This is a genomic window from Myxococcus sp. MISCRS1, from assembly GCF_026626605.1.
Lineage (GTDB): Bacteria > Myxococcota > Myxococcia > Myxococcales > Myxococcaceae > Myxococcus > Myxococcus fulvus.
The window spans coordinates 6,882,520-6,940,190 of sequence record NZ_JAPNKB010000001.1; the positions used below are offsets into that span (position 1 = coordinate 6,882,520).

At 71.9% G+C, this 57,671-nt stretch carries 36 protein-coding genes (2 of these 36 only partly in view); 19 read left to right on the plus strand and 17 right to left on the minus strand.

The features are described 5' to 3' along the window. Both OWM54_RS27425 and OWM54_RS27430 read left to right on the plus strand, forming a co-directional pair. A protein-coding gene (locus tag OWM54_RS27425) for a hypothetical protein (protein ID WP_141325406.1) crosses the window boundary here: on the plus strand, positions 1-302 show its 3' portion. It extends 34 nt beyond the left edge of the window; only the last 302 of its 336 coding nucleotides appear in the window; its start codon lies beyond the left edge, outside the window; its stop codon occupies positions 300-302. A 104-nt stretch (positions 303-406) separates the two neighbouring features. Beyond that, positions 407-658 carry a hypothetical protein gene (locus OWM54_RS27430; RefSeq protein WP_267699413.1) on the plus strand — a complete coding sequence of 84 codons (252 nt, stop codon included), beginning with the start codon at positions 407-409 and terminating at the stop codon, positions 656-658. Between the two features lie 16 nt (positions 659-674). Here OWM54_RS27430 and OWM54_RS27435 read toward each other — a convergent pair whose 3' ends face one another. The 3 genes from OWM54_RS27435 to aceB all read right to left on the minus strand — a co-directional run bounded on the left by OWM54_RS27435 (position 675) and on the right by aceB (position 4,252). Further along, the gene (locus OWM54_RS27435; RefSeq protein WP_223747079.1) at positions 675-1,106 is read right to left on the minus strand and encodes a hypothetical protein; all 432 of its coding nucleotides are present in this window, start codon (positions 1,104-1,106) and stop codon (positions 675-677) included. A gap of 193 nt (positions 1,107-1,299) precedes the next feature. Then, a complete protein-coding gene (aceA, locus tag OWM54_RS27440) occupies positions 1,300-2,586 on the minus strand; it encodes an isocitrate lyase (protein ID WP_141325400.1) in 1,287 nt (428 codons plus the stop codon). A gap of 40 nt (positions 2,587-2,626) precedes the next feature. After that, the gene (gene aceB, locus OWM54_RS27445; RefSeq protein ID WP_267699414.1) at positions 2,627-4,252 is read right to left on the minus strand and encodes a malate synthase A; all 1,626 of its coding nucleotides are present in this window, start codon (positions 4,250-4,252) and stop codon (positions 2,627-2,629) included. Between the two features lie 270 nt (positions 4,253-4,522). Between aceB and OWM54_RS27450 the strand changes: the two genes are divergently transcribed. The 4 genes from OWM54_RS27450 to OWM54_RS27465 all read left to right on the plus strand — a co-directional run bounded on the left by OWM54_RS27450 (position 4,523) and on the right by OWM54_RS27465 (position 7,864). Further along, positions 4,523-4,873, plus strand: a complete 351-nt coding sequence (locus tag OWM54_RS27450; protein ID WP_223747082.1) for a PspC domain-containing protein — start codon at positions 4,523-4,525, stop codon at positions 4,871-4,873. Positions 4,874-5,104: 231 nt separating this feature from the next. Beyond that, positions 5,105-6,499 (plus strand): class II fumarate hydratase, encoded by a 1,395-nt coding sequence (fumC, locus tag OWM54_RS27455; RefSeq protein ID WP_267699415.1) that lies wholly within the window; start codon positions 5,105-5,107, stop codon positions 6,497-6,499. A gap of 151 nt (positions 6,500-6,650) precedes the next feature. Continuing rightward, on the plus strand, positions 6,651-7,259 hold the full coding sequence (clpP, locus tag OWM54_RS27460) for an ATP-dependent Clp endopeptidase proteolytic subunit ClpP (RefSeq protein WP_141325392.1): 609 nt from the start codon (positions 6,651-6,653) through the stop codon (positions 7,257-7,259). Positions 7,260-7,441: 182 nt separating this feature from the next. Beyond that, positions 7,442-7,864 (plus strand): hypothetical protein, encoded by a 423-nt coding sequence (locus OWM54_RS27465; RefSeq protein WP_141325391.1) that lies wholly within the window; start codon positions 7,442-7,444, stop codon positions 7,862-7,864. Between the two features lies 1 nt (position 7,865). Here OWM54_RS27465 and OWM54_RS27470 read toward each other — a convergent pair whose 3' ends face one another. From OWM54_RS27470 to OWM54_RS27480, 3 genes are all read right to left on the minus strand, one after another. After that, positions 7,866-9,641 carry a bifunctional metallophosphatase/5'-nucleotidase gene (locus tag OWM54_RS27470; RefSeq protein ID WP_267699416.1) on the minus strand — a complete coding sequence of 592 codons (1,776 nt, stop codon included), beginning with the start codon at positions 9,639-9,641 and terminating at the stop codon, positions 7,866-7,868. 140 nt (positions 9,642-9,781) lie between these two features. Further along, complete coding sequence (locus OWM54_RS27475; protein ID WP_267699417.1) at positions 9,782-11,752, minus strand: bifunctional metallophosphatase/5'-nucleotidase; 1,971 nt, start codon at positions 11,750-11,752, stop codon at positions 9,782-9,784. A gap of 121 nt (positions 11,753-11,873) precedes the next feature. After that, the gene (locus OWM54_RS27480) at positions 11,874-12,332 is read right to left on the minus strand and encodes a DUF3293 domain-containing protein (RefSeq protein WP_223782579.1); all 459 of its coding nucleotides are present in this window, start codon (positions 12,330-12,332) and stop codon (positions 11,874-11,876) included. Positions 12,333-12,588: 256 nt separating this feature from the next. Between OWM54_RS27480 and OWM54_RS27485 the strand changes: the two genes are divergently transcribed. Then, the gene (locus OWM54_RS27485; protein ID WP_267699418.1) at positions 12,589-13,218 is read left to right on the plus strand and encodes a hypothetical protein; all 630 of its coding nucleotides are present in this window, start codon (positions 12,589-12,591) and stop codon (positions 13,216-13,218) included. A 12-nt stretch (positions 13,219-13,230) separates the two neighbouring features. Here OWM54_RS27485 and OWM54_RS27490 read toward each other — a convergent pair whose 3' ends face one another. After that, on the minus strand, positions 13,231-13,743 hold the full coding sequence (locus tag OWM54_RS27490; RefSeq protein WP_223747088.1) for an ester cyclase: 513 nt from the start codon (positions 13,741-13,743) through the stop codon (positions 13,231-13,233). 68 nt (positions 13,744-13,811) lie between these two features. After that, positions 13,812-16,151 carry an acyl-CoA dehydrogenase gene (locus OWM54_RS27495; RefSeq protein ID WP_267699419.1) on the minus strand — a complete coding sequence of 780 codons (2,340 nt, stop codon included), beginning with the start codon at positions 16,149-16,151 and terminating at the stop codon, positions 13,812-13,814. Positions 16,152-16,294: 143 nt separating this feature from the next. Here OWM54_RS27495 and OWM54_RS27500 point away from each other — a divergent pair, with 143 nt between their 5' ends. Further along, positions 16,295-17,575: a phospholipase D-like domain-containing protein gene (locus OWM54_RS27500; RefSeq protein WP_223782576.1), complete on the plus strand. Its 1,281-nt coding sequence runs from the start codon at positions 16,295-16,297 to the stop codon at positions 17,573-17,575. A gap of 3 nt (positions 17,576-17,578) precedes the next feature. On the opposite strand, the gene OWM54_RS27505 is transcribed toward OWM54_RS27500, so the two are convergent. Both OWM54_RS27505 and OWM54_RS27510 read right to left on the minus strand, forming a co-directional pair. Continuing rightward, on the minus strand, positions 17,579-18,292 hold the full coding sequence (locus OWM54_RS27505; protein ID WP_267699420.1) for an endonuclease III domain-containing protein: 714 nt from the start codon (positions 18,290-18,292) through the stop codon (positions 17,579-17,581). A 162-nt stretch (positions 18,293-18,454) separates the two neighbouring features. Then, complete coding sequence (locus tag OWM54_RS27510; RefSeq protein WP_267699421.1) at positions 18,455-18,961, minus strand: GNAT family N-acetyltransferase; 507 nt, start codon at positions 18,959-18,961, stop codon at positions 18,455-18,457. A gap of 201 nt (positions 18,962-19,162) precedes the next feature. Here OWM54_RS27510 and OWM54_RS27515 point away from each other — a divergent pair, with 201 nt between their 5' ends. From OWM54_RS27515 to OWM54_RS27525, 3 genes are all read left to right on the plus strand, one after another. Continuing rightward, a complete protein-coding gene (locus tag OWM54_RS27515) occupies positions 19,163-25,216 on the plus strand; it encodes a hypothetical protein (protein ID WP_267699422.1) in 6,054 nt (2,017 codons plus the stop codon). Positions 25,217-25,287: 71 nt separating this feature from the next. Next, entirely contained in the window at positions 25,288-26,202 is a 915-nt protein-coding gene (locus OWM54_RS27520; RefSeq protein WP_267699423.1) for an NlpC/P60 family protein, read from the plus strand. 59 nt (positions 26,203-26,261) lie between these two features. Continuing rightward, positions 26,262-26,684, plus strand: a complete 423-nt coding sequence (locus OWM54_RS27525) for a hypothetical protein (protein ID WP_223747095.1) — start codon at positions 26,262-26,264, stop codon at positions 26,682-26,684. Between the two features lie 39 nt (positions 26,685-26,723). On the opposite strand, the gene OWM54_RS27530 is transcribed toward OWM54_RS27525, so the two are convergent. After that, complete coding sequence (locus OWM54_RS27530) at positions 26,724-29,327, minus strand: protein kinase domain-containing protein (RefSeq protein WP_420715350.1); 2,604 nt, start codon at positions 29,325-29,327, stop codon at positions 26,724-26,726. A gap of 154 nt (positions 29,328-29,481) precedes the next feature. Here OWM54_RS27530 and OWM54_RS27535 point away from each other — a divergent pair, with 154 nt between their 5' ends. The 7 genes from OWM54_RS27535 (at position 29,482) to OWM54_RS27565 (ending at position 45,033) form a co-directional block, all read left to right on the plus strand. Continuing rightward, positions 29,482-39,039, plus strand: a complete 9,558-nt coding sequence (locus OWM54_RS27535; protein WP_267699424.1) for a flagellar hook-length control protein FliK — start codon at positions 29,482-29,484, stop codon at positions 39,037-39,039. 21 nt (positions 39,040-39,060) lie between these two features. Beyond that, a complete protein-coding gene (locus OWM54_RS27540; RefSeq protein ID WP_223747098.1) occupies positions 39,061-39,660 on the plus strand; it encodes a hypothetical protein in 600 nt (199 codons plus the stop codon). Then, positions 39,660-40,358: a 7-cyano-7-deazaguanine synthase QueC gene (queC, locus tag OWM54_RS27545; RefSeq protein WP_248542875.1), complete on the plus strand. Its 699-nt coding sequence runs from the start codon at positions 39,660-39,662 to the stop codon at positions 40,356-40,358. Before OWM54_RS27540 ends, queC begins: the two co-directional genes overlap by 1 nt. Further along, positions 40,355-41,014 carry a D-alanyl-D-alanine dipeptidase gene (ddpX, locus tag OWM54_RS27550; RefSeq protein ID WP_267699425.1) on the plus strand — a complete coding sequence of 220 codons (660 nt, stop codon included), beginning with the start codon at positions 40,355-40,357 and terminating at the stop codon, positions 41,012-41,014. Before queC ends, ddpX begins: the two co-directional genes overlap by 4 nt. An 88-nt stretch (positions 41,015-41,102) precedes the next feature. Beyond that, complete coding sequence (locus tag OWM54_RS27555) at positions 41,103-42,500, plus strand: YfbK domain-containing protein (RefSeq protein WP_267699426.1); 1,398 nt, start codon at positions 41,103-41,105, stop codon at positions 42,498-42,500. 8 nt (positions 42,501-42,508) lie between these two features. After that, positions 42,509-44,332 (plus strand): sensor histidine kinase, encoded by a 1,824-nt coding sequence (locus tag OWM54_RS27560; protein WP_267699427.1) that lies wholly within the window; start codon positions 42,509-42,511, stop codon positions 44,330-44,332. Continuing rightward, positions 44,329-45,033 carry a response regulator transcription factor gene (locus OWM54_RS27565; RefSeq protein WP_223747102.1) on the plus strand — a complete coding sequence of 235 codons (705 nt, stop codon included), beginning with the start codon at positions 44,329-44,331 and terminating at the stop codon, positions 45,031-45,033. Before OWM54_RS27560 ends, OWM54_RS27565 begins: the two co-directional genes overlap by 4 nt. Positions 45,034-45,039: 6 nt before the next feature. On the opposite strand, the gene OWM54_RS27570 is transcribed toward OWM54_RS27565, so the two are convergent. Then, positions 45,040-45,954 (minus strand): hypothetical protein, encoded by a 915-nt coding sequence (locus tag OWM54_RS27570; protein WP_223782570.1) that lies wholly within the window; start codon positions 45,952-45,954, stop codon positions 45,040-45,042. Beyond that, complete coding sequence (locus OWM54_RS27575) at positions 45,951-47,786, minus strand: protein-arginine deiminase family protein (protein WP_267699428.1); 1,836 nt, start codon at positions 47,784-47,786, stop codon at positions 45,951-45,953. Before OWM54_RS27575 ends, OWM54_RS27570 begins: the two co-directional genes overlap by 4 nt. A gap of 163 nt (positions 47,787-47,949) precedes the next feature. Between OWM54_RS27575 and OWM54_RS27580 the strand changes: the two genes are divergently transcribed. Next, a complete protein-coding gene (locus tag OWM54_RS27580) occupies positions 47,950-49,554 on the plus strand; it encodes a DUF1800 domain-containing protein (protein WP_267699429.1) in 1,605 nt (534 codons plus the stop codon). A gap of 28 nt (positions 49,555-49,582) precedes the next feature. Here OWM54_RS27580 and OWM54_RS27585 read toward each other — a convergent pair whose 3' ends face one another. The 4 genes from OWM54_RS27585 to OWM54_RS27600 form a co-directional block, all read right to left on the minus strand. Further along, complete coding sequence (locus OWM54_RS27585; protein WP_267699431.1) at positions 49,583-50,161, minus strand: imm11 family protein; 579 nt, start codon at positions 50,159-50,161, stop codon at positions 49,583-49,585. A gap of 2 nt (positions 50,162-50,163) precedes the next feature. Then, the gene (locus tag OWM54_RS27590; RefSeq protein WP_267699432.1) at positions 50,164-51,486 is read right to left on the minus strand and encodes an AHH domain-containing protein; all 1,323 of its coding nucleotides are present in this window, start codon (positions 51,484-51,486) and stop codon (positions 50,164-50,166) included. Positions 51,487-51,732: 246 nt separating this feature from the next. After that, complete coding sequence (locus OWM54_RS27595) at positions 51,733-56,562, minus strand: alpha/beta fold hydrolase (protein WP_267699433.1); 4,830 nt, start codon at positions 56,560-56,562, stop codon at positions 51,733-51,735. Between the two features lie 306 nt (positions 56,563-56,868). Continuing rightward, positions 56,869-57,671, minus strand: partial view of a LysR family transcriptional regulator gene (locus OWM54_RS27600; RefSeq protein WP_267699434.1) — the 3' portion only. Its footprint extends 118 nt past the window's final position; the window shows 803 of its 921 coding nt (coding positions 119-921); its start codon lies beyond the right edge, outside the window; its stop codon occupies positions 56,869-56,871.

Consider the following 57,671-nt stretch of genomic DNA (forward strand, 5'->3'; position numbering starts at 1 on the left):
TCTCCGTCCTCTTCAGCTCCCAGCCGCTGACGCCCTCGCTCGCCATGACGCTGCACCAGACGGCGTACGAGCTGCACGAGCGGGGTGAAGGGGTGAAGGAGGTCGCCGGCGACATGCTCAGCGGCAAGGTGCACAACCTACGCAAGAACGTCGCCCTGGGTGGCATCGCGGGCCCCGCCTTCGAGGCGGAGATCGAGACCGAGCGCGGCTCCGGCGTGGTGCGCTTCATCCTCACGAGGCAGGGACTGGAGATGATGCGTCAGCAGCCCGCGACGCCGCCCCGTCCGAAGTACCTCAACTGAGGCCACGGGCTCCCGGTCGCCTGCTCCCTGTGCTGCGTGCGGTGCCCGGTGTCTCCATCTTCGAGGCACGGGCTCACCTCAGCACCCTCGAAGGAGCGACAGCCATGGACCCGAAGGACTATCTCAAGAAGCCGCTCGGCATCCCCCTGGACCCCGCGAAGCAGAAGGACCCGGAGGAGGATGGAGACCGCGTGCCCGCGGAGGGCCGCGCCGAGTTCCTCAATGACGTGACGGAGCAGGACGGCGGCCAGCGCACCGACGTGGGGCCACCGTACGACGGCTCGGGAGACTTGCAGCAGGGCCAGCGCGCCGAGTACCTCGAGCGCGCCGAGCGCAAGGAACCGAAGAAGGACTGACTGGCGACGCGCGGGGCTACTCGCGGTCCAGCGACACCTTGTTGCGGTTGCCCATGTGGAAGATGGAGTTGTTCAGCGTCGCCGCGGACAGCTCGGCCAGCTCCATCATCACCTTCTGCTCCTCGGCCTCCTTGGAGCCCGCGGCGGCGGTGGGCGACTGCGCCTTGCCCTGCCCGGAGGCGCCGTCCTGGATGGGAGGACGGCCCACGGCGGCGAGGTAGGAGTTCATGATGCCGCTGTGCGGCGCGCTGCCCACCGAGTTGAGCGCCGACTGCACCACCAGCCCGCCGGTGGACATCAGCGGATCACCCGGCCGGTTCGCGGGGGACATCGCCGCGCGCTGGTTCTGCTGGATGAGCGAGCCGAACCCGACGTTCGCCGACTGCACGCCGGCCTGGGGACGGGGGACCTGGACCTGGGGACCCGTGAACGAGTTGATGCGGCTCATGGCTGGCTCCGTGGCGGTCCGAGGGCGCAATTGGCGCGGATCTCGGAGGTCTGCCCACATTATCGGGCAACCCCGGGAGAAGTTGCGTCCGGGGGCCTGACGCCTGCTCGAAGGGCGGAAAAACGACCAGAGGCCGCGGGGTTAGGACCCCACGGCCTCCGGTGTCAGGCGTCTTCAGGCGCCGCCAGGGCGATTAGAACTGGTGGGCCTCGGTGGACTCGTGGAGCGCCAGGGTGCTGGCGGAGCCGCCGGAGATGACCTCGGCGACCTGGTCGAAGTAGCCGGTGCCGACCTCGCGCTGGTGACGCGTGGCGGTGTAGCCGTCCTTCTCGGAGCCGAACTCGCCCTGCTGGAACTCGCTGTAGGCCGCCATGCCGCGGTCCTTGTACTTGCGCGCCAGCTCGTACATCGAGTGGTTCAGCGCGTGGAAGCCGGCCAGGGTGACGAACTGGAACTTGTAGCCCATGGCGCCCAGCTCGCGCTGGAACTTGGCGATGGTGGCGTCGTCCAGGTTCTTCTTCCAGTTGAAGGACGGCGAGCAGTTGTACGCGAGCAGCTTGTTGGGGAACTTCTCGCGGATGGACTCGGCGAACTTCTTGGCCTGGGCGAGGTCCGGGGTGCTGGTCTCGCACCAGACGAGGTCCGCGTACGGCGCGTAGGCCAGGCCGCGGGAGATGGCGCAGTCGAGGCCGCCGTTGATGCGGTAGAAGCCCTCGGAGGTGCGGCCGTTCTTGCGGTCGATGAAGGCGTGGTCGTACTCGTCCGCGTCGGACATGAGCAGCTTGGCGCTGTCCGCGTCCGTGCGAGCGACGAGCAGCGTGGGCACGCCCATCACGTCGGCGGCGAGGCGCGCGGCGGTGAGGGTGCGGATGAAGTGGCTGGTGGGCACCAGCACCTTGCCGCCCATGTGGCCGCACTTCTTCTCGCTGGCCAGCTGGTCCTCGAAGTGGACGCCCGCGGCGCCGGCTTCAATCATGCCCTTCATCAGCTCATAGGCGTTGAGCGGGCCGCCGAAGCCGGCCTCGGCGTCCGCCATGATGGGCGCGAACCAGTAGCGGTCGCTCTTGCCCTCGGCGTGGTCGATCTGGTCCGCGCGGCGCAGGGCGTTGTTGATCTTGCGCACCACGGTGGGGACGGAGTCGACCGGGTAGAGGCTCTGGTCGGGGTACATCTGCCCGGCGGAGTTGGCGTCGGCGGCGACCTGCCAGCCGGAGAGGTAGATGGCCTTGAGGCCCGCGCGGACCATCTGCACGGCCTGGTTGCCGGTGAGGGCGCCGAGCGCGTTGATGTAGTCCTCGGTGTGGAGCAGCTCCCACAGCCGCTTGGCGCCGACCTCGGCCAGCGTGTAGCTGATGGGCAGCGTGCCGCGCAGCTTCAGGACGTCCTTGTCGGTGTAGTTGCGCTTGATGCCCTCGAAGCGGCGGGCGTGGAGCTTGGCGTGAGGGGAGGCGTCCGGGGTGGTCGTGGTGGCGTCGTACATCGCAGGCTCCTCGGTGAGGCGTTGAAGGGTTGGAAAGGGTTCAGCGGTTGGCGTCGAGCGCCGCGTAGGCGGGCAGGGTGAGGAAGTCCTCGAAGGCGGGCGCGGTGGACAGGCGCTCGAAGAGCTCGCGGGCGCGGGTGACGTGCTCGCGGCCATACTTCTCGTGGACGCCCTCCTTCTCGAGGTGGGCCATCTCCTCGGAGAGCAGCGTCTGGAACAGCTCGGGCGTGACCTTGCGGCCGTCGTCGAGCGAGGCGCCGTGGTGCAGCCACTGCCACACCTGGGCGCGGGAGATTTCGGCGGTGGCCGCGTCCTCCATGAGGTTGTAGAGGGGCACGCAGCCCAGGCCGCCGAGCCACGCGGCGGTGTACTGGATGCCCACGCGCAGGTTGTGGCGCAGGCCCTCCTCGGTGCGGGTGCCGGAGGGGACCTTGAGCAGGTCGGCCTCGGTGACGCGCACGTCCTCGCGCTTGTTGGCGAGCTGGTTGGGCCCCTTCATGTTCGCGTCGAAGATGTCGCGGGCGATGGAGACCAGGCCCGGGTGGGCGACCCACGTGCCGTCGTGGCCGTTCTTCACCTCGCGCAGCTTGTCGGCGCGGACCTTCTCCAGGACGGCCTCGTTGGCGGCGGCGTCCCCCTTGATGGGGATGAAGGCCGCCATGCCGCCCATGGCGTGCACGCCGCGGCGGTGGCAGGTCTGGATGAGCAGCTGCGAGTAGGCGTTGAGGAACGCCTTGTCCATGGTGACCTGGCCGCGGTCGGGCAGCACGACGCTGGTGTCGGACTGGAGCGTCTTGATGAAGCTGAAGATGTAGTCCCAGCGGCCGCAGTTGAGGCCGGCGGAGTGCTCGCGCAGTTCGTACAGGATTTCGTCCATCTCGAAGGCCGCGGGGAGCGTCTCGATGAGGACGGTGGCCTTGATGGTGCCGCGGGGGATGCCGAGCGTGTCCTGGGCCATGAGGAACACGTCGTTCCAGAGGCGGGCCTCCAGGTGGCTCTGCATCTTGGGCAGGTAGAAGTAGGGGCCGGTGCCGCGGGCGAGCTGCTCGCGGACGTTGTGGAAGAAGAAGAGGCCGAAGTCGAAGAGGGAGCCGGAGATGGGCTTGCCGTCGACTTCGACGTGGCGCTCGGGCAGGTGCCAGCCGCGAGGGCGCACGAAGAGGACGGCGGGCTTGTCGACCAGGGCGTAGTGCTTGCCGTTGTCGCCGGTGAAGGAGATGGAGCGGCGCACGGCGTCGCGCAGGTTGACTTGCCCGCGCACGACGTTGTCCCAGGTGGGGCTGTTGGCGTCCTCGAAGTCCGCCATGAAGACGTTGGCGCCCGAGTTGAGGGCGTTGATGATCATCTTCCGGTCCACCGGGCCGGTGATCTCCACGCGGCGGTCCTGGAGGTCCGGAGGCAGCGGGGCGACCGTCCACTGGGCGTCCCGGACGGACTTCGTCTCCGGGAGGAAGTGGGGGCGCTCACCCTTGCGCCAGGCGGCCTGGACCTGCTTGCGGCGCTCCAGGAGGCCCTCGCGGCGCTCCCCGAAGGCGCGCACCAGCTTCGCCACGAAGTCCAGGGCGGCCGGGGTGAGCACCTCGGCGTAGTCGGGGTGCCACGGCCCCTTCACCTCTACGCCAGCGCTGAAGGCCGGGCTCTTCGAAGAGGGGACTTCCGTGGGCATCTCGGCTCCTTGGCTTGGTGCGTTGTAAATCTACGGCAACGGGTCGGAAAATGAATCTTCCGAGGGCGAAATGGAAGTGCGCGTCAATTTCTGCCTGCTTGCCTGTAATGCTGTCAACAGCCGGCGGATTAAATCTGTAAATCAACAGACGTGACGCGGGGTTGCGAGCAGGGGGGCGCCGGGTGCCGGGGACGCAATCAGCGACGGCGAGGTGCGTAGGTAGGGTCGAGGGTGCTCGCCGCCAAGGGGTCCCCTCACGGGAGACACGTCATGGACGCGATGAAGCGGTGCTCGGGGTGCGCGGAGGAGATTCGGATGGAGGCCTCGCGCTGCGCCCGGTGTGGAATCCGGGTGGAGCGGCTGCACCGCGGCGTCGAGGGCCGCGCCGTGGCCGGCGTCTGCGCGATGCTCGCTCGCGAGCTGGGAATCGACGTGGCCCTGGTGCGCGTGGCCGTCGTCGTGGCCACCTTGTTCTCCGGCGGCACGCTTCCGCTCGTCTACGTCCTGCTCTGGGCGTTCACCCCGACCTCCGCGTTGGGGCGGGCTCCCCTGCAGCGCACGCTGAACTGGTTGTCGCGCTTCGGGGAGTCGGAGACGCCTCGCTTGGAGCGGCGGGTCTAGGCACACGGCCAGGGGGCACGGCTCGCGGGCCCCTCGGCTCGCCGTGGGTCCCCCCGCCGGCGGGCGGGGCCCCCCACGCCGGCCGTCCCGCTCCTCTGTGTCACGCGTTCGCGGTGCCCTGCTTATCGGCGCGTTCTGCTCACGGCTCGACGGTTCTCCTCGTCTCCCGGTGACCCGTTGACCGGCCTGTTATGCGTGGGCTCCAGGATTCTCTCCTCCAGGAGCCCGCCCTTGAGCACTCGCGACGTCCGCATCGAGAAGGACACCTTCGGCCCCATCGAGGTCCCCGCCGACCGCCTCTGGGGCGCCCAGACGCAGCGCAGCCTCCAGAACTTCGACATCTCCACCGAGCGCATGCCTCCCGCGCTCATCCGCGCGCTCGTGCTCGTCAAGAAGGCCGCCGCCCTCGTCAACGTCGAGAACGGTTCGCTCTCCCGCGAGAAGGGCGACGCCATCGTCCGCGCCTCCGACGAGGTCCTCGCCGGCAAGCATGACGCGGAGTTCCCGCTCAGCATCTGGCAGACCGGCAGCGGCACCCAGACGAACATGAACACCAACGAGGTGCTCGCCAACCGCGCCTCGGAGCTGCTCGGCGGCGAACGCGGTGAGCAGCGCCGCGTCCACGCCAACGACGACGTCAACAAGGGGCAGAGCTCCAACGACGTCTTCCCCACCGCGATGAGCGTCGCCGCCGCCACCGCCATCGCCGAGCGGGTGCTCCCCGAGCTCGACGCGCTTCGCGACGTGCTCGCCGACAAGTCCCGCGCCTTCATGGACGTGGTGAAGATTGGCCGCACCCACCTCCAGGACGCCACGCCCCTCACCCTGGGCCAGGAGCTGAGCGGCTATGTCGCGCAGCTCGCCCATGCTCGCGCCCACCTGGAGCGCGTGCTGCCCCACCTGCACGAGCTGGCCCTGGGGGGGACGGCTGTCGGCACGGGGCTCAATGCCCCCAAGGGGTACGCCGAGCGCGTCGCCCAGGAGATTGCCCGCCTCACCGGCCTGCCCTTCGTCACCGCCCCCAACAAGTTCGAGGCCCTGGCCGCCAACGACGCCCTGGTCCACGCGCATGGCGCCCTCAAGGGCCTGGCCTGCGCGCTCTTCAAGATCGCCAACGACATCCGCTGGCTGTCCTCCGGCCCCCGCTCCGGCCTGGGCGAAATCACCATCCCGGAGAACGAGCCCGGCAGCTCCATCATGCCCGGCAAGGTCAACCCCACCCAGAGCGAGGCCCTCACCATGCTCTGCGCCCAGGTCATGGGCAACGACGTCGCCGTCAGCGTGGGCGGCGCCTCCGGCAACTTCGAGCTCAACGTCTTCAAGCCCCTCATCATCCACAACGTCCTGCAGAGCTGCCGGCTGCTGGCCGACGGCATGCGCAGCTTCCGCCTCCACTGCGCCGTGGGCATCGAGCCCCACCGCGCCCGCATCCAGGAGAACCTGGAGCGCAGCCTGATGCTCGTCACCGCCCTCAACCCGCACATCGGCTACGACAACGCCGCGCGCATCGCCAAGAAGGCCCACAAGGAGGGCAAGACGCTCAAGGAGGTCGCCGTCGAGCTGGGCCTCGTCACCGCCGAACAGTTCGACCAGTGGGTCCGCCCGGAGAAGATGACCGGCCTGTAGGCGCCGGGTGTCCTACACGCCGTCGTCCCTCCTCCGGACGCCCCGTCGAGGGCCCACCGGGGGAGGGGACGGGGTGGAACCGTGGGCCAGCGCACGCTGCGGGAAGAAGGGGCGGGCGCGCGCGCGGCAGGACGATTAGGGTAGGGGAGCCATGAACGTCCCCTTCGTCATCGAGACCACGCACCGCGGCGAGCGGGCGTACGACCTGTACAGCCGGCTCCTCAAGGACCGCATCATCATGCTGGGCACGCCCGTCAACGATGACGTGGCCAACATCATCGTCGCCCAGCTGCTCTTCCTCGAGTCCGAGGACCCCGACAAGGGCATCAACCTCTACATCAACTCGCCCGGTGGCTCCGTCACCGCCGGCCTGGCCATCTACGACACCATGCAGTACGTGAAGTGTCCGGTGTCCACCATCTGCGTGGGACAGGCCGCCTCCATGGGCGCGCTGCTCCTGCTCGCCGGCGCCAAGGGCAAGCGCTACGCCCTGCCCAACAGCCGCATCATGATTCACCAGCCGCTCGGCGGCGCCCAGGGCCAGGCCACCGACATCGACATCCAGGCCAAGGAAATCCTCCGCCTGCGCAGCTACATCAACGGCCTCATCGTCAAGCACACCGGCCACACCATCGAGCGCATCGAGAAGGACACCGAGCGCGACTACTTCATGAGCGCCGAGGACGCGCGCCAGTACGGCCTCATCGACGAAGTGGTGGAGAAGCAGCGCCTCATCTCCCCGACGCCGTCGAACAAGTAATCCGTCCTCGCACCCCCGCTCCTCATGGCGGAGCGGGGGCGCCTGGAGACGTCGCGCGGGATTCCCGACGCCCCTGGAGGCGCAGGTTCCGCGCTGGTGCTCCGAGCAGGCGCAAGACTCGCGCGCCTCCGAAGTCGCTCTCCAGGGATGCGGGTGGCACGTCCCATGCTCAACTTGTGGACATGTCCAGGCTCAGCTCGCGCCCCCTCCCTCGACTCCTGCTGACCGCCGCCTTCCTGGCCGGAGCGGGCTGTGTCGGGCCCACCGGCCGGCCGCCCCAGCCTCCCAGCTCGGCCTCCGTGCAAGCGGAGCTGGGCGAGCGTGACGTCATCCAGGCCGGCGAGGAATACGCCCGCAACAACAGCCTGGTGCTCTCCGAGGCCGGCGAGGCCGTGGAGATACGCCCCAACTACTGGCGCATCCGCTTCGGCCTCAAGGACCAGCCGGGCCGCGGCATCGAGCTGGAGTTCGACGAGGTGGCCCGGCGTGTGACGCGCACCCAGGAGATTGAAATCCTCCCGGGCTCCACCGTGTCGCCCGACAACGTGCCCGGACGGGGCGCGGATGTCCCGGCCGGGGGGCAGGGGCGCGGTCCCGTCCCCTGACTCAGGGCAGCGCGGTGATGCGGTCCAGCGCGGGCGCCACCAGGGGGCTCGACTGGGAGCTGTGCGCTTTCAGGTAGGCCTCCAGCGCGTCACTGTCGATGGCGCCGCCCAGGCGGTTCGTCCCCTGCGTGAGCACCGCGAAGCCATCCCCGCCGCCCGCGAGGAAGTTGTTCACCGTCACGCGGTAGGTCGCCGCTGCATCCAACGGCTCGCCGTCGAGGCGGATGGACGCCGGGTCGACGCGGCTGCCGATGGGCGCCGACGCGCTGAACGCGTAGGTGAAGCCCGCGGACGGATGGAGGATGCGGGTGACGACGTTGGGGCCCACCTGCTGCCACTGTCGCTCCAGCAGCTCCTCGATTTGCGCGCCCGTCAGCGTCAGGGTGACCAGGCTGTTGCCGAAGGGCTGCGTGGTGAAGGCCTCGCCGAAGGTGACCTCGCCCTGGGCGATGTCCGCGCGCACGCCGCCCGGGTTCATGAAGGCCACCCGCGCTCCGCCCAGGTTCGCCGCCCGCGTCGCCGCGAGCTGCGAGTCCGCGATGACGAAGCCCAGCGTGGACTGCCCCGCCGGGTCCGCCTGGGTGAAGGGCGTCTTGAGCGTCTCGGCCACCCAGCCGATGACCCGGTTGGCCAGGGGCGTGGCGAGCTGCTGGTAGCGCGTCACCAGCTCCTTCACCGGCCCGTCCTCCTTCACGTCGCGCGTGACGATGAGGTTGTTCGCCTTGGCCTCCACCACGTCGCCGGTCGCCTTGCTCAAGGTCAGGTCGATGTCGGTGACGAGCCGCCCCGCCGACGCGGCGCTCGTGACGACCTTGCCGTCGATGACGCAGTTGTAGGCCTGGTGCGTGTGGCCGGTGACGATGACGTCCACCGCGTCGTCGATTCCCTTCGCGATGGCCACGATGGGCCCGGAGATTCCGCCGCCCTCGCCCTTGCCCCGGCACTCGTTGATGAGCGAGCCCGGCGCGGGCACGCCGCCCTCGTGCACCACGACGATGATGGCCTCCACGCCCTGCTGGCGCAGCTGGGGCACCAGCGCGTTCACCGTCTCCACCTCGTCCTGGAAGGCGAGGCCCGCGACGCCCGTGGGCGTGACGATTTGAGGTGTGCCCTCCAGCGTCATGCCGATGAAGGCGACCTTCACGCCCTCGAACTCGCGCACGTCGTAGCGGGGGAACAGCGTGCGGTCCACGCCCGTGGCCACGTTGGCCGCCAGGAACTTGAACCGCGCGCCCCCGAAGGCGTCCCCGTCCTGACAGCCGTCCTGCGGATGGCAGCCGCCGGACTGCATGCGCAGCAGCTCCGTGCTGCCCTCGTCGAACTCGTGGTTGCCCACCGCGACCAGGTCCAGGCCGATGAGGTTCATCGCCTCGATGGTGGGCTCGTCGTGGAAGAGCCCTGACAGCAGCGGGGAGGCGCCGATGAGGTCTCCCGCCGCCACCACCACCGTGTTGGGGTTGGTGGCCCTCAGGGCCGCGATGTGCCGGGCGAAGTACGTCACGCCGCCCGCGTTCACACGCACCGGCCCACCGTCGGCGTCCACGCCCGTCTGAATCTGTCCGTTGCTGCCCCCGGGCGGCTCGAGCTGCCCGTGGAAGTCGTTGAACGCGAGGAGCTGCACGCTCACCGTCTCGGAGCCCGCGTCCGCCGTGGGACGCTGGGCGCGCGATACGCCTTGGCAGCCGCCGTGGGCGAAGAGGAGCACGCCGGAGAGGAAGGCTCCGGCGAGGAGGAAGACGCCGGGGCGCGCGCCCGGGCGCGGAGTGGACCGTGACATGAGGAGGGGGGCTCCCGAGGGTCAGGACAGGGGCGGGAACCTACTCCGCCCGGCGCACCCTGGCGCGTCTTCGTGGAGGCCGCTCGAGGCCCGTGACGCGCGGGGGGACAGGGACACGGCCCCGTCCCCCCGGAACGACGCTACGGCAGCCGGGTGACGCGATTAAGCGCCGGGGCGGGGAGCGGGTTCGCCGCGCTGCTGCGCGCCTTCAGGTAGGCCTCCATCGCGTCGATGTCCATGGCGCCAGTCAGCCGGTTCGTCCCCTCGGTGAACACCGAAAAGCCATCACTCCCACTCGCGATGTAGTTGTTCGCGGTGACGCGGTAGTTCGCCGCCGGGTCCACCGTCACGCCGTTGATGCGGATGGACGCCGGGTCGACGCGGCTTCCGACGGGCGCCGACGCGCTGAACGCATAGGTGAAGCCCGCCGACGGAAGCAGCATGAGGGTGGCTCCCGACGGCCGCCACTGTAGCTCCAACACCTCATCGATTTGCGCGCCCGTCAGCGTCATGGTGACCAGGCTGTTGTTGAAGGGCTGTGTGGAGAAGGCCTCGCCGTAGGTGACCTCGCCCTGGTCGATGCTCGCGCGCACGCCGCCCGGGTTCATGAAGGCCACCTGCGCCCCACCCAGGTTCGCGGGCTTCGTCGCCTCGAGCTGCGAGTCCGCGATGACGAGGCCCAGGGTGGACTGGCCCAAGGAGTCCGACTGGTTCCTGAGCGCCTGCGCCACCCAGCCGATGACCCGGTTGGCCAGGGGCGTGACGAGCTCCTGGTACTTCGTCACCAGCTCCTTCACCGCGCCGACCTCCTGCACGTCGCGCGTGACGATGACGTTGTTCGCCTTCGCCGCCACGACGTCGCGCGTCGCCTTGCTCAACGTCAGGTCGATGTCCGTGACGAGCTGCCCCATCGACGAGGCGCTCGTGACGACCTTGCCATCGATGACGCAGTTGTAGGCTTGATGCGTGTGGCCGCTGACGACGACATCCACCGCGTCGTTGAGGCCCTTGACGAGGCCCACGATGGCACCCGCGATGAGGCCGTCCGAACCCGCGCCCTTGCATTCGTTCACCAGCGAGCCCGGGGTCGCGATTCCGCCCTGGTGCACCACCACGACGATGGCTTCGATGCCCTGCTGCCGCAGCTCCGGCACCAGCGCGTTCACCGTCTGCACTTCGTCCTTGAAGGTGAGCCCCTCGACGCCCGAGGGAATGACGCTTCCCGGTGTGGCCTCCAACGTCATGCCGATGAAGGCGACCTTCACGCCCTCGAACTCGCGGATGTCGTAGCGGGGGAACAGCGTGCGGTCCACGTCCGTGGCCACGTTGGCCGCGAGGAACTTGAACTTCGCGCCCGCGAAGCCATCCCCGTCCATGCAGCCATCCACCGGGTGGCAGCCGCCGGACTGCATGCGCAGCAGCTCCGTGCTGCCCTCGTCGAACTCGTGGTTGCCCACCGCGACCAGGTCCAGGCCGATGAGGTTCATCGCCTCGATGGTGGGCTCGTCGTGGAAGAGCCCCGACAGCAGCGGGGAGGCACCGATGAGGTCCCCGGCCGCCACCACCACCGTGTTGGGGTTGGTGGCCCTCAGGGCCGCGATGTGCCGGGCGAAGTACGTCACGCCGCCCGCGTTCACCCGCACCGGTCCACCGTCGGTGGCCACGCCCGCCAGAATCTGGCCCGAGGGCTCCTCGAGCTGCCCGTGGAAGTCATTGAAGGCCAGGATCTGCACGCTCACCGTGGAGGGGCCTGAGTCCGGCGCCCCCGCGTCGGGCCTCCCCGCGTCGGGCGTTCCCGCGTCGGGTCTCCCCGCGTCGAGCGTTCCCGAGTCGGGAGCCCCCGCGTCGGGCGTCCCCGCGTCCGTGCCCGCATCCGGGGGCGGCTGCTGGACGGGGTGCTGCACGCAGCGCTGGTCCTCGCAGGCCCACTCCTTGCCCTCGTCCGGTGCGCCGTTGTCGTAGCGGCAGTCGGTGGGGTTCCGGCAATCGCGCTCATCACCTCCGCAGCCGCCATGGACGAAGAGGAGCATGCCGGTGATGAACGCTCCGGCGAGCAGGAAGGGGCTGGGGCGCGCTCCCAGAAGGGACGAGCGCGGTGTGGCTTGAGGCATCGAGAGAACTCCAACGCACGGGGGCGGTGAAACCTACCCCGGTTCGTGGATGGATGGCTCGACTTCACGGCGGAACGGTGGAACCCGTGTCTCGACACGGGGTTGCTGCTGTGGCCCTGCTTCAAGGAACGGGCGGCGGTGCTTCGCAGCCGCACAGCAGCAGCTCCGCGGGGCCTCCGGTGCGCCCCACCAGGATGGCCACCTGGCCATGGGCGCGACCGAAGCGCTCCGCCTCCGAGCGGGGCAGGCCCGGGACGAAGAGGCTCTGCTCGGACCAGCTCCCGTCCTCGGCCTCGCCGATGGCGGGGGCGATGACGAAGCCGCCCGCGACCAACTGGGAAATCAGCCGTTCCTGGGCTCGCTGGTTCTCGTCCCTGCCGCGCGGCCGTGAGCCCGGGTTCCACGCGGTGAGGAACGCCCATTCGCGGTGGCCGCGCGCGGTCAGCTCCGCGTCGAGCGCGGGGTGGAGCCGACCGACTCGCAGCACCTGCTCCACGCCTCCGGTGGAGGCATGCGGACGGATGACGTAGCGCGTGGCCCGGTATGCCCCCAACAGCCGCTCCTGGTCGAGCTGTCTCATTCCCGCATTCTCGCGTCGGCGCCGCCTCCGTGTCAGCCCCCCGGGCCTCATCAACGTGAGCCGCGGTGTGTCACATGTCTTCCCCGACACGTGTCTTGAATCACGCAGTGGGCGGAGCGCTCCTGGGGACGCGCGCCGCGAGGGCGGGGGCCAGGTCCGGTCGGGGCGACGCTCCGGGAGCGCGGGCGGCCCGGTCCGCCTTCCGCTAACGTGCGGTGCGTCAGACGCGTGGAGCGCTCCGACGGGAGGCACGAAGATGGATTCGCTGGATGCTCGGTTGGAGCGACTGGAGCGCCGCTGCCGGCGGCTGCAGGGGCTGACCTTCTCGGCGCTCGCGGTGGCGGGGCTCGGGCTGGGCGTGGCCGCGCTGAAGCCCGCGCCGACGCTGGGAGGCGGAGAGCTGGTGGCCTCGCGTCTGGTGCTCAACGATGCGCACGGACAGCGGCGCGCGTCGCTCGGACTGGATGACGCCGGCACCACGGGCCTGGTGCTGCATGACCAGGCGGGGCGTCCGCGCGCGCTCCTCGGCGTGGCCCAGGACGGCTCGCCCCGGCTGCGCTTCTCCACCGCGGAGGGCGAGTCCCTCGCCGAGCTCACCGTCTACTCGGACGAGGCCCCGCGCCTCACCCTGTCCAAGCCAGGGGGCGTGGACCTGTTCGCGGTGGGCCTCCAGGTGGATGGCTCCTCGCGCCTGGAACTGGCGGACGCGGATGGCCGACCCCGCGCGATTCTCGGCGCGGATGAGCACGGCTCCCCGGGCCTGCTGCTGGTGGACCGCCGGGGCCAGCCGCGCGTGGAGCTGCGCGTGAGCCCCTCCGAGGGCGCCAGCCTCCGCGTGGAGGGCCGCAACGGCGAGGTCTTCCAGGCGCCCGCCGTCCTTCAGTGAGTCGCCGCCCCGCTACGGCTGGGGCGGGACGACGCGGTAGCCGCGCTGGAGCAGGGGCGTGAGTCGGTCGGAGATGTCCCACGACTCGACCACCTTCCCGTCGCGCATCCGGTACAGCGAGTGCCCGGCGAGCGCGAGCGGCCGGGGCTTGCCCGCGTCGTCCAGGTTCAGCGGGTCCGTGCCGGCGGCCTTCCAGTGCACCAGCACCAGGTCCTGGTCCGCCACCACGTGGAGGATGTCGAAGCGCAGGTCCGGGAACGTCTGGAAGGTGGCCTCGGCCTGCTGGAGCACCACGGCCGGGCCCACCACGTCCTTGGGCGCGCCCTGCGAGTGGTCCACGTAGTCCTCGGCGAACAGCTCCGGGACGCGGTCCAGCTTGCGCAGGTTGTAGAGCTCCTCGGTGAGCAGCCGGGCCCGTTGACGGTTCTGCTCCTCCTGCTGTGCGGCGCGCTCCACCGGAGACACGGACGCACACGCGGACAACATTCCAAGAACGCAGAGCCACAGCGTCGTGGTGGTTTTCATGGCCCGGGAAGCTGGGCAGCCTCGCCCAGCCCGTCAGCCCCCCAGGGCCCCCAATTGTTCAGCGGGCGTCACGCCGACAGATGCCCCAGTCCGATGGGCGCCGCGATGCACGTGTCCGGAATCCCGAAGGCATCCACCAGCGCCACCGCGTCCGGCCGCAGCTCCGTGCACAGCTTCACGATTTCCTTGCGGATGGCCAGCGCCTTGCCGCCCTCCATGAGGCTGTTCTCCTGGAACCAGCCGCTCGCGGCCTCCAGGCAGGACAGGCCGTAGAGGTCGCACAGCCGCCCGAGCACCACCTTGAGGCCCGGGTCCTGGACCGTGTTCACCCCGTGGATGAACTGCTCGAGCACCACGCGCTCGATGTGCGCGTGCGCCAGGGCGACCAGGTGCGCCTGGACCTGGTTGAAGGCGGCGAAGGCCTCCACACCCGCCGTCAGCCGCTTGCGGATGCGCCGCGCCACCGAGGCGAGCAGGTCCTCCTCGCGGTAGCGCAGGAAGCGCAGCTGGAAGTCGTCGTCGCGCAGGTGCTCGCTGCCCGTGCGCCGCACGGCGATGGGGTTCTTGTCCGCCATGGCCGTGGCCTTGTCCGCGATGAGCTTGAGCACCGCGTACACCCGGTCGTCCTCGAAGCGCTGGCGGTAGTCCGTCAGCAGGCTCTTGGCGACCAGCTGCATGAGCACCGTGTTGTCGCCCTCGAAGGTGGTGAAGATGTCCGTGTCGTCCTTCAGCGCCGACAGCCGGTTGGCCTCCAGGTAGCCCTGGCCGCCGCACGCCTCGCGCGCCTCCTGGAGCACCGCCGTGCAGTTCCAGGACGCATACGCCTTGAGGCCCGCCGCCAGCGCCTCCACCTCCATGGAGTCCTCCTCGGTGCGCTTCACGTAGCGCTCCACCAGGTGCTCCAGCGCGAAGTCGAGCGCGTACGTCTTCGCCAGCGGCTTGAGCAGGCGCAGCTGGTGCGTCTGGTGGTCGAGCAGCCGCACCTCGGGCGCGCCGGGCGGGCCGAACTGCCGACGCAGGTCCCCGTAGCGCACCGCGATGGTCAGCCCGCTCTTGGCCGCGCTCAGGGACGCGCACGCCACGCTCACCCGGCCCGCCACCAGCGTGCCCAGCATGGTGAAGAACCTGCGCCCGTCGCTGGAGATGGAGCTGGTGTACTCGCCCTCGGCACTCACCTGTCCGAAGCGGTCCAGCAGGTTCTCCCGGGGCACGCGCACGTGGTCGAACCAGATGCGGCCGTTGTCCACGCCGTTGAGGCCCATCTTCCGGCCGCAGTCCTCGATGCGCACGCCGGGCAGCACCTGTCCGCGCTCGTCGCGCAGCGGCACCAGCAGCGCGTGCACGCCCAGCCCCTTGCCGCCGACCTCCAGCTGCGCGAACACCGTGGCGATGCGCCCGTGGCGCGCGGCGTTGCCGATCCACTCCTTGCGCGCGCCCTCGGACGGGGTGTGCACGATGAAGTCGCCGGCCTCCGGGTCGTAGCGCGCCACCGTCTCCACGTCGCGCACGTTGGAGCCGTGGCCCAGCTCGCTCATGGCGAAGCAGCCGGGCAATTCCAGCGTGGCGACCTTGGGCAGGTACTCGCGGTGGTGCTTCTGGGTGCCGAGGAAGAGGATGCTCGCGCCGAACAGGCCGAAGTGCACGCCCGCCTTCACCACGAGGCTCAGGTCGAAGAGGGCGAGCGTCTCGAACGAGGCGATGAATGCGCCCAGGTCCGCGCCGGCCTCGTCGCCCTCCGGGAACGCGATGCGGCCCAGGCCCTGGTCCGCCAGCTGCTTGAGCCAGGCGAAGACCTGCTCGCGCTGCTTGTCCGTGTCGAGCGTGCGCTGATAGCGGAAGGTCGGGTCCTCCAGCCACTTGCGCACCTGGGAGCGGACCTCCGGGTACTTGCGGTCCAGCACCGCGCGCAGCGCCTCGGGGGCGAAGGAGGTGGGCTCGGTGGGGCCGATGCGGCGCGGCTCGTGCGCGGCGGAGGGCACCAGGGCGCGGACGGCCTCGCGTCCGGAGACGCCCAGCACGGCCTCCAGCGAGGCCAAGGCGCGCACCAGCTCCGGCATGCTCGAGGGCAGCTCCTTCGAGTCCGCGACGAGCTCTGTCAGCTTCGCGCCCAGCTCGGAGAGGCTCTCCTGGGGGCTGAGCCTCAGGCGCTCGGCGGAGGCGCGGATGTGCTCGCGCACCAGGGCCAGCTCGTTGGAGCTGGGTGGCATCAGCGGATCCAACCAGCGGGCGAGCACGGTGTTGGAGCGCAGGTCCAACCACGGCTGGGCGCGCGCGGCGGTGCCCAGCATCCGAATCTCCGCGGGCGTCAGCTCACCGTCCGTCCAGGCCACGTACAGCATGGGGACCAGGGGGGCCAGGCGGGGCAGCGACAGCAGCTCCTTCGCGGTTGGACGAATCTCTTCCACCATCAGTCGGCTCTCCAGCAAGCGAGGGAAGAGGCCCAGTGTGGCCAGCCCGGTGCCGGGCGGCAATGGGAGAGAGCACCTGCCTGTCGGGCAGGCGGCCAGGCCCTGCATGCCGGGGTCGGAAAGTGTCCCTAGCTTGCCACGTCATGGACGAGCCCCAGGACCTCTCGGAGACGGAGATTCTTCCCCAGCCCGGCGCCCACGGCTTCGATGCGGGGAGCGAGCGCGGCAAGCACGAGATGAAGGGGCCGTTCGAGCTGCCTCCAGGGCCTCAGGGCTTCTCGTTCTCTCTTTATCAGTCCACCGGCGCGGCGCTCATGACGGGCCACCGCCTGGAGCTCCTGGACAACGGCGCGGTGTTCGACCGCATGGTGGAGGACATCCGCGCGGCGCGGGAGAGCGTCCACATCCTGGTCTACATCTGGCGGCCCTGCGACGTGTCGGACCGCATCATCGACGCGCTGGTGGACCGCGCCCACGCGGGCGTGGCGTGCCGCGTGGTGGTGGACCCGGTGGGCAGCGAGGAGCTGAGCGGGGACAAGGACTTCGACCAGAAGGTGGAGAAGGTGCTCTCGGCCGCGGGCGTGGAGGTGCACTACTACCGGCTGCTCGCGGGCAAGGTGATGGGGCGGCTGCTGGGGCGCTCGCACCAGAAGCTGGTCATCATCGACGGACGCATCGCGTACACGGGTGGCTTCGGCTTCTGGAAGGTGTGGGAGGGAGACGGGCTGTCGCCGGAGGAGTGGCGCGACACCAGCGTGCGTGTCGAGGGGCCCGCCGCGCGCGACATGCAGCTGTCCTTCTCGCGCTACTGGCAGGAGTCGGGCGGTGGGCTGCTGCCACCGGACACCTTCCCGGAGCCGATGCTGGTGGGGGACGCCGAGGCGTGCTTCGTGGAGAGCGCGGGCAAGCTGGGCATCACCGACGCGGAGCGGATGGTGCGCATGGTCATCGCCGCCGCGCGCGAGCGCCTGTGGATCGCCAACGCGTACTTCTCACCGCCCAACGAAATCCTGGAGCAGCTGGAGGAGAAGTGTCGCCAGGGCGTGGAGATTCGCGTGCTGGGGCCCGGGCCCGTGCATGACGTGAAGCTCATCCGCGCCTCGCAGCGCTCCACCTATGAGCGACTGCTCGACGCGGGGGTGCGCATCTACGAGTACCAGCCGTCGATGATGCACGCGAAGACGATGATCGTGGACGACTGGCTCGCGGTGGTGGGCTCGACGAACATGGACTCGCTGTCGCTCAACAAGCTGGGCGAGGGCTCGCTCATCATCCACGACAAGGAGTTCGTCCGGAAGATGGAGCGGTGCTGGGCCAAGGACCTGCGCGTGTCCAAGGAGATCTCGCTGGAGAACGGCGGTCGCACCAACCCGTGGCGGCGACTGGCTCGCCGGGCCACGCAGCTGGTGGGGCACGACCGGTAATCGTCAGCGAGGGTTCGTCACGCCGACCTGCCGGCAGGCGCTGAGCACCGGGCACGTGGAGCACTTGGGGCGCGAGCCCGTGCACACGTGCTTGCCGAAGGGTACCAGCAGGCGGTTGAGCTCCACCCAGTACCTGCGCGGGAGCTGGGTCTCGAGCGCGGTCATGGTCGCCTCGGGCGTGGTGGCCTTCACGTAGCCCCAGCGGTTCGTCACACGGTGCACGTGGATGTCCACGCTGATGGCCTCGTGCCCGCAGGCGATGCCGAGCGCCAGGTGCGCGCACTTGGGGCCCACGCCCTTGAAGGACTGGAGGACCCGGGCATCGCAGGGCAGGGTGCCCGCGAACTCGTCCCGCGTGCGCACGGCGATGGCGTGGAGTTGATGGGCCTTGGCTTCGTGGAAGGTGACGGGGCGGATGAGTGCGTCGATGGCGGCGGTGCCCAGGCGCGCGAGGGCCTTGGGTGTGGAGGCGCGCTCGAGCAGCCGGAGCGCCGCGGGCAGGCTGACTTCATCCAGGGTGCGGATGGAGAGGATGCAGGCGACGAGCTGCTCGAAGAGGCTGTCGTGGCCCCGGGCGGACAGCGCGAACATCGCCGCGTCCGCGAAGTCGCGCACCGTGTGACGTACGCGCGCGAGCACGTCGTCGATGTCGAAGGGGACCTTGTCCGAGCGGGGCGCGGGCTCGGAGACCACGGCTGCTTCGGGCCGTGCCCTCACGGTCCTCGCGCTCGTCGGTGACGGTGCCCTGCGGCGTCCGGGAGGCTTGGGTCCTCTTCCCGCCATTCAGTCCCCCTCCTTGTCCGAGAAGATGGGGACAGGGAGGAGCACGGACCCGAAGGGGCTTGGGGGCCGGTGGCAGGGCAGGGGGGCGGGGGCGCTTCAGCTCGCGGGCTTCGTGAGGTCCAGCGCGTACCAGTGGTCGCAGCCGAAGTGGCCCGTGCTTCCCATGGGGGCGCAGAGCGGCTCGAAGCCGAGGCGGCGGTAGAGCTTCTGCGCCTGGGTCATGGAGGCGAGCGTCTCCAGGTAGCAGCGCTGGAAGCCCGCCTCGCGCGCGAAGTCGAGACAGCGGCGCAGCATGCGCTCGCCCGCTCCCAGGCCACGCGCCTCGGGGAGGAAGTACATCTTGCGCAGCTCGCACACGCCCGGGTCTCCGCCCTCCAGCGGGGCGATGCCGCCGCCACCGATGACGCGGCCCGCGCGCTCCACCACGAAGTACGCGTGGCGCGGGCGCGCGTAGGCGGCGCTCATGGTGTCGACCTCGGGGTCGTGGATGGCGAAGCCGGGACCATCGGCTCCGAACTCGGGCATCACCGCGCGGATGACGCCCGCCACGGCGGCATCATCCGTGGGTCGGATGGGACGCAGGGTCAGCTCGTCGTTGCTCATGGGGGCGGACGCTCCCACGGAATGCGAGGTGGGGCCAGGGGGACTCCGGGCGTGACGGGTGCGTCGGAGTGCGTGCACCCGTTGTGCACCTGCCTGCACAGGTGCCACCCGGGCGACGCACCTGGAATGAGGGGGCGGCTTTCCACGCGCTGGATATCCCAGGCATTCTGGGTGGCATGTCCGTTGTAGAGGGGGAGCTTCATGTACTGCCCTGATTGCCGACAGGAGCGCCTGGGTCAGTTCCACCAGTGCGCACTCTGTGGCACGGCGATGACCTCGCGGCCTCGTTCCGAGCTGGACGCGGAGCTCGCTCACGTCCACTTCCTCCTGTCCGAGCTGGCGCGCTGGGATGCCACCGAGGTTCCCCCCAACGTCCGTCGCTTCCTGTCCGAGCGCTACGAGCGTCAGGCCCGAATCCTCCTCTCCGTGCTCGCCGAGTCGCCGGCGCCGGTGACGGCGAGTCGGGTGGAGCCGCCGCGCACGGAGGACGGCGCCGCGGCGGCTGGCGGCGGAGCGCCTTCGCGCCCCGGTGAGTGGCCCGCGGTGGTTCCCGATGTGGATGGGGTGCACGCGGGGGCCACGGTGCTGCCCGTGACGGGCTTCGTGCAGGGAGCGGAGACGGTTGCCGCGGAGGCCGCGTGGCGGTCGAGCGAGGCCGTGACGCGCGATGCCGCGGAGCCGTTCGTGCGGGGCCCGGGAGATTCCGCGGCGAGCGGCGCTTCGGTGATGCGGGAGGCGGGCGGAGCGTGGGGCGCGGAGGCGTCCTCGCAGCGCTCGGGCGAGGCGGTGACTCGGGAGGCGGACGGAGCTTGGGGCGCGGAGGCGTCCGTGGCGAGTGGCGCCTCGGTGATTCAGGATGCCCACGGCGCAAGGGGTGTCACGGCTGGCGCTGATGTGGCCGCGGAGCATCCGCAGGCGGGTCTGTCGTGGCGCGAGGGTGATTCTGTTCCTCGCGCGGACGCGTCGGTGGCGGGTGGTGCCTCGGTGGTGCGCGATGCTCACGGTGTGAGCGAGGTCACGCCGGGCTCGGAGCGTCCGAAGACGGGCCTGCCGTGGGGCGAGGGTGAGTACGTACCTCGTCCGGATGCCTCCGTGACGCGAGATGCGAGCGGCACGTGGAGCTCGGGTGAATCCGCGTCGCGTGCCGATGATGGGCACGCGTCGAGCACATCGGCGGCGTGGCGCGCGGAAGGTGCTTCCTCTGCTTCGAGAGACGAGGCGAAGCGTGAGGCCGAGCGCGCCGCGAGGGCGGCATCGACGCGACGTCCAGGTCCTCGCCCGTCGCCGCATGCTCGCGTGTCCGGTGCGGGCGCCGAGGCGCATCCGCTCCCCGAGGACGCTTCCGCGCCGTCGTTCGAGGCGCCGCAGCCTGGGGGCCCGACGGCCCGGTTCGTCGAGCAGGCCTCGTCGTGGAATCGCGTGTGGAAGCCGTTCCTCTACGAAAGCATCATGTGGTTCGTCGGGGCCTTCCTCGTCCTCTCGGGCCTGCTCTACTTCGTGTTCGAGCGTTGGGCCGGGATGAGCTCTGTCAGTCGCTCGGTGGCCATCTTCCTGGCCACGGCGGGAGCCTCCGCGTTCTTCTCCATCATGGGCGCGGTCCTCGGGCGGCGCGAGGCCCTGCGCGGTCCGGGGCGCATCCTCGGGGTCATCGGCTCGGCGGCGGCTCCCCTCGCGGGCATTGCCTTGTCGCCCACCGGGTTCGGCGACGGCAACCTGGGGCCGTGGTGGCTCACTCCGGTGCTGCTGGTCTGGGCGGGAGTCTCGGCCTGGTTCGTGCGCAAGCCCGCCGAGGCCTTCGATGCCCCCTCGCGTCCCTTCGTCCAGGCCTCGCTCGTCGCCAGCATCTTGATGATGGGACTGGCTCCGCTGGCCGCGAGGCTCGGGGGCGCCGCGCTGTGGCTCAACCTCCTGCCGTGCGTGCTCTTCTTCCTGCTGTCCTCGCGCACCCCTTCGAGTCCTCGAGAAGGGAGCGCGCTGGCCTTCGCGCTCGCCGCGCCGCTGTACCTGCTCATCGCCTACGCGGTGCGCCTGCACCTGGCGCTCGTCCACGCGGGGGCTCCGCCCGAGGCGGGCCTCTATGCGCCCTTCGTCGCGTTCCTGCTCGCCTCCGCCCATCGCTTCCGTGCCCTGCCCGCCGAGCGCGCGACGGACACGCTGTCGCTGGGCGTGGTCTCCCTCCAGGCGATGTGCCTGGTCGCCGCCATCGGTGCCCCGCCGCCGACGTTCTTCGTCACCGCCGCCGTCATCACCTGGACGCTGCTGTCGCTGGCGAGCGGCGCCCTCCATCGACTGCCATGGGTGTATCCCGCCTATGCCGCGCTCTACTTCTCGTACGCCACCAGCGGCCAGCTGGTGCCGGGGCCGCTGAAGCGGCTGCTCGACACGCTCAAGGCCTCGCTCGGCTATCCCGTCGCGGAGCGGCTGCCCGTGCAGTACGGCGCGCTGACGGCGCTGCCCTTCGTGCTCGCGGGCGTGGTGCTCGCGGTGTCGCGGCTGTGGCGCGGTGAGCGCACCGGACAGGCGCGCGACGTCGCCTTCGCGGAGGTGCTGCTGCGCTGCACGGCCGTGGCCGGCGTCCTCTTCTCCTTCCACGGAATCGCCGGTCCCGACGCGCGCCCGGCCCTCTGGAGCGTGCTCGGCATGTCGGTGGTGTGTCTGGGCACCGGCCTGCTCGTGGACCGCTTCTACCTGAAGGTCGTCGGCGCGCTGCTGATGCTGGTGGTGCCGCCGCTGGCCATCCAGGTCCTCTCGGTCGAGGCCGCGTCCGTGGCGGCCGGATTGCTGGCGCTCGGACTGTCGGGCGTGTCCCTGGTGTGCACCGCGCGCACGCGGACACTGGTGGCCCCCGTGGGGGGATTGCTGGCCACGGCCGGCTTCCTGATGGGGCTGCTCAGCGACTTCGGCTTCACGCCGATGGCGGGCGCGGTGCTGTGTGGCGCGAGCATGCTCGTCATCGCGTGGAGCCTGCGCAACGCGTACGTCGTGGCCTACGCCGTCCTGCTGGCGGCCGCCCTGGTGCCGAAGCTCGCGCTCCAGGTGTCCGTCACGGCGATGGCCTTCTCGCTGGTCTTCGTCGCGCTGGCGCTCGCCGTCGTCGCCGAGCGGGGACGGCTGCTGCGGCAGCTGAGCGGGGTGGCGGTCTTCTACGCGCTCTTCGGGTTCCTGGCGGGAATCATCGGCACCGTGAGTGGCCTGGGCGTGGTGATGCTCTTGTCGGCCGGAGCCATCGCCGTGGTGTCTCGCACGCTCCCCCTCGCGCGGCCCCTGGCGGTGTTCCTCGCGGCCTTCGCGCTGCTGCCGGACCTGGGGCGCTCGTTCTCGCCCTGGGGCGGGCTGATGACGCCGGCGATGTCCATGGGGGCGTTCATCCTCTGGGCCCTGGGGTCTTCACTGAGCGCGGCGCGCTGGGGGCGCAGCCCGAGCACCACCGTCGCGGCGCTCGTGGCGTGGACCTTCCCCTTCCTCGCGGTCGCGGAGGCGAAGTCCTCTCAGGAGAACACCTTCATCCTCGCCACGGCCTTCGCCGCGCTGCTCACCGCGAGGGCCATGCCCGCCGCGCTCAGCGTCGGCGTGGCCGCGCTGTACGCCGCCATCGGCCTGTACGCCACGGGGCCCATGGCGCTGCTGGGCCTGGCCACGGTGCTCGCCGTCCTCGCGGTGCTCGAGGAGGTCCCCGCGGTGCTGCGGGTGGGCGCGGGGGGCCGCCGCTTCGCGATGGTGGCGACGGTGGCCTCCGCGCTGGTGATGGTCCCCACGGTGGTGCGCTGGGACGATGCGCCCCCTGCCTGGATGGCCCTGGGCGCCATGGCGCTGCCGCTATTGTGGACGCGCGCCACGCGTCAGCCCTTCTTCGCGTGCCTCGGTGTGCCCTTCGCCTTCGTGGGCTTCCTGGCGATGGGTGGGGACACGCCCACGTGGGCCTTCGCGCTGCCGCTCTTGTCGCTGGCCGTGACGCGGGCGGTGGAGCATGTGCCCGGCTTCAGCACCCTGTTGCTGCGCTCGAACGAGGTGGCGGTCCGCAACCGGCTGTCGCTGGGCATGCAGGTCAGCCTCGCGCTGCTCACGCCGATGGTGCTGCTGACGTCGTGGATGGGGCCGCTGCCGGTGTACTTCCTCACGGCCTCGCTGGCGCTGATGCCCGGGCCCATGCCGTTCCTGCGCGTGTGCGGCGCCTCGCTGCTGCTCATCACCGTTCCGGAGGCGCGGCCCATCGTCACGGTCCTCCTGCTGGCGCTCGCGCTGGCCGAGCACCACGTGGCGCCGAGGCTCTGGGCCTTCTTCCGCAGTCCGCCGGACGCGCAGCTGCGTCAGGTCTCCGTCATCACCGCGCTGGTCATCGCTGCGCTGCCCGTGCTGGAGGACCCGTCGCCATCGAGGCTCGCGGGCCTCGCGGGTGTGGTGGCCGCGTCCGCGTTCCTCCTGTCCCTGCGCTGGCTGTTGGTGCCGGCGCTCCTGGGACTCGCGCTCGCGTGCGTGGGGCAGACGGAGACACGCCACTTCCTGGAGTGGCGGCCCGAGGCGGGGCTGCCCATCGTCGCGCTGGCGCTGGGGGCCGCCGTGCTGTCCGCCTTCTGTCAGTCGGGGAGCGTGCAGCGCTCGCTCAACAAGGCCGTGGAGCGCTTGATGCCCGGACTGGGCGGCACGTGGAGCGAACCTCTGTGGGCGGGGAGCACGGGCGTGTTGGGGCTGCTGCTCCTGGCGAGGCTCGCGGCCACGGGGCCTGGAGCGCTCGCGCCGCACGTGGCGCTGGGGGCCGGAGTGACGTCGCTGGTGTTGATGGCGACGCGCGAGCGGTGGATGGCGAATGTGGCCACGGTGCTGCTCGGGTTGTCGCTGGTGGCGGCGGTGCCCTTCGTGTGGGTGCCCGCCGCTGTCAGTGGCGCGGGGCTGGCGCTGTGCGTGGCGGGCATGTTCCTGGATGCGCGAGGGGTGCGCGTGGGCGCGGCCCTGCACCATGGCGGTTGGGTGCTGGCGCTGATGTCGTTGTCGGCGCTGCGCGACCTGCGGCACATCGGGACGCCGCTGTGCTTCGTGTTCGGTCTGGGGGCGGCGTGGGCGGTGGTGTGGCGCCGGAGCGAGCGCGAGGCGGCGGGCTGGCTGGCGTCGCTCGTGGCGGCGCATGGCGTGATGATGCACCTGGGCGCGGTATTCTCCACGGGGCGTGGCTCGGAGTTCATCCTCCCGTACCTGGGCGCGCTCAGCGGGCTGCTCGCCGCGCTCGCCCTGTTCGTGGCGGGCCGGGAGGTGCGTCGGGGCGTGGGGCTGGGCTTCACCGTCGTGGCGCTGATGGAGGTGATGTTCGGCCTGGGGGTGCTGGGGCCGCAAGGGGACGCGCTGCGCGAGGCGCTCGTCGCGTGCGGAGCGCTGGCGGTGCTGCTCGTCGCGCTGGTGCGCCATGCCTCCCGGGAGGAGGACGAGCCCGCCGCGTTCCTGGCGCAGGCGGTGCTCGCGCTGGGGTACCTGTCCATGCGCATGCTCGGCATGGGAGCGCAGCCGAACTCCGGAGACAGCCTGGCGGCGCTGGTGGGCGGCGCGCTCTTCACGGGCCTGTACTTCTTCGTGCAGCGCGAGGGCTCGGGGCTCACGGTCTTCCGGAGGCCCGCCTTGTGGGGCGCGTACCTGTTCCCGATGGCGGGGCTGCTCTCCGCGCCGTGGGGCGAGCCGCTCCAGGTGGCCGCGCTGCTGGTGGGACACGCCGCGCACTTCGCCGCGCTGGCCTCGCATCCGACGCGCAGGGGCTCGGCCTCGCTCGCGTCGGTGGTGGCCTTCAACGTCGCGCTCTTCCTGGTGTGGCAGGGCACGGGGCACGGCGAGCCGCAGTTCTACGTCATCCCCGCGGGCCTCTCGCTGCTCGCGCTGCTGCGCGTGTTCCGGGGCGCCATCGAGCAGGACACGTATGCGCGGCTGCGCGCGGTGGCCGTCACCGTCATCTACGTGGCCGGCGCGTGGAAGCCGCTGATGTTCGACGACGGTGGGGCGATGCTCCTGTGCGTGTTCCTCTGCGTGGTGGGCGTGGGCTTCGGCATCGCGTTGCGCATCCGCTCCTACGTGTACCTGGGCACCGCGTTCCTGGTGACGTGTGTGGCGGCGAACCTGGTGCGCTTCGGCATGAGGGACCACCGCGTCGCGGCCGCCTCGCTGTTCATCATGGGCCTGTTCGTCATCGGCTCCATGGTGATGCTCAGCGCCCACCGTGCCGCACTCCTCCAGAGGTACACGCGGGTCCGCGCACTGCTGTCCACCTGGGAGGGGTGACACTTCGAGTTCTTGGCGACGGGCCCCACCTGTGGGATTGAATGCGGCCGCCTTTGTTGGAGGGTCGTCGGTTGTCCAGTCCTCGCCTGCTCGCCATCGTTCCGCTGTGTGCCCTCATCGGCTGCGCCACCGTGAAGTCCCGCGACGTCGGGACCGCTCCGGAGGTGGTGCCTTCTTCAGTGCCGGAGTCCACCGGGGAGGGCACCCAGGTGCCCGCGTCCGACACGACTCCGGCAGTGGCCCCCGAGGCTGCGTCCGCGAGCGAGATGGTGGCACCGGTGGTCGCGGAGGCACCTCGCGGCGAGCGTGCGCCGGCCGTCGTCGCCACCGTGATGTCCGAGGAGAAGGCCCGGCCGCTGGTGACGGGGGTCATCTCCGCCGCGCTGGAGGCCGTCGCGCTGGTCACGAGTCCGGCGACGGACTCCGCGGGGTTCTGGGAGGCGTACCGCACGCCGATGCAGCTGGCGCGGCTCATCGTGTCGCGCTCGATGCAGCTCGTCGGTGAGCGCAACCTGGGGCGCGTGAGCCGGGGGATGCCGAACGACTGCTCGGGCTTCGTGCGGCTGGCGTATCTCTCCGCGGGCATTGATTTGGTGGCGCACGGCTTCCTCGCCGGGGAGAACGCCGTCTCGGCCATCTTCCGCCGCGCGACGCAGGGGGGCCGGCTGCACCAGCACGCGCCGCGTCCGGGCGACCTCGTCTTCTTCCGCGAGACCTATGACCGCAACCGCGATGGTCGCCGCAATGATGGGATGACCCACATCGGCGTGGTGGAGGCGATTGGAGAAGACGGCACCGTCACCTTCATCCACCGAGGCAGCAAGGGCGTGGCCCGCAGCCGCATGAACCTGGCTCATCCGGAGAAGCACCAGCTCTCCCAGGGTGGCCCCGTGGTGAACGACTTCCTGCGCCCGGCGAGCAAGGGCTCTCGCGCCTATGTCACGGGGGAGCTCTTCGTCTCCTACGCGTCTCCCGAGGGGCTGTAGATTTCCAGTCGACATCCCGCACCCCGCGTGGCTTTGAAGCTCCGCGAGGTTGTTGCGTCATGTCGGGCATGAGAATCGCCCTGCTTGTCGGTGGTCTGTTGCTCGCCTCGGGCTGTGTCGTGCACTCGCGCTCCGAGCCGCGTCCCGGTCCCTCGCGGCCTCCGCCGCGCCCGTCCTCCATGTCCTACAAGGAGGCCGTGGACCGGGGCTTCGGGGAGTGTCGCTCGCGCCGCTATGACTGCCGCCTCAAGGAGGCGCACCGCACCGGACGCGATGTCTGGAAGGTGAAGTTCGAGGCCTCGGCGCCGGGCGCCCGGGGCCACCTGCACCTCGAATACGACGCCTTCTCCCGCAACCTGCTCAGGGTGGACGAGAAGGTGAAGGCACGCCGGGACAGGGACGACGATTGGGATGACGACGACCACCACCATCACGGTCGCGGCAAGGGCAAGAAGAAGGGGCACGCCCACCGCGACGACTGACGCGCGCCGCGCCGCGCCCGGGACGGGATTCCCGGGCCTTCAGCCGCCCTTCTTGTTCAGCCGCTGCAGGGCCCGGTTCGCCTCGGCCTGACCGCAGTCTCCGCTCTTGCCGACCTCCAGCTCCGCGAGGCGGACGAGGGCGGGGACGGCGTCCATGTTGCCCAGCACGCCCAGCCTCCGCGCGGCGAGCCGGCGCAGCTCACACTCCTTGGCCTCCAGCGCCTTGGCGTAGCCCTCGACCAGGTCGAACCCGTCCGTCTCCTTCGCGGCGTCCAGGTAGCGCACCGCGCCCCACTGCTTGAGCGAGAAGTCGCTCTCCACCAGGTCGATGAAGTACGGACGCACCCGCTCCCGGGGGATGTTGCTCAAGAGCTTGCGCAGGTCGTCGGAGTCCTTGCGGCCGTAGTCCTCCGCGAGCCCGTCCAGAATCGAGTCCTCCACGCCGGCGCGACCCTCGTCGTCCAACGTGGCGAGCAGCACCCGCTCCTTGTCGTGGTTGCCGAGCGCGTGGTGCGTCGCCGCGAGCGCACGCCGCACCGAGGCCTGCTTCTGCTCCTCGTTCGACGTCGCGTTCAGCAGCGCGAGCGCCTCCTCCGTCCTGCCATCCTCCAACAACGACAGCGCCTTCACCGCGGGGCGGTTCAGGTGCCACACCCATGCGGCGACGAGCAGCAGGAGCACCCCCACCACCGCACCCGCGTGCTTCGGCTTCGCGCGCGCCAGGGCCACGGTGGCCTGGGCGCGTGCCTTCAACTTCGCGGGCGTCAGCTCCTCGCGCAACCACGGCCCCGCCACTCGCAGCGACTGTCGGGGCGAGAAGTCGCGCACGCGCTGGAGCCGCTCACGGGCCCGCTGGGTCATCGAGGCCCAGGCCACGCCCGTCCTGCGCAGCGCCGGAGCGATGTGCACCGCGAGCGCGCTCTGCTTCTCGAAGCGGCCACCGAAGGGCGGCCCCTCGGCCATCCGCAGGCAACGGTACAGCTGGAGCTGCTCCTCGCGGCCGGGCAGGGTGATGGAGCCACACGGCTCCACCTCCGCCTCGGCGCGGTTGCGCGCCAGGTTCACCGCCTCCGTGAAGGTGACCTCGCCCGCGGCGGCGACGTGCTCCACCGTCTCCACCACCTCCATGGGCTCGCCCAGCACGGTGTCGGCGGTGAGCAGCACCTCGCCCGCGTGCAGGCACACGCGCACGTTCAGCCGCTCCCCGTCGGGCAGCGCCTGGTTGTGGCGCCACAGCTTGTCCTGCATCGCCATGCCGCACAGCACCGCCGCGGTGGGCGAGCGGAACACCACCAGGAGCGCGTCGCCGCGCTTCTGCACCAGCCGTCCGTCGTGCTCCTTCACCAGCGGAATCAGCAGGCGGTCATGCGTCTCCAGCATCCGCGCGTTCTCTTCGTGCGTCTGCCGGCTGGTGCGCTCGGTGAAGCCCTGGATGTCGGTGAGCATCACCGTCAGGTTCTGCGGCTTCACCACCGAGTTGCTGCCGGACAAGGACGGGCCCGCGCCCGACGGCCGCGTGCCGAAGGCCGCCGTGCCCGTGCGCACCATGCCCGGCGGAAGACTGTGCGCGCCCGAGGTGGCCACCGCGCCGTACGCGGCCGTCCCCTGACTGATGCGCTGGGACGTGGCGGGCACCGGAGCGTCCGCGCCGCCGAACACGGAGGTCCCGGTGGGACCGGGCGTGGCCACCACGGGCGTCTCGCCCGTGCCGAAGACGGACGTGCCCGAGGGTGAGGTGACGGTGGCGGGCATCCCGACGTAGGCGGGCGTGCCCAGCCCCGGCGTCAGCGAGGAGAGCGAGGCGTGGGCCGCGGCGAGGGCATCCGCCAGCTCGTGCGCGCTCTGCGTGCGCTTGGCCGGGTTCTTCTCCAAGAGCTTCATCACCAGCGACAGCAGGCCGATGTAGCGCGACAGCGACGGGGCGGCCCGGTCCAACGGCAGCGGCGCGTGCGAGGCGTGCTGCGCGAGGAAGTGCCGCGCCTGGGGCCCGTCGAACGGCAGGCGCCCGGAGAGCACCCGGTAGATGAGCACGCCGAAGGTGTACAGGTCGCTGCGCGTGTCCACCTTCGCGCCCACCGCCTGCTCCGGCGACAGGTACTCGGGGGTGCCGAGCACCACGCCCACCTGGCTGACGTTGCTCTGCGCGTCCGGCTCCACGAGTCGCGCGATGCCGAAGTCGAGCAGCCGCGCCTGCTCACCGCGCGCGCCGGGGGAGATGAAGACGTTCTCCGGTTTCAGGTCGCGGTGGATGATGCCCTTGTCGTGGATGGCGGCCAGGCCCTCCGCGAGCTGGTGGAGCAGCGGCAGCGCGCGCCCCGGCGGCATGGGCCCCCGGGTGAGCACGTCGTAGAGGCTCTCGCCCTCCACGAACTCCATCACCAGGCAGGCGTGATCTCCCGACTCGCCGAAGTCGACGATGTGGACGACGGCGGGGTGCTCGACGGCGGAGAGGAGGCGGGCCTCGCGCTTGAAGCGCTCGGCCATGCCGGGCTGGGCGTTGAGGTCATGGTGAAGGACCTTGATGGCCACCTTGCGGCCCAAGGAGACCTGTTCACCCAGGTACACTTCCCCCATGCCGCCCGAGCCCAACGGACGGAGGACTCGGAAGCGACCGTCGAGGACGAGAGAGTCGGGAGCCAGCACGCCGGGCGCATCTTGTCCGACTTCGCGTTCGCGCGCATGACGAACCGCACGGGGGCGGCCCTGGGGCCGCTCTGCCCCTCCGGCTGCCCCCCGGGCGGGGGATTGCCATAAATTTCGGGGGCTTGGGCACCGTGGTAGCGTCCGGGCTCCCGCGATGGCCAACGAGAGCGACTCCCCCAAGCCCACCGCGGCGCCCGATGCGCGCGCCGCCGCACCCGAGCTGCGCCTGCTGGACCGCAGGGCCTTCGTGGGCTTCCCCGCGCTCGAAGTCACGCCCGGGCTGCGCATCTCCGACTTCGCCCTCCAGATTCCGGACGTCAGCTTCCCCTTCAACGTCAGCGCCGGGGCCACGCGTTATCAGCGCAAGAAGCTGAGCTTCGGCTTCCTGGAGCTGAGCGTCGACGCGGACCTCGTCACGCGGCGGGTGGCGGAGCTGGCCGGGAAGCTGGCGGGCATCGAGGAGCTGCGGCTGCACTTCCGTCCCGGCTACCTGGAGGGCCAGGGGCGGCTGCCCGCGCCGGAGCGCACGCCGTTCACGTTCAAGGTCGCCTTCGACGCGGATGGCGAGAAGCTCGCCATCTACCTGTACGACGTGCGGCTGTACGGCTTCTCGTCGACGCCGTCGGTGCAGGTGCCGGGGCTGTTGTCCGCGGCGGTGGGCGCGCTGGCGCTGGTGCCCGACGTGGAGGTGCGCGGGGCCTCGGGGTTCTCCACGCGCGTGCTGCCCGCGCTGTGTCAGCTGGCGGCGGTGAGCCGTGGCTACAAGATGCCGTCCCTGGACACGGCGCGCCTGTCCGCCGCCGAGGTGTCGAGCACGGGCCTGCGGCTGCGCTTCGCGGCGGGGGGCCTGCCGCCTCCGTCCGCGCCGGACGAGGAGCTGCTGCTCACGCTCGAGGGCGCGCGGGCGTTCGCGGACGCGGAGGGGCTGGTCGCCCAGGGCCGTCTGGCCGAGGCGCGGCAGGTGTATCTGCAGGCCGGGGACGCGCAGGACGCGCACCCGTTCGCGGCGGAGCGGCTGTTGTCGCTGCTGGTCGCGGACCCCCAGGCGCACGAGCTGGCCCTGGACGTGGCGGCCACGCTCCAGCGCAGGCGGGACCGGAGCCCCGCGGCGCTGTGGGGCGAGGCGGTGGTGCGCGAGCGCCGGGGCGAGGGGGCTCGCGCGGCCGAGCGCTATCTGGCGCTGTGCGCGCTGGCCCGGCGCACGTCCGAGGAGGCCGCGGCCTTCTTCTCCGCCGAGGCCGCCGCGCGCTGCTCGCGCGACACCGCGCCCCAGGTCGCGGTGAAGGCGCTGCACGAACTGCTGGGGCTCAAGCCGGACCACCTGCCGTCGCTCAAGGCGCTGGCGCGCGCGTCGGACCAGGCGCGCGACAGGGCCGGCGCGGTGCGCGCCTATCGCCGGCTGGCGGCGCTCGCTCGCGACCCGCACGAGGCCGCCGACGCGCACGTGCACCTGGCCCGGCTGTGCGCGCAGACGGAGGACGACATCGCCGGCGCGCGCCTGCACTGCGAGGCCGCGCTGCGACTGGCGCCGGACCAGGCCGATGCGCTGCTGCTGCTCGGTGAGCTGTGTCACCGCGGCGGCGAGCACCTGCGCGCGCTGAAGGCGTTGGACCGCCTGCGCGAGGTGTCCATGGCCCGGCACGAGCTGGACCGGGTGGGCCACGCCGACCTGATGGCCGGCCGCGTGTGGGAAGAGGGCTTGAAGCAGCCGGAGAACGCGCTGCTGCGCTACCGCGAGGCGGTGTCGCTGCTGCCCGGCGAGCCCGAGCCGCTGTTCGCCGCCGCGCGCGTGGCGGAGGGACTGGGCCGGCTGCAGGAGGCGCTCGCGGGCTACCAGCAGGCGCTGGAGCTGGCGGGGCCGGCGCCGCGCTCGGAGGGCATCCGCCACGCGGCGCATGCCAGCCACCACGCGTTGGCCAGGCTGTACCGCTCGCGGCTGGGAGACCCGGCGCGCTCGCGCGAGCATCTGGAGTCCGCGCTTGCGCTGGACCCTCGCGACGCGCTGGCGCTCGAGGAGCTGATTCCGTACTTCCGCATCACCGGCAAGTCGCTGGAGCTGGCCGACGCGCTGGAGAAGTCCGCCGCGCTCCAGGACGAGCCTGGCAAGCGCGCCGCGGCCTGGGCGGAGGCGGGCGAGCTGTACCGCGGGCGACTGCAGCAGCCGGAGAAGGCGGAGCGGCTGCTGCTGCTCGCGCTGGAGGCGGACGCCGACCACCGGCCGTCGCTGGAGTCGCTGCTGGCGCTGGCCGAGGCGCGCCGCGACGGTCCGCTGCTCACGCGGTGCCTGTCCGCGCTGGCGCGGCTGTCCACCGACGTGAAGGAGCGCGCGCAGAAGTACCGGCGCCTCGCGGTGGCCGCGCGCGACCTGGCGTTCGACCTGGACCTGGCGGTGCACTCGCTGCAGGAGGTGCTCCGCGCGGAGCCGGATGACCTGCCGGCGCTGGGTGAGCTGTGCGCCCTGCAGCGCAAGCGCGCGGACATGGCCGGGCTGGCCGTGGCGCTGGAGGAGCGCGCGCGGGTGGCCGAGGCACAGGGCGACAAGCGTCTGGCGGCGGCCGCGCTGCGAGAGCTGGCCGGAGTGCTGGAGGCCCGGCTGGGGCGCGTGGGCGATGCGCTGGTGGCGCTGGAGAAGGCGGCGCGGCTCGCGCCCGACTCCGCGGTGCTGCTGGACCTGGCGGACCTGTCCCTGCGCTGCGACCGCCCCGAGCATGCGCGGCGCGCGCTGGAGTCGCTCTTGTCCACGCTGCCTCGCACGGCGGCGCCGGAGAAGCTGGCGGACGTGCGGGCCCGACTGGGACGCGCGTGCGAGATGCTCGGCGACCGCGAGGGCGCCATCGCCGCGTACGCGCAGGCGTTGCCCCTGCGCCGGCTGGACGACGCGCTGGCCGCGCGGCTGGAGGCCCTCTACACGGAGGCCGGCGAGACGCAGGCCCTGGCCGAGCTGTGGGCGGGCCGCGCGCAGGCCCTGATGGGCGCCGAGCGCGCCGAGGAGGCCGCGCCGCTGTTCCTGCAGAGCGCTCGCGCGCTGCTGGAGCGGGGCGAGAAGTCCGCGGCGCTGCTGCGCCTGTCCGCCGCGCTGGAGGCGAGCCCCGAGGGCCCGCTGGCGGCCGAGGTGCTGGAGTCGCTGGCCGAGCTGGAGCTGGAGCGGGGCGAGAAGCTGGAGGCCGCGCGCCTGTACGCGCGCCGCGCCGTGCTGGTGCCCGAGGACCGCGCGGGCGCGCGGCTCCTGTTCCGCGCGTCGCTGCTGGCGGCGGGGACCAGTCGCGAGGAGGCGTTCCTCGCCGAGGCGCTGGAGCGCGATGCGTCCTTCGCTCCCGCGCGGCAGCGCCGGGGTGAGCTGAAGCTGCCCACCGATGCGCGGGCCGCGCTGGACGACTTCGAGGCGGTGCTGGCGCTGCCTCCCGTGGACGCCGACGCGCCTCGCGAGGCGGAGCGCGTGTCCCTCACGCGCAAGGCCGCGGGCGCCGCCGTGCGCGCGGGCCGGACCGACTCCGCGCGCCGCCTGTTGGCCGAGTACTGCATCCGCGCGCCGGAGGACCTGGACGCGCGCGTGGAGCTGGCCAGCCTGCACCGCAAGGCGGGCGCCCGCGAGGCGCTGGCGGACCTGCTGGTGGAGCTGTGGCCGCGCCTGTCCGGCGAGCCTCGCCGCGCGGCCCGTCGCGAGCTGGCGGAGCTGTCGCTGTCGCTGGGGCGCGCGGGCGCGGCGATGGACTCGCTGCGCAGCCTGCGCCTCGAGGAGCCGCACGACACGTGGGCGGCGCAGGCGCTGCTCGACTTGCTGCCCCCGCCGGGCACGGGCTCCGTGGAGGAGGAGGCCGAGCGTCTGGAGCTGTTGGGCGCCCTGGTGACCTCGTCGTCGGGAGAGGAGCGCGCGGAGTTGCTCGCGCGCCGCGCCGTGCTGCACCGCGCGGCCCACCGGGTGTCCGCCGCGCGAGAGGACTTCTCCGAGGCCGCCACGCTGTCTCGCCGCCCCGCGCCGCTGCTGCTGGCGCTGGCGGAGCTGGCGCGTGAGTCCGAGGACGAGGCGGGTGAGCTGGAGGTGTGGCGTCGCGCGGTGGTCGCCGATGCCCAGCTCGGCGCGCGCGCCCGCGAGCGACTGCTCGCCCTGGGGACGACGCTGGCGGAGAAGGACGTCCGGCCGCTGGCGCGCGAGGCGCTGCTCGCCGCCGTCGCCCTGTCGCCCTCGGAGGCGGAGCGCTGCGACGCCTGGTTCACCCTGGCCGACCTGGCCCGCCGTGACGAGCGTCCGGACGAGGAGGCCACCGCGCTGGCCGAGGCCGCGAGGCAGGGCCCCACGCCCCGCCGCGTCGAGGCGCACCTGGCCCGCGCCGCGCTGCTCGAGTCGCGCGGAGCGCTGGCCGATGCGCGCGAGAGCCTGCGGGCGGCGCTGGCGCTGGCGCCCCGACACGCGGGCGCCACGGCGTCGCTGCTGCGCGTGCTGCGCACCCTGGGAGACTGGGCCGCGCTGGCCGAGGTGCTCGCGGCCGAGGCGCCCCACGCTGGCGCGGGCGAGGCCGCGACGATGTACTCGGAGCTGGCGTCGCTCTACCTGGAGCGACTGGACCAGCCGGGCCCCGCCGAGGCGGCGCTGCGCCACGCGCTGCGGCTGACCCCGGACGACGCGAACGCGCGACGCCAGCTGGTGTCCCTGGTCGCGGGCCGGGGCGAGCTGCGCGAGGCCGCGGCGCTGCTGGAGACCGCCGCCGAGAGCGCGAGCGCGACGGAGGCCGCCACGCTGCTGCGCGAGGGCGCCGCCTACGCGCGCGACGCGGAGGACCTGGAGCGCGCGCTGAAGCTGTCGCGCAAGGCGCACGCCCTGGTGCCCGCGCGCGGCGCGGAGCTGGCCTCGCTGGCGGAGCTGCTCTACCTGCGCGGCGCGGTGGTGGAGGCGCTGCCGCTCCAGGAGACGCTGGCGCTCGCGGTGGACTTCTCGGGCGACGCCGCGTCCGTCGACGCCGCCGAGGCCACCTGGCTGCGGCTGGGCGAGCTGGCGGAGAGCGCGGGCGAGACGAAGCGCGCGGTGGGCGCGTACCGGAAGCTGCTCGCCGAGCGGCCCCTGTGCGAGGCCGCGGTGCAGCGGCTCTCCGCGCTCCTGGAGAAGGACGACCCGCGCGGCGCCTTCGAGGTGCTCGTCACCCACGCGCGCTCGCTGGCGCCGTCCGAGGACACGGTGCGGCGGCTCGTGGTGCTGGCGGACAGGGCGCGCGCGTCGCTCGCGGACGCGGGCGTCGCGGCGTCGCTCTTGTCGCACGCGGCGCAGATGGCCCAGACGCCGCTGCCCCTGCGGCTGCGGCTCGCCGCGCTGTACCGCGAGACGGGTCGCTCGCTGGAGCTGCTCACGGAGCTGCGTCAGGTGGCCGCGCTCAGCCTCCAGGTGGGCGACGTGGCGGCGACGCTCGCGGCCTACGACGAAGAGGCCCGGCTCGCCGAGTCCACCGGCCGCGCGGACGACGCGCTGCGCGCGCTCGCGGATGCACGCGACCTGCTGGCGTCGCGTGGCCGTCCCGCCGAGGCCGCCGTGTCCGAGCGCCGCCGCGCGGAGCTCTTGCGCGACGTGAAGCTGGACCTCTCGGCCGCGGAGGGCGCGCTGGACCGGGCCTTCTCGCTGGCGGAGGACCTGGGCACCGCCCGACTGGGCGCCGCGCTGGCCGAGCGCCGCGACGACGCCGAGGCCGAGGCCCTGTGGCTGGAGCGCGCGCTGCCGCTGCTGGACGACGCCAGGCAGGCCGCGGCGCTGCGGCTGCGGCTGGCGAAGCTGCACCTGGGCGTGCTCGCGGACGCGGAGGAGGCGGAGCGCTTCCTGCGCGAGGCGCTGCGCGAGGACCGCTCGCTCGAGGAGGCCGAGTCGCTGCTGGCCCGGCTGCTGGAGCGCGACGGCCGCATGGCGGAGCTGGCCGCCTGGTACGAGGAGTGCGCCGAGGGCGAGCCGGACGCGGAGCGCCGCGCAGAGCTGCTCCAGCGCGCCGCCGTGCTTTACCGCGACAGGGCGGGGCGCCCCGACGCGGCCGCCGCGGCCTTCATCGCCGCGCGCTCGGCGCGCCCGGACGACCTGGACCTCACCGCGCAGGCCGCGGAGCTGTTGCACGAGGTGAAGCGGCACGCGGACGCCGCCGAGTTCGACGCGGTGCTGCTGGAGGCCGACCCGTTCCGCGAGCCCGTCTTCACCCGGCACCGTGCCTTCCTGGAGGAGTCCGAGGACAACCAGTCGCTCGCGGAGCTGATGTTGCGGCGCGCCCAGCGTCAGTCCGACGTGGACGCCGCGGCCAGCTACCTGGCGGCGGCCCGGGCCTTCCGCGCGGGAGGCGCCCGCGAGCGCGCGCTCCTGTGCGAGGACCGCGCCTTCGAGCTGGACCCCGCGAGCGTCGAGGCCTTCGAGCAGGTGCGCGAGCGCGCGGCCACGGACGTGCGCCGGTTGTCGGAGCTGCTCGCCCAGCGCGCGCGAGCCCTGCCTCGCGAGCAGTCGCTGCCCCTCCTGCGCGAGCGCGCCACGCGCCTGCTGGACGCGGGAGAGGCGCTGCTGGCCGCCGAGGCCTTCGACGTGTACCTGGCGAGCGCGGGCGACGATGTGGAAGCGCTGTCCGCCCGCGCGGAGCTGGCGGCTCGCAGTGGTGGCCCCGCCGCCGCGCGGCCGTATGACCGGCGGCTCCTGGACGCGGGGGGAGACGCGCTGCCGGTGCCGGTGCGCGCGCGGACCTGGCTGCGGCTGGGCCACGCGTCGCTGGGGGCGAACGCGTACCACGACGCGGCGGATGCCTTCGAGTCGGTGGTGTCGCTGGAGCCTGACGGCGAGCGCGGCCGCGAGGCGCTGTCGCTGCTGGCGGAGGTGCACTCGCGCACGGGCAACGCGCCGGGCCTGTACCGCGCCTCGCTGCAACTGGCCCGGCGCGCGGAGGACACGGCGACGGCGGAGGTGCTGTACCGCCGCGCGGCGGACCTGTTCGAGGACCCGAGGGAGGCCATCGACGCGCTCCTGCCCCTGGCGCGGCTGCGTCCCGCGGACGCCTCCGTCATCGACCGCGCCGTCGCGGGCCTGCGCGCGATGGGCCGCCACGGCGACCTCTTGGCGGTATACGAGTCCGGCGCCGAGGCCGCGGGAGGCGCACGCGCCGCCGAGCTGCTCCTGGCCGCCGCCACCGTGGCCGCCGAGTCGCTCGCGGACGCGGACGCGGCGTGGGAGCTCACCCAGCGCGCCGCCGAGGCCGCGCCCGAGGACGTCACCGCGCTGCGTGCCCTGGTGACGGGGCTGCGCGAGCGCCGCGACACGGGCCGGCTGCGTCAGGCCCTGGAGCGGCTGGTGCCGCGCCTGGAGGACGCGGACGAGGCGGCGCTGCTGCGGCTGGAGCTGGCCGCGCTGCTGGAGGCCGAGGGCGAGACGTCCACGGCCCGCGAGGCGCTGGAGGCGGTGGTGGAGCGCGGCGCCTCGGGCGCGGGCTACGCCGTCGCGCTGGAGGAGCTGGAGAAGCTGCTGACGGACGCGCCCGCGCGCCGGGCCGAGGTCCAGGTGGCCCGCGCCGAGCTGACGTCGGGGCGCGAGCGTCGCTCGCTGATGCTCGCGGCGGCCCGTGCCTTCGAGAGCGCGGGGCGGCTGCCGGACGCGCTGAAGGCGGCGAAGGCCGCGGCGGCCGTCGAGCCGGACGTGGACGCGACGCTGCGGGTCGCCCACCTGTACCGGGCCTCGGGCGAGGCGCCCAAGGCCGCGACGGCGCTGCTGCAGGCGGCCCGGCTCGCGTCTCCGGACGAGCGTCCGCCGCTGCTGCTGGAGGCCGCGGACCTCTGGGAGAAGGCGGGCGAGCACGGCGAGGCGCTGGAGGTCATCGAGCGCATCGCCACCGAGGCGCCGGACATGCTCGCGCCGTCGGAGCTGGCGGAGCGCTTCGGCCGGCTGGGCGCCTTCGCCCGCGCGCTCGAGGTCGGCTTCGCGCCCGCCATGCTGGCCGGCGAGCTGACGGACGCGCTGGCCATGGCCGCGCAGGCCGGCGACGCGGCCCGCACGCGCGAGGCGCTGTGGGCCCTGGTCGCGCAGGCGGACGCGGACCCCGCCCACGCCTCCGCGCTCGCGGACGGGCTGCGCGCGGAGCACGACGCGGAGGGGCTGCTGGAGCTGGCGGCCCTGTCCGTTTCCAGGGACGCCGCCTTCGCCGTGGCCCTGCGCGACGAGGTGCTGCGCGCCCCGGACGCGCCGGAGCTGCAGCGCCTGCGCGCGCTGGAGGAGCTGTCGACCGACGCGGGCTTCGCGGCCCGGCTCACGCTGCTGTTGCCCGGCCTGGAGAAGCACCCGGAGGTGCTCTCGGAGGCGGTGCTGAACCGGGTGCGCGCGCTGCCGGACGCGTCGCGTGTGGAAGCGCTCGCCATGGCGGCGGAGGGCTGGACGTCCCGCCGCAAGTCGCTGCTGCTCGAGCGCCACATGCTGGAGTTCAGCCTGGGCCGCTTCGACGCCGCCGCGCGCACGCTGGGCCAGCTCATCGAGGTGGAGGAGGACGCGCGCGCACGCGCCACCCTGCACCTGGAGCAGGGCGAGCTGTTGCTCAGCCCGCTGGAGCGGACCGACGAGGCCCGCGCGGCCTTCGAGCGCGCGCTGGAGGATGACGCCACCTGCGTGACGGCGCTGCACAACCTGCTCGCGCTGGTGGACGAGGCCGAGGACCCGGCCGTCTTCGTGTCCCTCGCCGAGCGCCTGGTGGCCACGGAAGGGCCCGCCGCCGCGACGCAGCACCGCGAGCGCTGGGCGGACGCGTACGAGATGCTGGGCCAGGTGGCCGAGGCCGCCGCCCAGCTGGAGGCGCTGCCGGAGACCGAGGAGCGCCTGGCCCGCCGCGCGAGGCTCGCGGAGGAGCGGGGCCTGACGGGCGAGGCGCTGCGGCTTCGCGAGCGGCTCACCGACGAGCCGGGGATGCTGGAGTCCATCCTGCGCGGCTACCTGGACGCGCAGCTGGTGGCGCCCGCGGCCCGGCTCGCCGAGCGCCTCTTCGACGTCGCCGGCCTGTCGCCGGAAGTCCTCCGCCTGGCCTGTGAGCGGCTGTCGCCCGTGTCCGAGGGCGCCGTGTTCGCCACGCGCGTGTGGCCGGGGCTGTTGCGCGCATCCCCGCTGGACGTGGATGGCTGGACGCTCTACGCCGAGGCCCTGCGGCTCGTCGGACGTCAGGACGCGGCCGAGCGCGCGGATGGCATCGGCGCGGCGCTGTCCTCCAGCACGGCGCTGGTGACGCGCGTGCCGGTGTCGCCGCTGCCTTTGCCCTCGGGCTTCCAGCACGCGCCGCCCGCCCGGGTGCTGCCGGTGACGACCGAGAGCTTCCCGCGCCTGTTCGCCGCGCTGCGGCCCGCGCTGACGTCCCTGGGCGCCGGGGCGCTGTCGGTGGGCGTGGACCCCATCGGCGGGGTGGAGGCGTACCTCACCGCGCCGGACGCCCTCGTGCTGGGCGCGGGCGCGCTCGCGTGCTTCGACGCAGTGGAGCTGGGCTATCTGTGCGCGCTGGCCCTGGCGCTCGGAGAGGCGGGCGTGAAGCTTTCCCGCCCGGGCGAAGTCCCCGGCTTCGACGAAGCGGCCGTGGCAGCCTTCCGCGCGGTGCCCTCGTCGCTCGCGGCGGGGCGCGTGCTGGCCCGGCTGGATGCCAAGGTGCGCGGGGGTGACCCGGCGCGGGTGGATGTGGGCGCGGTGCTCGCACAGGGGGAGACCTTCCGGGCGGTGGCCCTTTGCGTGCTCGACCTCGGGTAGCCGTGTAGCCTGCCCGGCCGTATGCGCCTGAAGCCCCTGCTGCTCTCCGTCCTCCCCGCCGCCGCCGTCGTCGCGGCCATGGCCTGCAACACGGACCCGGTGTACCCAGGCAACCAGTTCCTGGGCACCTTCCAGTTCGAGGCCCGACTGGACCCGGCGAACACCACCTGCGACGCCTCCATGCCGGAGTTCGCGCAGGTGGACGACGCGGGCGTGTTCCGCTTCGAGGGCACGTTCTCCCGCAACGAGGACGGCGGCCCGGGGTGGTTCACCGTGCAGGGCTTCAACCGCGACGCGAAGTTCGAGGGGCAGCAGGTCGACTCCATGCTCCGCGCGACGTCGCTGCGCGCGTCCTGTGGCAGCACCTGCAAGGACTCCCAGATTGAGGAGTCACTGAAGGTGACGCTCTTCAGCGACAGCCAGGCGCGGCTGCTCAACCGCGACTGCAACGGCTTCGACGGCGGCATCCCCGACGCCAGCCCGCCGGCCCCCACGGAGAGTGGCTACGACGTGGCGCTCGCGTGTGGCGCGCTGACGGACGTCTTCCTGCCGGGCTCGTGTACGTGTAATCCGACGACGTGCAGGACTGCGTACAAGGTGCAGGGAGTGCGGAGGGACTGATGACGAAGCGTGCGGTGGTGCTGACCTCGGGGGGCCTGGACTCGACGACGTGCGTGGCCATGGCGAAGGCGAAGGGCTTCGAGCCGGTGTGCCTGGCGGTGGCGTATGGCCAGCGGCACGCGGTGGAGCTCGAGCGGGCGCGCGAGGTGGCGACGGCCCTGGGCGTGAAGGACTTCCGGGTGGTGGGCATCGACCTGCGCCAGGTGGGCGGCTCCGCGCTGACGGCGGACATCGACGTGCCCAAGGACCGGCCCGCGGACGAGCTGAGCCACGGCGTCCCGGTGACGTACGTGCCCGCGCGCAACGCGCTGTTCCTCTCGCTGGCGCTGGGACTGGCCGAGGTGGTGGGCGCCACGGACATCTACATCGGCGTCAACGCGGTGGACTACAGCGGCTACCCCGACTGCCGGCCGGAGTTCATCCGCTCCTTCGAGGCGATGGCCAACCTGGCGACGAAGGCGGGCGTCGAGGGCGCGCGCTTCACGGTGCACGCGCCGCTGTCCGGCCTGACGAAGGCGGACATCATCCGCGAGGGCGTCCGCCTGGGCGTGGACTACGGCATCACCCACTCCTGCTACGACCCGGACGCGCAGGGCCGCGCCTGCGGGCGCTGTGACAGCTGCCTGCTGCGCAAGAAGGGCTTCGAGGAGGCCGGCGTGCCGGACCCGACGCGCTACACGGTGGAGGCCGGAGCATGAGGACGTGGGTACTGGTGGCGGCGCTGGGCCTGTCGACTCCGGTGCTCGCGGAGGATGCGGGGAAGAAGAAGGCCAGGCCCGCGAGCACCTCGCCGCTGGTGGACGCCTCCACGGTGGTGGAGGACCTGGCGCTGGACCTGCGCTATGCGACGGAGGACAACTTCCTGAAGAAGAAGGTGTACCCGGACACGGCGCGCTGTCTGCTGCTGCCGGAGTCCGCGCGCAAGCTGAAGGCGGCCGCGGACGTGCTCCGGCCCAAGGGCTACCGGCTCAAGGTCTACGACTGCTACCGGCCCCGCGCGGTGCAGTGGGAGATGTGGAAGATCATGCCCGTGCCCGGCTACGTGGCGGACCCGCGCAAGGGCTCCAACCACAACCGGGGCGGCGCGGTGGACCTGACGCTGGTGACGCTGGACGGGCAGGAGGTGGAGATGCCCACCGCCTTCGACACCTTCACGCCCGCCGCGCACCACGGCTACGCGGGAGGCACCGAGGCGTCGCGCCGTCATCGCGAGGTGCTGCGCGAGGCGATGCTGGGCGCGGGCTTCACGCCCAACCGCATGGAGTGGTGGCACTACGACTTGCCGGACGCGAAGTCGCGGCCGGTGCTGGATGTGCCCTTCACGCCGGAGAAGCAGGGCGGGCAGGCGGGCTGACGGTGCCATGATGGAACCGTGATGATGCCGGCGGGCCGCCTGCGGCAGGCTTCGCACCATCCCAAGGAAGGCCGTGCCCGGTGTCCGCGTGAAGCCCTCGACGAAGAGCGCCCTGCTTCGCTCCCTCTGCGGAGTCCTCCTGTGCCTCGCCGCTCCGGCGTGGGCCCAGGTGGGCGAGGTGACGGGCGTGGTCTCCGAGGCCAAGGACGCGCGTCCCCTGGCGGGCGTGAAGGTCCACGCCACGTCCCCCGTGCTGCCCTCACCGCGCACCGTGACGACGGATGAGCGGGGCCAGTATCGGCTCGCGTCCCTGCCGGTGGGGCTCTACACGCTGCGCTTCGAGAGGGAGTCCTTCCAGCCCGTCACCCGCGAGGGCGTGCGCGTGGAGGCGGGACGGACGCTCGGCGTGGCGGTGGCGCTCCAGGCGCTGCCCGTGCCGCATCATCCCTTCGCGTCCCTGACGCCGTTCGCGCCGCCGCTGCGACTGGAGTCGGACGGAGTCGCCTGGATGGCGGTGCCCCGCGAGGGAGACATCCGGGACCGCGCGCCGCCGTGGGCGCTGCCCCAGGTGTCGCTGCTCGCCGCCGAGGGCTCCGGTGAGCGCCGCTATGTGCCGGGCAGCAAGTTCCTGCGCGACTCGGACCTGCGGGGCCATGGCGTCAACCCCACCATCGACACCGAGGAGGAGAACGCCTCCACGTACCCGCTGCGGGTGAGCACGGCCTCGTACGCGCTGACGCGGGGCCACCTGGAGCGCGACTCGCTCCCGGCCGAGGAGGCGGTGCGGGTGGAGGACTTCGTCAACAGCTTCTCTCCCAAGGAGGGCGGCGAGAACGCGGGTCCGTTCATCGTCGACGTGGAGGGGTTCCCCTCGCCCAGCCGCAAGGGCTACCACGTGGTGCGCGTGACGCTGCGCACGCGCGCGGCCTTCAGCGACGTGGGCGTGCAGCTCGAGTTCGACAAGCGCGCGGTGGCCCGCTATCGCCTGGTGGGTTACGAGAATCCGTCCGCGACCCCTCCGGAGCCGCTCGGCGACGACGTGACGCCGGACCCCGTGCCCCTGGCCGCGGGCGCGTCCGTCACCGCCATCTACGAGGTGAAGCTGATTGCTCCGGCCATCGCCTTCGGTGTCCTGCGCATCCTCTACGAGGAGGGCGAGGACACCATGTGGCGCCGCGCGCACAAGCTGTTGCCCTCCAGCGCCCTGCGCTCGTCCATGGCGCGCGCCTCGCCCGACACGAGGCTCACCTACGTGGCCGCCGCCTTCGCGGAGAAGCTGCGCGGCTCGCCCTGGACGCGCTCGCTCGACTGGGCGCGGCTGCACGCGCTCTGGCAGGACCTCGGTGAGCCGCTGGTGAGCCGGCCGGACGTGGCGAACCTGGGCGCGCTCATCAAGCAGGCGGGCTCGCTCGACGCGCGCAAGGAGCGCCCCGGCTTGGACGGCGCGAGCCTGGACCCCGACCTGCTCCCGAGCTCCGGGAGGTAGCCGCGACGATGCTCCGCCGGCTGCTGCCCATGCTCGTCGCGCTGGTGCTCGGCCTCCTCGGGCTCGCCTGGGGACTGGGCTCCCTGCACCGCATCTTCGCCGAGGAGCGCGAGGACGCCCGGCGCTCGCTCGACTCGCGGCGCGAGGCCCTGGAGCAGTACGCCCGCGCGTCCCTGACGCAGACGCTGAGGGACCGTCTGGAGGCGGCGCGGCCCGCGCTGGAGGCCGCGGTGACGGACCCGCTGGCGCCCGCCACGGGACTCTACCTGCGCGAGCGCGGCACCCAGGTGCTGCCCCGGCTGGCGCTCCACGACACCGGCGAAGACGCCCCCGCGAGCGAGCGGTACGCGCGGCTGCGCGCGGGCACCGAGGTGGCGGAGGACAAGGACGACCCATGGGCGGAGCGGCTCGCGAGGACGCGCGCGGTGGAGACGGCGCTGGCCCGAGGCGACCGACGCGCCTCCACGGTGGCGCTGATGGCGCTGCTCCAGCACCGCTCGCAATACGTGCTCGCCTCGACCCGGGATGTGCCCGGTCTGCTCGTGGTGCTCGAAGCCCTGGCGGAGAAGGGCGACCCGGTGCCGCAGCTCATGCAGGCCCTGGTGCGCGAGGGCCTGTCGGACGGCCGCGGGGGCCGGTTGGACGGCTTGCAGCGCCTGCTGTTGTCGCGCCGCTCGCGCTTCACGCCCACGGACTTCCAGTTCCTGCTCACGCGCGTGGCGACGCTCTCGTCGAAGGTGGGCGCGCCTGTTGAGGACTTGCGGGCCCGCGCGAGCGAACTCGTGAAGAGCCCCTTGCCGCTGCCGGACTCGCTCCCCGGCCCGGCCCTGGTGCGCGCGGGGTGGTACCTGGAGCCGCGCGGAGGCAACCAGGTGCGCGGCGTGGCGGTGGACGCGGGTGTGCTGCTCGCGTCGCTCACGCGGGAGATGCGCGAGCGCGGGCTCCTGGACGCGGAAGGAACGGTGAAGCTGCTCGGTGACGCGCCCGTGGTGGCCGTGGACGCGCTGCCCTTGTCGGTGGTGACGCCCGAGTGGGGCCGCGCCGAGACGGCGCTGGAGCGGCGCTACCGGCTGAAGACGGGCATGGTGCTGTTGTGCGCGGGGCTGGCGGTGGGCATCGCCGCGCTGGCCTTCCTCGCGCAGCACCGCAAGTACCGCTTCCTGGAGCTGAAGAGCGACTTCGTGGCCACGGTGTCCCACGAACTGCGCACGCCGCTGGCCTCCATCCGCCTGCTCGCGGAGACGCTCGAGTGGCGGCTGGCCGAGGGCGCCGAGGCGCGTGACTACCCGGGCCGAATCGTCCGCGAGGCGGACGGCCTGGGCTTCCTGGTGGAGAACCTGCTGTCCTTCAATCGCATCGACAAGGGCCGCTGGGTGGCGCGGCTGGAGCCGGTGCGCCTGGAGGAACTGGTGGCGCTGATGCGTCGTGACTTGGAGGCCTGGTCCAAGGTGCCGGTGGAACTGGAGGCGCACGTGGGCGAGCTGTCCCTGCGCGCCGACTCCCAGCTGCTGCGCCTGCTGCTCTCCAACCTCGCGCGCAACGCGTGCGCCTACAACACCCGGCAGCCGGTGCGCCTGCGCGTGGAGGCGCTGCCCGGCGGGCGCGTGCGCTTCTCCGACAACGGCGTGGGCATTCCGCCCCAGGACTGGGAGCGCGTCTTCGGCGAGTTCGTCCGCCTGCCCGGCCAGGGCCGCGAGGTGCCCGGCAGCGGCCTGGGCCTGGCGCTGTGCCGCCGCATCATGCGTCTTCACGGAGGCACCCTGCGCGTGGTGGCCTCCAGTCCTGAAGGCACCACCTTCGAGCTCTCGTTTCCTCCGACTGCGACGATATGAACCCCACCCAGCCCACCATCCTCCTCGTGGAGGACGATCCGAACCTGCGGCTCGCGCTGCGTGACAGCCTGGAGCACCAGGGCGGCTACGCCGTGGAGGAGGCCTCCTCCGTGCGCGAGGCCCGCGAACACCTCTCCCGCGGCGCCTTCCAGCTCATCCTCCTGGACGTCATGCTGCCGGACGGCGACGGCTACTCGCTGTGCCGCGCGCTGCGCGAGGAGGGCGTCGGCACGCCGGTGTTGATGCTCACCGCGCGCACGCTGGAGGACGACGTGGTGCGCGGCTTCGAGGCCGGCGCGCAGGACTACCTGGGCAAGCCCTACCGGCTGCGGGAGCTGCTCGCGCGAGTGGGCGCGCTGGTGCGCCGCGCGGGAGGCGCCGCGCCCGCCAAGCAGGTGCGCTTCGGCGGCTACCGGATGGACCTGGACCGCCGGAAGGTGGAGAACCCCGACGGCGCGAGCGTGGAGCTGACGCGCACGGAGTTCGACCTGCTGGCCTTCCTGGTGAAGGAGCGCGAGCGGGTGCTGCGCCGGGACGACATCCTGGACGCGGTGTGGGGGCGCGACGTCGTCGTGGACCCGCACACCGTGGACAACTTCGTCTCCAGCTTGAAGAAGAAGCTGGGGTGGAACAGCGCCTCGCGCTTCGCCATCCAGACGGTGCGCGGGGTGGGCTACCGCATGGAAATCGAGGCGCCCTGAGGTCCCTCAGCGCAGCGGGTTGTTGACCACCTGCCGCTCCAGGGACTCCAGGCCCGCGCGCTGCGCATCCGGCGTCCGCGTCCGGGCTGTCTGGACGAGCGTGAGCGTCTCCGGCGCGTCCACGCGCAGCACCGCCTGGGTGAGGGCGCGCTGGGTGTCTCCCGAGTAGTCCGTCCACGCGTGGACCAGGGCCTCCGCGGCCATGCGGCGCACGGCGCCTTCCTCCTCGCGGTGCTTCACCTGCGGCGTCTTCCAGGCCCACGCGGAGCCGATGTCCCCCAGCGCCTGCGCGACGCGGCGGGCGACCTCCGGCTCGGGCCGTGCCGCGAGCGCCTCCGCCAGCCGCTGCGCCACCGTCAGCCTGCGGCAGGACCCCATGGCGCGCAGCACCGTGAGCCCGCGAGTGCCCGACTCGCCAGACAGCGTGATGAGCAGCGTCGCGGCCTCGTCCGACTCCAGCTTCGCCAGCGCGGTCGCCGCCGCACGGCGCGCGGGACGTCGGGTCTCCGGACCTTCGAGCAGGTGCTTCCACAGGGGCAACAGCCGCGCGTCCCGCAGCTCGCCGGTGGCTTCAATCATCCCCACTTGAAGGGCCAGCTTCGCGGAGTCGCGCTCGGGCTGGGATGCCTGCCCCGTGTCGAACGCGAGCCGCTCCACCATGGGCCACAGCCCCTGGGGACCGAGCTGACGGAACAGCGGCGCGACGGCGGCGAGTGTCCCGCGCTTGCGCGCATCCCAGACGCCCACCTGGGCGACGGCCGCCTCCAGGCGCGTGAAGGCCTCGGGCGTCTGCTGCCGCGCCTTCGCCACCTCCTCGCGCAGCGCGCCCAGGCCGTCCGTCTGTGCGAGGGCGGGCAGGGTGAGCAGCATCAACAGCAACGACACGGCGGCGCGCGGGCCGCGTGACAGCGAGGCGCTCATCGACCGCCCTCCCACCACTTCACGGGGGACGGGACGCGCGCGGCGTTCGTCGCGCAATGCACCTCACCACCCCCCACGTGGTAGAGGTCCCAGGTGTCGGACCAGTGCACGCGGATGCCGTGCGGTGCCAGGGCCTGCTCCAGTTGCGCCTTGAAGAGGTCCTTCCCGTCGATGACGGGGCCATGCGGGTCCGGCGCGATGACGAGCGAGCGGGACACCGACAGCAGGTTCACCGTGCCGGGCTGCAGCGCCGTCGCGCCATTGGTTGAACCCTGGAACAGGAAGGGCACGCGGACGACCTCCGCGTCGGTGATTCCCGTCTCCTCGCGGAGAACGGCCAGTTGCTCCTCGATTTCGAGCGCGGCCATCGCGTTGGTGTCCATCACCCCGGCGTGGTCCAGCAGCGTCGACACCGTCATCTCCGCCGGCTGCTCCATCACCCAGCGCTTGCCCTCGAAGAGCTTCGCCTCGCCATGTCCGCGCGCCTGCGCGTCCATCAGCATGCGCCGCGCCAGGGCGGGGTCGGCCACCAGGGCGACCCAGCCGCGCGGCGAGTCCACCGGCAGGAAGCTGACCGTCTCATCGACATGCGCCACGGCGAGCCACGACGTGTCCAGGTACACCACGGGCTGGACGGCCTGCGCGTCGAGCATCCGCGTGAAGCTCGGGTCCAGTTGGAAGTCGGGCTCGGAGTCGGGGCCTCGGCCGCGCAGCAGCCGCCCCAGCGGATACTTCACGCCGTCCTTCTCGTAGGGCGGGATGACCTCCGTGTTGCCCATGGAGTTGAGGGTCTGCGATTCGGGCGACAGGCCCGACTGGTACTGCTGCACCGCCGCCTGGTCCCGGCCGCGCAGCCAGTAGACGATGCGTCCGGCCTCGCGCAGCGGCACCGGGCGCTCGCCCGCGTTGACGTTGGCCGAGCGGAGGTTGACCTGGATGACGTGCTGTCCGTCGCCCTCGGTGGGCAGCGCCATGTACGCGGGCTCGAAGTAGTCCTGGGCCCACAGGTCATCCACCGCGAACTCGGAGAAGAGCGTGGGCTCCCTCGAGCTGACGAGCGCGCCGCCCAGGTCCTCGCGGAAGCGCGCCGACGCCTCGGTGTCCAGGCGCGACACGTAGACGTTGCGCACCGGCGTCAGGTGATGGAACAGCACCACGGGCGCCACGCGCATCATCACCGTGTCCCGGAACAGCTCCTGCGGCCGGTCCACGTGGTAGATGGTCAGCGTCACCTCCACGCGGCCATCCCACACCGCGGCGTCCCGGACGATGTCGTTCGCTTCGATGGCCAGGTCCACGCCCTCGCGCAAGTCCCGGGCCGACAGCGGCAGCACGTTGGCGATGCGGAACGACAGGAACTCCCCATCCATGCGCTTGAACAGACGCACCTTGTCCGAGCCCGCGCCCGTCACGGACACGCTGCCCACCGCGTAGCTCGGCGCTCTGGGCCACGGCGCGACACGCAGCCGCGCGAGGTCCTTCAAGTCCTCCTCGCCGTTGACCTCGGTGTCCTGGGAGTCGTTGCAGCCGGCGAGCTGCTCGTCGCTGAGCTGGGTGAAGGACGGACTGAAGGGACAGGCCTTCTGGTCGTCGTCGATGTTGGCCAGGAAGATGGCGCCACGCTCGGCGCTCCAGGTCTCCTCGCCGGCTTCGTCCCGCTCGTCGACCACGCCGTCGCGGTTGACGTCCGCGAGCAGGTCCACGTGCGGCGCGAACGGCGCGGTGAGCCGGTCCGAGTTGCTGCCGGTATCACCACCGGAATCGAAGAGGGCGGAGCACCCGCCGAGCATCACCAGCGAGAGCAGCCACCCCAGGGGCGCGGGGGTCTTCATCGTTGGCCTCCATACGAAAAGCAGCGGGGCTCGGGTACAAGCAACGGTTGGTGCGAGCCAGCAGGTGTTCAGGAGGCAAGGGATGTTTGACAGGGTGGGCGAGCAGGCATCTCGGAGCGCGGGTCGTAACCTCGCGCGTGCTCGTGGGTTCTCGGAGGCAGCCATGCGCCTCGTGTCCCTCGGTTTCCTGTCGGCCTTGCTGCTCTCATGTGCGAGCACTTCACACCCGGCGCGGAGTGAGGCGCCTGTCGAGGACTTCGGGCCGGGCGCGGAGGTGCACCTGCTGCAGCGATGGGCCTTCGGGCCGTCGGCGCGGGAGCTGGCGGAGGTGCGTCGCCTGGGCGTGCGCGGTTGGGTGGAGGCGCGGCTCGTGCGTCGGGACGCGCCGATGTCACCGGCGCTGGCCGGGAAGCTCCAGGCCCTGCCCACGTTGGAGATGTCGATGCCCCAACTGCTCGACGCGTACCCGAACCGGAAGGAGCGGGAGCAGGCGCTCCTGGATGGCCGCGAGCTGGAGCGCCCGGCGCGAATCGGTGAGGAGCTCTCCGCGGCGAAGCTGCTGCGCGCCGTCGAGGGACCGAATCCGCTCGAGGAGGTGCTGGTGGACTTCTGGTTCAACCACTTCAACGTCTCCGCGGACAAGGGCGTGGTGCGGTGGATGGTGACGTCGTACGAGCGCGACGCCATCCGTCCGCATGTCTTCGGGCGCTTCCGGACGTTGCTCGGCGCCACGGCGCGCCACCCGGCGATGCTCGTCTATCTGGACAACTGGAGGAGCACGCGTGACGGCATGCCGGAGCGGGGCCGCGCGCGGAGGGACGTGGAGGACGAAGGCGAGGTGGAGATGGACGCCGAGCCCAGGCCGGGGCTCAACGAGAACTACGCGCGGGAGCTGCTGGAGCTGCACACGTTGGGCGTGGAGGGCGGCTACTCGCAGACGGACGTGCGCGAGGTGGCGCGGTGCTTCACGGGGTGGAGCGTGAAGAAGCCGCGCGAGGCGCCCCAGTTCGTCTTCCGTCGTCGGGCGCATGACCCGGGGGCGAAGCGTGTGCTGGGGCAGGAGTTCGCGGCGGGAGGTGGGGAGGCGGATGGGGAGCGGGTGTTGGACGTGCTCGCGCGGCATCCGTCCACGGCGCGGCATCTGGCGACGAAGCTGGCGCGGCGCTTCGTGTCGGACTCGCCGCCGCCGGCGCTGGTGGACCGGTTGGCGAAGGTGTTCCTCGACACGGAAGGGGATTTGTCGTCGGTGTATCGCGCGCTGTTGGACGCGCCGGAGTTCTGGGCGCCCGAGGCGCGTGGGGCGAAGGTGAAGACACCCTTCGAGTTCGTGGTGTCCGCGTTGCGTGCGACGGGGGCGGAGGTGCAGGTGCAGCCCCGGCTGGTGCAGGCGGTGGCGAAGATGGGGGAGCCCCTGTACCGGGCGCCTGCGCCCACGGGCTTCCCCGAGGTGGCGGCGCCGTGGGTGAACAGCGGCTCGCTGGTGGCGCGGCTGAACTTCGGGTTGGACCTGGTGTCCGGCAGGATGCCTGGAGCGCGCGTGGTGATGGAGACCGTCGCGTGGCCCGCCGCGCCCACGGCGGAGGCGTGGCTGGAGGCGCTCGGGCTCGCGCTCCTGGGCACACCGCCGTCGGAGGCGACGAAGGCGACGGTGCTCGACGCGCTCTCCCGCCGGAAGGAATCGGCGAGCGCCGAGGCGGAGCGAGGGCCCGTCGACGTGGCCCTCATCGCCGGCCTGCTGCTGGGCTCACCGGAGTTCCAGCGGCAGTAGGGGCCGCTCGTGCACGAGGTGGGACGACTCAAACCTCTTCGAACTTCGCACCGAAGACACCAGTGGCCTCCAGTGCCTCCTTGAGCTCTTCGTCGACGATGATGGGCGTTGGCCATCCCCACAGCCGGAACACGCGCGCCTCACCCACCTTCGCCCTGTCGATGCGCAGTCCGATGACGGACCGGTACTGCCCGACAAGCTCCGCGTGCAGTGGCTCATCCGCCGTGATGCGCTGTACCTCTCGGCATGCGGCATCATCGATGCCTCGAATCTCCCGAGTCACGTTCAAGATGAAGTAGGGCTGGGATTGCCCCTCGACATCGACAGGGAAGAGCTGCACGTCATCCGAAGCCAGTTCCCGGAAGATGGTCGCGACACGCTCCGCGACAATGGGGGTCAACCCCGTACCGGCGAATGCGATGTCGAGAGGCTCTCCCGGTTGTTCGACCGGGACTCGCAGCCGCTCTTGAAGCCCGACAGGCTTTCCCTGCCCGAACATCCAAGGGTCTTCGAGCGGCTGGCCCCGGGCATCGACCAGGTCGTCCAAGCGCCAGCGTCCGCCCTTCAGGTAGACATCCATCTTCATGCTGAAGAAGCGTCGTTCCATGTCTATTCCTGGGACCCCTTCGTGATGAGGGTGCGCAGCACGGAGCCCTCCCTTACGAGTTCCCGAGCAATCTGGGCAAGTTCTTCCACCAGCAACGCCCGACAGCGCGCTGTTCCCCGGCACTGTCGCGTCATGCGCTCGATGCGCTCGAAGACGGCCTCGTGGTACTCGCGCGGGTGAGGGCCCTGGTGCCCTTTGATGCGCACGAGGTTCGCGGGGTCATCCAGCTTCATCCCCGCACGCTTGAAGACGCGTTCGAACTCCGGAGTCCAGGGGCCGCCGTTCACGTCGGAGACCGTGTTCTTGTCCGTGCAGATGTGATGCACGTTGCCTTCGGCGTCCCCCTGGATGCCCCCGACAGCGCCCACCATGGGGGCCGTCCCCTCTCCAGCTCCCATCGCGGTCGCGGCGACCGCGGTGGGCGCGAGCGTCACGTTGAGGACTCCGGCCGCGGAGACGGAGATGGCCTGGACCTCTCCGCCCAGCGCTCCAGCGAGCAGGAAGCCCCCTTCCAGTGGGGCGCGGCTCGCGGCCTGCGCGAAGCCCGGCAGCCTCGGGCCCTGGGCCGCCATCGCGCTCCTTCCTCCGAGCGCGGAGAGGGCAACCACCACCAGGACCCGAGCCCCGTTGTCGCCCAGCACCTTGCCGAAGCGATGTCCGGCTCGTGCCAGCTCCTCGACGCTCATCGCGTCGCGGGACTCGTCCATGAGGTGCAGGAAGCCCTGCCCGAGGTTCCAGACAGGCCCCGTTCCCAGGTAGGCAATCAGGGATGCGGTGAGGGCGACGGCCACCAGCTTCGTGATGGGCTCCGGCGCGACGAGCATCACGAGCGCCGTCCCAATCATCGTCGTCACCATGGCGCGCAAGGCCGCGGCGTTCACCATGTCCCGAATCGCTTCCTCGACGCCGTCCCAGACCGTGTCGAGGGCGAAGTAGAGCGCCATCATCCGCCGCTCCATGGGCCCGAGCGTCAACCCACCGGCAAGCATGCCCATGCAGGTGAGAGGCTCTTCCTGGCGCTGACAGATGCGCTCGTACGCGGACTGGGACTGCTGCCCGTGGACACCATCGACGAGCCCTCCAGACGAAGCGAGCAGTGCGCGTGGGTCTCCTTGCTCCATCTCGCGGAACGCGACATCCAGCTTCATGTCGAGCACGAGCTGGGTGACCGCGTGCTTGAAAGCGTCCTCGTCCATCTCGACAGGCGCGGACTGGACGGGCGTGTAGGAGATAAGCCCTCCGCGCCCCGTGTCGAGATGGACAATGCGAGTCGATGCACACCCACTCGCAAGCAGCAACAGCGCGACAACGCTTGAAGCTCTCATGTGACCCCCGGATTCGACCGCCAGCGAAGCGGCGAGCGAACCGGGGCATACCAGTTGCCACTGACGTCCTCAGAGATGCATCATCACTCATTCAACCTCGAAGGTTCATGGCCTTCGTGGTCGATGACCGGCTGCAGACACATCGAGGCCGTGGTCCCACCAGTCACACAGGCGCACATGCCCGCTGATGCGGGCACACCGGGAAAGTGGGCTTGTGCCGGCGCCGCGCCTCGAGCGGTCCGGCCGTCACTCCGCGGACGCGCCTTGCTGGAACCCCTCCCTCTGGGGCTTGAAGGGCGAGGCGCCACCCACGAGTTCATTCCGGGGCGGAGGGTTGCTCGTGGGGCACTCGACGCCGGAGAGGTAGTCGAGCCCGTGGAGGTCGTGGTTCTGGAGGAAGCGGCGGATGAGGTCGGCCATCTCCTCGGGACGCTCCATCAGGACCAGGTGGTCGGCTTCCCGGATGGTGGTGAACAGCGCGCCGGGAATCGTCGCGGCCAGGTTGCGCACATGGGCTGGCGGAGTGAGCGGGTCGAACTCGCCGGTGAAGGCGAGGACGGGGCGCTTCAGGATGCGCAGGCTCGGGTCCCGGGCCTCGGCGATCAACCGGTTCTGCACGTCGGCGTAGCGCAGCGCCTCGCGCGGCGTGACGGCATGGAAGGCCTTCTCCACCAGCACCCGCGTGGCCTCCGCTTCCCGCACGTGGTTGCGCGGATCCTGGTTCATGGTCGCCTCCACCAGGCCCTGCACGAACGTGTCGAGCTCTCCCTCCAGGATCTGCTCGGCGCGGATGTCGATGCGCACGGCGGACTGGTCGGGAAGCTCCGTCGCCGCCCCCACCAGGATGAGGCGGTCGATGCTGTCCGGATAGCGGTGCGCGAACTCGTAGGCCGTCGAACCGCCGTAGGAGATGCCGATGACGTTGATGCGCGGATGGCCCAGGTGCGCGCGCAGGTGCTCCAGACAATCCGCGAGGAAGTCGAAGCCGAACTCCGGCGCCAGGTCGTCCGCCACGCCCGTGCCGGGCAGGTCCGCCATGATGAGCGTGCCGAGCGGATGCAACAGGTGCTCGAGCTTCGGCAGCGCATACATGTCCTGGAAGGCGCCGCTGATGATGAGCAGCGGCGACTCGATGAGCGGCTTCTCGGGACCCGGCACCACGCGGTAGGCGTAGCGCAGCCCCCGGAAGCTCACGAACTGCGTCTCGGACGTCGAGTCCCCCGCGAGCAGCGCCGCCAGCGCGTTGACCGTGCGGCAGCGCAGCACCTCCGCCCAGCGGACCTCGCGCTCGAAGGCCGTCTCCAGTGCCCGGTGCAGTTGCGCCAGTTGGATGGAGTTGCCGCCCACATCGAAGAAGTCGTCGTCGACGCCGACGTCGGGCTGTCCGAGCGCGTCGGCGAAGAGGCGGCGAATCTTCCGCGTCGAGTCCGTCGCTTCCACCACCGGCTGGATGGCCTCGGTGGCCTCGGCCGCAGAGATGGAGACCGGAACCCCCGCCGCGTCCACGATGCGAATCGGCGCGAGGGAGATCTTCGCCAGTTCGACATGGCGCGAGGCGCCCCGAGCGACGATGCGGCGCAGCGCGCGCGGACGGCCGTCCAACCTCGCGCGGAAGTGATGTCCTCCCGAAAGGAACCCGACCCAGCTGACGGTGTGCGGCGCGGCGGCGGCGATGGCCAGCGACTCCAACGCCTGCGCGGGCTCCATGATGGCGTGGCCCCGCGCCGCGGCCTGCCCCGTCACCTCCAGGTCCGCGGTGCGCTCGTCGCGCCAGTAGCTCCAGCCGATGCTCTGGCAGACAGGCGCGTCCGCCGCCCCGCGGCTCTGTGCGTGACACTGCTCGGCGAAGGCCTCGAGCGTGGCGTTGCCGGCGGCATGCGCGCCCTGGAGCGCCCCGCCCACGGCGCCGACGACCGAGGAGAACAGGATGAGGCGACAGCCGGGGCGTTGCTTCGCGACGCGCCACAGACTCCATGCACCCGCGAGCTTCGGGTCCAGCGCGGCGGCCAGGTCTCCGGGCGCGAGCTGGAGCAGGGTCTTCTCCGCGTAGTGCCCCGCCAGGTGCAGCATCCTGTCGACCGGCCGCGACCAGTGCGCCTCCGCCTGCTCGATGGCGGCGCGCACGGCGTCCGCGTCTCCGACGTCGACGGCGCGATACAGCACCTCGCCTCGACTCCGCAGCGCCGCCAGGGCCGCGCGTGACACCTCGGGCAGGCCCGCCTCGGGCGTACGGCCGAGCAGCAGCACCCGGGCCTGGTACCGGGTGACGAGCCACTCGGTGAGGACCCGACCCACGTGACCCAGCCCCCCGGTGATGACGAACAGGCTGTTCGGCTCGAAGCCGGGCACGTCGATGAGCGAGCCCTCCGCGTGCGTGGGCACCATCCTCGCCACGTGGCGACCCTCCGCCCTCCAGGCGACGAGGGGCTCGACGCTGAGCGCATCGACCTCGGCCAGGATGCGGCGCGCGTTGCCCTCCGAATCTCCAGCGGGCAGGTCCACGTGGCTCGTGCGAAGCCAGGGCAGCTCGAGCTGCGCGGTCGCCAGCAGGCCGCGCAGGGGCGCGTGATGCACGGCGACCTGGTCGTCCTCACCGACGCGCAGGCTGTGGCTGGCGATGACCTTCAACAGCACCTGCTCGGGCCGCTGCGCATCGAGGGCTCCGAGCAGCGGGACGAGCCAGCCACACGCCCGCAGGCAGGCCTCACGCTGCGCCTCGAAGGACTCGGGGACGCCCATCGCGGAGGGCGCGGAGAGGTGGAGGATGTGTCGGGGCAGCAGCCCCTCCTCGCGCAGCTGCTTGAAGAGCTGGAGGTGGTGGATCGGGTTCTCCACATCCAGGCGATAACGGCGCGGTCCCTCTTGGATGAGCCCGGGCGTCGAGGCCGGGATGAGGGTGACATGCGGCTGGTCGCGACGCTCCAGCTCCTGGCGGAGGGCCTCACCCAGTCGCGCGTCATCCTCGATGAGGAGCGCCACGGAGGTCCGCTCCGCGCCATGCACGTCGGTGTCCAGCGGCGCCGCGGGCCAGGTGGTCCGGTAGAACCACGCGGGCAGCCGCTCGTGCGTGTCCGCGCGAGGCTTCGCCGCCTCCAGCTTCGCCGCGTAGCGACTGGCGAGCTGCGTGCGCTGAATCTTGCCCAGGTCCGTCTTGGGGATGTCCGCGCGCTCGACGGGGACGAGGTGGTGGGGCTGGACGCCATGGTTCCTGGCCACCGCGGCGCGGATGCTGCGCAGGGCCTCCTGCTCGTTCGTGCCCGGCAGCAGGTGGAAGAAGAGCGCGAGCTGGTCCGTCGACGCTCCACTCAAGCGGAGCGCACACGCGGCGGTGAACGAGCGGTCGATGAACGGCAGCTCCTCCACGGTGGCTTCAATCTCGTGGCCGAAGTGGTTGGCGCCGTTGATGATGATGGTGTCGCGCGAGCGGCCGGTCAGCGTCAGGCGCCCGTCGCGCAGGAAGGCGCGGTCCCCGGTGCGGAACCAACCGTCCTGCGTGAAGGACTCGCGGTTGACGGCGTCGTTGTCGACATAGCCTCGCAGCACCGACGGCCCTTGAATCTGCAGGGCGCCAATCTCTCCCTCGGGGAGCACGTGGTCCTCGTCGTCCACGATGCGCAATCGCACGCCCGGGATGGGCGGACCGAGCGCCACGACGGCGTCCTCATCCGACGACGTGGAGAGGTTGAAGTCGGAGTGGTAGGTGACGCCCGACGAAGTCTCCGACATCCCCCATGCCGGCCATATGGCGGAGTCGCGCAGGCCGTGGGACGAAAGGGCCCGCAGGAACTCCCGCGCCGTCCTGGAGACGATGGCCTCGCCCCCGTTGACCAGGATGCGGACCCGGGAGAGGTCCCACCGCCGCGCCGACGGCTTGCGACCCAGCTCACCGACAATCAACCCGAAGGCGAAGTGGGGCGCCCAGCTCAGCGTGGCGCCGTGGCGCTCCATCCAATCGAGCCAGCGCAGGGGCTCGCCGAGGATGAGCTGCGTGGGGACATGCACCTCGGCGCAGGAGGAGAGGATGTCCCGGGTGTGGACCATCGCCAGGCTGCCGCCGTGCTCCAGCGGCATCCAGTGGAAGGACACGTCCTGGGGGCCCGTGTTCATCACCCGCGCGGTGCCACGGGCCTCGGTGAGGATGGCCTTGTGGCTCAGGGGCACTGTCTTGGGCGTGCCCGTGCTGCCGGAGGTGAACAGGAGCAGCGTGATGTCGTCGGGCGTCGCGTCCAGGTGCGGCTTCGCCGGCTCATGGCGGGCGAGCTCCTCGACGGTGGCCGTCCTCACCGTGTGGCCGTGGCTCGTGGCGAACGCCTGGAGTGAGGCCTGTTGCGAGGCGTCGATGAGGACGAGGGGCTCGCGCAGCGCCTTCCAGGCCGCCAGCAGCTTGCTCACCCCGGGAATCCCCTCGGCGTACTCGGCGGGAGTCGCGATGGGCGCGGGCACCAGGCCCGCGAGGATGCAGCCCCAGAACGCGGTGATGAAGTCGCGCGTCCCCGGCAACTGGAACATCACCCGCTGACCCGCCGTGAGCCCCTCACTCCTCAGCCCTCCGGCGACTCGCAGGGCCCTCGACAGCAGCTCGCGGTAGGTGTCGGTCCGCTCCACGCCCTCCGCCTCGACGTGGACGATTCTCTGCTCCGGCGTCCGCGCCACCGCCGCGAGCAGGACCTCGGTCAACGTCCGCTCCGCGCCAGAAAGGGCCGGGCCACCGTCGGCGAGCGCTTCCCGGACCGAGTGTCCGGCAGTGCTCGTCGCGATGGCCGGAAGGTTGCTCCGGTCAACCATGGGGGAGGAGTCCGGCGCGCGTCGGAGCCTCAAGGCTCCGGGCGTGGAGTCCGCGTCGCCGACGGACACCTGGAAGTGTCCGGAGCCCAGCAGGGCGTCGACGACGCGTTGGCAGTGCGTGACGAGTGTCTCGTCGAGCACCGCGAGGCCCAGGTCCTCCAGGTCACCTGGACGTCGCGAGGGCGGCAGGGCATGGACGAGGACGATGTCCAGGGGCCCGAGCTGTCGAGGACAGTGGGCGCGCAGGTGCTCGAGGATGGCTTGCTCGGTCAGGGGGCCTCGGGTGGCCACGTGGACCCGGAACCCCTCCTGGGCCGTCCCCGAGCTGGCGGTGCGAGGGGTGACGACACAATCCGCGACGGTCCTCATCTTCAAGACTGCGGCGCGAACGACGGCCTGCGTTTCGGGGTCCTGGTTCGACGACAACCGCATGGGCGCTCCCCCTCGAAGAATTTTGAGGGGGGATGGATAGGCAAGGCCTTGGGCACCGCCTACCGGTCCTGGCGTACGAGGCGGGTATCCGTGATTCCTTTCCAGACACGGCCGCTCCGCGCCCCGTCGGAGATTCGACGCTCCAGCGGGCCGTGACAGAACCCTTCATGCACGCTGGCCACGTCTGTCCTTCGTCAAGAGCCAGTCGCGGACCGCGAGGAATCGCGCGGTGGGCGCGGCGGCCTTGCGCCAGGCCACCCAGAGGGTCCCCGAGGGACGACGCGCTGCGCGTCGCGGTGCCTCGAGCGCTGCGACTCGGCCCTCGCGCAGTGCCGGCTGGACCAGGTAATCGGGCAGCACCGCCAACCCCACGCCCGCCTCCGCCAGCGCGAGCATCTCGTCGAGGTTGGCGATGCGGCAGACCACCTGCGTCGGCAGCGGCTCCTTCGCGCCGAAGGCCGCGCGCCACCAGGGCAGGAGCATGGCCAGGTCCGAGTCGAAGGCGACGAAGCGATGCGCGGCGAAGTCGCGGGCGCTCCTCGGTGTCCCCCAGCGCTTCAGGTAGCCGGGGGAGGCCACGGCGACGAACTGCTCCTGGGCCACCGGGTGCAGCTCCAGGCCCGGGGCCTCGGGCAGCAAGCCGACGATGCCCAGGTCCAGCTCGCCGTCGAGGAGCCTGCGCGCGACGCGGCTGGGGACATCGAAGCGGACGTCCAGTCGCAGCTCGGGATGCGCCGCCAGGAGGGACGGCAGCCGCGGGCGCAGCCAGTAGCGGAAGAAGGGCCAGGGGCCGCCCAGCGCCACCTCGCCGCGCACCACGCGGTGGGTCTCGGAGGCCTCCTCCACGGCGGCGTCCAGCGCGGGCAGGTGCTCTCCCAGTCGAGCGACGAGCGCCGCTCCGGCGGGGGTGAGCCGGGCCCTGCGCCCCACGCGCTCGAACAGCGCGACCCCCGTGTGTCGCTCGAGCG

Bases quoted from the DNA above. Each gene is read 5' to 3' on its own strand.
- OWM54_RS27435 (WP_223747079.1), bottom strand. From the start codon at position 1,106: ATGAGCCGCATCAACTCGTTCACGGGTCCCCAGGTCCAGGTCCCCCGT.
- aceB (WP_267699414.1), bottom strand. From the start codon at position 4,252: ATGCCCACGGAAGTCCCCTCTTCGAAGAGCCCGGCCTTCAGCGCTGGC.
- OWM54_RS27500 (WP_223782576.1), top strand. From the start codon at position 16,295: ATGGACGAGCCCCAGGACCTCTCGGAGACGGAGATTCTTCCCCAGCCC.
- OWM54_RS27565 (WP_223747102.1), top strand. From the start codon at position 44,329: ATGAACCCCACCCAGCCCACCATCCTCCTCGTGGAGGACGATCCGAAC.
- queC (WP_248542875.1), top strand. From the start codon at position 39,660: ATGACGAAGCGTGCGGTGGTGCTGACCTCGGGGGGCCTGGACTCGACG.
- aceA (WP_141325400.1), bottom strand. From the start codon at position 2,586: ATGTACGACGCCACCACGACCACCCCGGACGCCTCCCCTCACGCCAAG.
- OWM54_RS27450 (WP_223747082.1), top strand. From the start codon at position 4,523: ATGGACGCGATGAAGCGGTGCTCGGGGTGCGCGGAGGAGATTCGGATG.
- OWM54_RS27570 (WP_223782570.1), bottom strand. From the start codon at position 45,954: ATGAGCGCCTCGCTGTCACGCGGCCCGCGCGCCGCCGTGTCGTTGCTG.
- OWM54_RS27485 (WP_267699418.1), top strand. From the start codon at position 12,589: ATGGATTCGCTGGATGCTCGGTTGGAGCGACTGGAGCGCCGCTGCCGG.
- OWM54_RS27470 (WP_267699416.1), bottom strand. From the start codon at position 9,641: ATGTCACGGTCCACTCCGCGCCCGGGCGCGCGCCCCGGCGTCTTCCTC.
- OWM54_RS27590 (WP_267699432.1), bottom strand. From the start codon at position 51,486: ATGAGAGCTTCAAGCGTTGTCGCGCTGTTGCTGCTTGCGAGTGGGTGT.
- OWM54_RS27480 (WP_223782579.1), bottom strand. From the start codon at position 12,332: ATGAGACAGCTCGACCAGGAGCGGCTGTTGGGGGCATACCGGGCCACG.
- OWM54_RS27560 (WP_267699427.1), top strand. From the start codon at position 42,509: ATGCTCCGCCGGCTGCTGCCCATGCTCGTCGCGCTGGTGCTCGGCCTC.
- OWM54_RS27585 (WP_267699431.1), bottom strand. From the start codon at position 50,161: ATGGAACGACGCTTCTTCAGCATGAAGATGGATGTCTACCTGAAGGGC.
- OWM54_RS27540 (WP_223747098.1), top strand. From the start codon at position 39,061: ATGCGCCTGAAGCCCCTGCTGCTCTCCGTCCTCCCCGCCGCCGCCGTC.
- OWM54_RS27430 (WP_267699413.1), top strand. From the start codon at position 407: ATGGACCCGAAGGACTATCTCAAGAAGCCGCTCGGCATCCCCCTGGAC.
- OWM54_RS27575 (WP_267699428.1), bottom strand. From the start codon at position 47,786: ATGAAGACCCCCGCGCCCCTGGGGTGGCTGCTCTCGCTGGTGATGCTC.
- OWM54_RS27525 (WP_223747095.1), top strand. From the start codon at position 26,262: ATGTCGGGCATGAGAATCGCCCTGCTTGTCGGTGGTCTGTTGCTCGCC.
- OWM54_RS27515 (WP_267699422.1), top strand. From the start codon at position 19,163: ATGTACTGCCCTGATTGCCGACAGGAGCGCCTGGGTCAGTTCCACCAG.
- OWM54_RS27510 (WP_267699421.1), bottom strand. From the start codon at position 18,961: ATGAGCAACGACGAGCTGACCCTGCGTCCCATCCGACCCACGGATGAT.
- OWM54_RS27580 (WP_267699429.1), top strand. From the start codon at position 47,950: ATGCGCCTCGTGTCCCTCGGTTTCCTGTCGGCCTTGCTGCTCTCATGT.
- OWM54_RS27465 (WP_141325391.1), top strand. From the start codon at position 7,442: ATGTCCAGGCTCAGCTCGCGCCCCCTCCCTCGACTCCTGCTGACCGCC.
- OWM54_RS27495 (WP_267699419.1), bottom strand. From the start codon at position 16,151: ATGGTGGAAGAGATTCGTCCAACCGCGAAGGAGCTGCTGTCGCTGCCC.
- OWM54_RS27475 (WP_267699417.1), bottom strand. From the start codon at position 11,752: ATGCCTCAAGCCACACCGCGCTCGTCCCTTCTGGGAGCGCGCCCCAGC.
- ddpX (WP_267699425.1), top strand. From the start codon at position 40,355: ATGAGGACGTGGGTACTGGTGGCGGCGCTGGGCCTGTCGACTCCGGTG.
- clpP (WP_141325392.1), top strand. From the start codon at position 6,651: ATGAACGTCCCCTTCGTCATCGAGACCACGCACCGCGGCGAGCGGGCG.
- OWM54_RS27490 (WP_223747088.1), bottom strand. From the start codon at position 13,743: ATGAAAACCACCACGACGCTGTGGCTCTGCGTTCTTGGAATGTTGTCC.
- OWM54_RS27535 (WP_267699424.1), top strand. From the start codon at position 29,482: ATGGCCAACGAGAGCGACTCCCCCAAGCCCACCGCGGCGCCCGATGCG.